General features: G+C 62.2%; 48 protein-coding genes, 1 tRNA gene and 1 pseudogene (1 of these 50 running past the window's edge). 22 read left to right on the forward strand and 28 right to left on the reverse strand.

What is annotated here, in order from left to right:
• The 4 genes in view from F2S13_RS09455 to F2S13_RS09470 are tightly spaced (at most 27 nt apart) and all read right to left on the reverse strand, a layout consistent with a single transcriptional unit that may run on beyond the window.
• Positions 1-580 carry the 5' portion of a LacI family DNA-binding transcriptional regulator gene (locus F2S13_RS09455; protein WP_166360215.1) on the reverse strand. Its footprint begins 440 nt before the window's first position, so only the first 580 of its 1,020 coding nucleotides appear in the window; its start codon is at positions 578-580; its stop codon lies off the left edge, out of view.
• A 3-nt stretch (positions 581-583) separates the two neighbouring features.
• A complete protein-coding gene (locus F2S13_RS09460; protein ID WP_166360216.1) occupies positions 584-1,579 on the reverse strand; it encodes an ABC transporter permease in 996 nt (331 codons plus the stop codon).
• Positions 1,576-3,129 (reverse strand): sugar ABC transporter ATP-binding protein, encoded by a 1,554-nt coding sequence (locus F2S13_RS09465; RefSeq protein ID WP_166360217.1) that lies wholly within the window; start codon positions 3,127-3,129, stop codon positions 1,576-1,578. The genes F2S13_RS09460 and F2S13_RS09465 overlap by 4 nt, the downstream gene beginning before the upstream one ends.
• Before the next feature lie 27 nt (positions 3,130-3,156).
• Positions 3,157-4,116: a sugar ABC transporter substrate-binding protein gene (locus F2S13_RS09470; protein ID WP_166360218.1), complete on the reverse strand. Its 960-nt coding sequence runs from the start codon at positions 4,114-4,116 to the stop codon at positions 3,157-3,159.
• 333 nt (positions 4,117-4,449) lie between these two features.
• On the opposite strand from F2S13_RS09470, the pseudogene F2S13_RS09475 reads away from it, so the two are divergent.
• Positions 4,450-4,564: pseudogene (locus F2S13_RS09475) on the forward strand (L-asparaginase); the annotation flags it as partial.
• A 48-nt stretch (positions 4,565-4,612) separates the two neighbouring features.
• Here F2S13_RS09475 and F2S13_RS09480 read toward each other — a convergent pair.
• A complete protein-coding gene (locus tag F2S13_RS09480; RefSeq protein ID WP_166360219.1) occupies positions 4,613-4,840 on the reverse strand; it encodes a YgdI/YgdR family lipoprotein in 228 nt (75 codons plus the stop codon).
• A 257-nt stretch (positions 4,841-5,097) separates the two neighbouring features.
• On the opposite strand from F2S13_RS09480, the gene F2S13_RS09485 reads away from it, so the two are divergent.
• Both F2S13_RS09485 and F2S13_RS09490 read left to right on the forward strand, forming a co-directional pair.
• Positions 5,098-5,346: a DUF1654 domain-containing protein gene (locus tag F2S13_RS09485; protein ID WP_166360220.1), complete on the forward strand. Its 249-nt coding sequence runs from the start codon at positions 5,098-5,100 to the stop codon at positions 5,344-5,346.
• Between the two features lie 4 nt (positions 5,347-5,350).
• Positions 5,351-6,040 (forward strand): endonuclease, encoded by a 690-nt coding sequence (locus tag F2S13_RS09490; RefSeq protein ID WP_166360221.1) that lies wholly within the window; start codon positions 5,351-5,353, stop codon positions 6,038-6,040.
• Between the two features lie 9 nt (positions 6,041-6,049).
• Here F2S13_RS09490 and F2S13_RS09495 read toward each other — a convergent pair whose 3' ends face one another.
• Positions 6,050-6,475 (reverse strand): GTP pyrophosphokinase, encoded by a 426-nt coding sequence (locus F2S13_RS09495; protein WP_166360222.1) that lies wholly within the window; start codon positions 6,473-6,475, stop codon positions 6,050-6,052.
• Positions 6,476-6,597: 122 nt separating this feature from the next.
• Positions 6,598-7,158 carry an SPOR domain-containing protein gene (locus F2S13_RS09500; RefSeq protein WP_166360223.1) on the reverse strand — a complete coding sequence of 187 codons (561 nt, stop codon included), beginning with the start codon at positions 7,156-7,158 and terminating at the stop codon, positions 6,598-6,600.
• Positions 7,159-7,399: 241 nt separating this feature from the next.
• Between F2S13_RS09500 and F2S13_RS29625 the strand changes: the two genes are divergently transcribed.
• Entirely contained in the window at positions 7,400-7,528 is a 129-nt protein-coding gene (locus tag F2S13_RS29625) for a hypothetical protein (RefSeq protein ID WP_281354545.1), read from the forward strand.
• Between the two features lie 206 nt (positions 7,529-7,734).
• On the opposite strand, the gene F2S13_RS09505 is transcribed toward F2S13_RS29625, so the two are convergent.
• Positions 7,735-7,811: transfer RNA gene (locus tag F2S13_RS09505), tRNA-Val, on the reverse strand.
• 183 nt (positions 7,812-7,994) lie between these two features.
• Here F2S13_RS09505 and F2S13_RS09510 point away from each other — a divergent pair.
• Positions 7,995-9,278, forward strand: coding sequence for an NAD(P)/FAD-dependent oxidoreductase (locus F2S13_RS09510; protein ID WP_166360224.1), 1,284 nt, complete (start codon positions 7,995-7,997; stop codon positions 9,276-9,278).
• Between the two features lie 139 nt (positions 9,279-9,417).
• Here F2S13_RS09510 and F2S13_RS09515 read toward each other — a convergent pair whose 3' ends face one another.
• Positions 9,418-10,098, reverse strand: coding sequence for a peptidase C39 family protein (locus F2S13_RS09515; protein WP_166360225.1), 681 nt, complete (start codon positions 10,096-10,098; stop codon positions 9,418-9,420).
• A 223-nt stretch (positions 10,099-10,321) separates the two neighbouring features.
• Here F2S13_RS09515 and F2S13_RS09520 point away from each other — a divergent pair, with 223 nt between their 5' ends.
• Positions 10,322-10,492, forward strand: coding sequence for a hypothetical protein (locus F2S13_RS09520; RefSeq protein ID WP_166360226.1), 171 nt, complete (start codon positions 10,322-10,324; stop codon positions 10,490-10,492).
• Between the two features lie 74 nt (positions 10,493-10,566).
• On the opposite strand, the gene F2S13_RS09525 is transcribed toward F2S13_RS09520, so the two are convergent.
• Positions 10,567-11,325 carry a TerC family protein gene (locus F2S13_RS09525; RefSeq protein WP_166360227.1) on the reverse strand — a complete coding sequence of 253 codons (759 nt, stop codon included), beginning with the start codon at positions 11,323-11,325 and terminating at the stop codon, positions 10,567-10,569.
• A 30-nt stretch (positions 11,326-11,355) separates the two neighbouring features.
• Positions 11,356-11,601, reverse strand: coding sequence for a hypothetical protein (locus F2S13_RS09530; protein ID WP_166360228.1), 246 nt, complete (start codon positions 11,599-11,601; stop codon positions 11,356-11,358).
• 133 nt (positions 11,602-11,734) lie between these two features.
• On the opposite strand from F2S13_RS09530, the gene nhaR reads away from it, so the two are divergent.
• Genes nhaR through F2S13_RS09545 form a run of 3 tightly spaced genes read left to right on the forward strand, consistent with a single transcriptional unit; the run spans position 11,735 to position 14,378 of the window.
• The gene (gene nhaR, locus F2S13_RS09535) at positions 11,735-12,643 is read left to right on the forward strand and encodes a transcriptional activator NhaR (RefSeq protein ID WP_166360265.1); all 909 of its coding nucleotides are present in this window, start codon (positions 11,735-11,737) and stop codon (positions 12,641-12,643) included.
• 50 nt (positions 12,644-12,693) lie between these two features.
• Positions 12,694-13,620, forward strand: a complete 927-nt coding sequence (locus F2S13_RS09540) for an ATP-binding cassette domain-containing protein (protein ID WP_166360229.1) — start codon at positions 12,694-12,696, stop codon at positions 13,618-13,620.
• Positions 13,617-14,378, forward strand: coding sequence for an ABC transporter permease (locus F2S13_RS09545; protein ID WP_166360230.1), 762 nt, complete (start codon positions 13,617-13,619; stop codon positions 14,376-14,378). The genes F2S13_RS09540 and F2S13_RS09545 overlap by 4 nt, the downstream gene beginning before the upstream one ends.
• On the opposite strand, the gene F2S13_RS09550 is transcribed toward F2S13_RS09545, so the two are convergent.
• Positions 14,350-15,525 (reverse strand): MFS transporter, encoded by a 1,176-nt coding sequence (locus F2S13_RS09550; protein ID WP_166360231.1) that lies wholly within the window; start codon positions 15,523-15,525, stop codon positions 14,350-14,352. The two genes, F2S13_RS09545 and F2S13_RS09550, sit on opposite strands and share 29 nt — an antisense overlap.
• A gap of 244 nt (positions 15,526-15,769) precedes the next feature.
• Between F2S13_RS09550 and sstT the strand changes: the two genes are divergently transcribed.
• Positions 15,770-16,999, forward strand: a complete 1,230-nt coding sequence (gene sstT / locus F2S13_RS09555; RefSeq protein ID WP_166360232.1) for a serine/threonine transporter SstT — start codon at positions 15,770-15,772, stop codon at positions 16,997-16,999.
• A gap of 48 nt (positions 17,000-17,047) precedes the next feature.
• Here sstT and F2S13_RS09560 read toward each other — a convergent pair whose 3' ends face one another.
• Positions 17,048-17,557, reverse strand: coding sequence for a DUF1993 domain-containing protein (locus F2S13_RS09560; RefSeq protein WP_166360233.1), 510 nt, complete (start codon positions 17,555-17,557; stop codon positions 17,048-17,050).
• A 99-nt stretch (positions 17,558-17,656) separates the two neighbouring features.
• On the opposite strand from F2S13_RS09560, the gene F2S13_RS09565 reads away from it, so the two are divergent.
• Complete coding sequence (locus tag F2S13_RS09565; RefSeq protein WP_166360234.1) at positions 17,657-18,301, forward strand: YceH family protein; 645 nt, start codon at positions 17,657-17,659, stop codon at positions 18,299-18,301.
• A 6-nt stretch (positions 18,302-18,307) separates the two neighbouring features.
• Here F2S13_RS09565 and F2S13_RS09570 read toward each other — a convergent pair whose 3' ends face one another.
• Positions 18,308-19,126 carry a shikimate 5-dehydrogenase gene (locus F2S13_RS09570; RefSeq protein ID WP_166360235.1) on the reverse strand — a complete coding sequence of 273 codons (819 nt, stop codon included), beginning with the start codon at positions 19,124-19,126 and terminating at the stop codon, positions 18,308-18,310.
• A 212-nt stretch (positions 19,127-19,338) separates the two neighbouring features.
• Here F2S13_RS09570 and F2S13_RS09575 point away from each other — a divergent pair, with 212 nt between their 5' ends.
• From F2S13_RS09575 to pbpG, 3 genes are all read left to right on the forward strand, one after another.
• The gene (locus tag F2S13_RS09575) at positions 19,339-19,668 is read left to right on the forward strand and encodes a hypothetical protein (RefSeq protein ID WP_166360236.1); all 330 of its coding nucleotides are present in this window, start codon (positions 19,339-19,341) and stop codon (positions 19,666-19,668) included.
• A gap of 127 nt (positions 19,669-19,795) precedes the next feature.
• A complete protein-coding gene (locus F2S13_RS09580; RefSeq protein ID WP_166360237.1) occupies positions 19,796-19,978 on the forward strand; it encodes a hypothetical protein in 183 nt (60 codons plus the stop codon).
• A gap of 273 nt (positions 19,979-20,251) precedes the next feature.
• Entirely contained in the window at positions 20,252-21,184 is a 933-nt protein-coding gene (pbpG, locus tag F2S13_RS09585; RefSeq protein ID WP_166360238.1) for a D-alanyl-D-alanine endopeptidase, read from the forward strand.
• A gap of 109 nt (positions 21,185-21,293) precedes the next feature.
• On the opposite strand, the gene F2S13_RS09590 is transcribed toward pbpG, so the two are convergent.
• From F2S13_RS09590 to F2S13_RS09640, 11 genes are all read right to left on the reverse strand, one after another.
• Positions 21,294-21,713: a RidA family protein gene (locus tag F2S13_RS09590; protein WP_166360239.1), complete on the reverse strand. Its 420-nt coding sequence runs from the start codon at positions 21,711-21,713 to the stop codon at positions 21,294-21,296.
• Positions 21,713-23,062: a flavin-containing monooxygenase gene (locus F2S13_RS09595; protein ID WP_166360240.1), complete on the reverse strand. Its 1,350-nt coding sequence runs from the start codon at positions 23,060-23,062 to the stop codon at positions 21,713-21,715. The genes F2S13_RS09590 and F2S13_RS09595 overlap by 1 nt, the downstream gene beginning before the upstream one ends.
• 288 nt (positions 23,063-23,350) lie before the next feature.
• Positions 23,351-24,187: an ABC transporter ATP-binding protein gene (locus F2S13_RS09600; protein WP_166360241.1), complete on the reverse strand. Its 837-nt coding sequence runs from the start codon at positions 24,185-24,187 to the stop codon at positions 23,351-23,353.
• A complete protein-coding gene (locus F2S13_RS09605; protein ID WP_166360242.1) occupies positions 24,175-24,978 on the reverse strand; it encodes an ABC transporter permease subunit in 804 nt (267 codons plus the stop codon). Before F2S13_RS09605 ends, F2S13_RS09600 begins: the two co-directional genes overlap by 13 nt.
• A gap of 73 nt (positions 24,979-25,051) precedes the next feature.
• The gene (locus tag F2S13_RS09610; protein ID WP_166360243.1) at positions 25,052-26,035 is read right to left on the reverse strand and encodes an ABC transporter substrate-binding protein; all 984 of its coding nucleotides are present in this window, start codon (positions 26,033-26,035) and stop codon (positions 25,052-25,054) included.
• 142 nt (positions 26,036-26,177) lie between these two features.
• Positions 26,178-27,560 (reverse strand): aspartate aminotransferase family protein, encoded by a 1,383-nt coding sequence (locus F2S13_RS09615; RefSeq protein ID WP_166360244.1) that lies wholly within the window; start codon positions 27,558-27,560, stop codon positions 26,178-26,180.
• A gap of 54 nt (positions 27,561-27,614) precedes the next feature.
• Positions 27,615-29,105, reverse strand: coding sequence for an aldehyde dehydrogenase family protein (locus tag F2S13_RS09620; RefSeq protein WP_166360245.1), 1,491 nt, complete (start codon positions 29,103-29,105; stop codon positions 27,615-27,617).
• Positions 29,106-29,231: 126 nt separating this feature from the next.
• Entirely contained in the window at positions 29,232-30,386 is a 1,155-nt protein-coding gene (gene argE / locus F2S13_RS09625) for an acetylornithine deacetylase (protein WP_166360246.1), read from the reverse strand.
• A 69-nt stretch (positions 30,387-30,455) separates the two neighbouring features.
• The gene (locus tag F2S13_RS09630) at positions 30,456-31,130 is read right to left on the reverse strand and encodes a DUF1028 domain-containing protein (protein WP_166360247.1); all 675 of its coding nucleotides are present in this window, start codon (positions 31,128-31,130) and stop codon (positions 30,456-30,458) included.
• A gap of 10 nt (positions 31,131-31,140) precedes the next feature.
• Positions 31,141-31,557 carry a RidA family protein gene (locus tag F2S13_RS09635; RefSeq protein ID WP_166360248.1) on the reverse strand — a complete coding sequence of 139 codons (417 nt, stop codon included), beginning with the start codon at positions 31,555-31,557 and terminating at the stop codon, positions 31,141-31,143.
• A gap of 109 nt (positions 31,558-31,666) precedes the next feature.
• A complete protein-coding gene (locus F2S13_RS09640; protein ID WP_166360249.1) occupies positions 31,667-32,437 on the reverse strand; it encodes a phytanoyl-CoA dioxygenase family protein in 771 nt (256 codons plus the stop codon).
• A 159-nt stretch (positions 32,438-32,596) separates the two neighbouring features.
• Between F2S13_RS09640 and F2S13_RS09645 the strand changes: the two genes are divergently transcribed.
• Entirely contained in the window at positions 32,597-33,184 is a 588-nt protein-coding gene (locus tag F2S13_RS09645) for an HD domain-containing protein (RefSeq protein WP_166360250.1), read from the forward strand.
• Positions 33,185-33,287: 103 nt separating this feature from the next.
• On the opposite strand, the gene F2S13_RS09650 is transcribed toward F2S13_RS09645, so the two are convergent.
• Together F2S13_RS09650 and F2S13_RS09655 are read right to left on the reverse strand one after the other, a co-directional pair.
• Positions 33,288-34,097 carry an SDR family NAD(P)-dependent oxidoreductase gene (locus F2S13_RS09650; RefSeq protein ID WP_166360251.1) on the reverse strand — a complete coding sequence of 270 codons (810 nt, stop codon included), beginning with the start codon at positions 34,095-34,097 and terminating at the stop codon, positions 33,288-33,290.
• 69 nt (positions 34,098-34,166) lie between these two features.
• Positions 34,167-35,168, reverse strand: coding sequence for a helix-turn-helix domain-containing protein (locus tag F2S13_RS09655; protein ID WP_166360252.1), 1,002 nt, complete (start codon positions 35,166-35,168; stop codon positions 34,167-34,169).
• Between the two features lie 109 nt (positions 35,169-35,277).
• Between F2S13_RS09655 and F2S13_RS09660 the strand changes: the two genes are divergently transcribed.
• Genes F2S13_RS09660 through F2S13_RS09675 form a run of 4 tightly spaced genes read left to right on the forward strand, consistent with a single transcriptional unit; the run spans position 35,278 to position 38,144 of the window.
• Positions 35,278-35,622, forward strand: a complete 345-nt coding sequence (locus F2S13_RS09660; protein WP_166360253.1) for a hypothetical protein — start codon at positions 35,278-35,280, stop codon at positions 35,620-35,622.
• Positions 35,612-36,256, forward strand: coding sequence for a Dabb family protein (locus tag F2S13_RS09665; RefSeq protein ID WP_166360254.1), 645 nt, complete (start codon positions 35,612-35,614; stop codon positions 36,254-36,256). Before F2S13_RS09660 ends, F2S13_RS09665 begins: the two co-directional genes overlap by 11 nt.
• Entirely contained in the window at positions 36,253-37,125 is an 873-nt protein-coding gene (locus tag F2S13_RS09670) for an SDR family NAD(P)-dependent oxidoreductase (protein WP_166360255.1), read from the forward strand. Before F2S13_RS09665 ends, F2S13_RS09670 begins: the two co-directional genes overlap by 4 nt.
• Before the next feature lie 44 nt (positions 37,126-37,169).
• On the forward strand, positions 37,170-38,144 hold the full coding sequence (locus F2S13_RS09675) for an NADP-dependent oxidoreductase (RefSeq protein WP_166360256.1): 975 nt from the start codon (positions 37,170-37,172) through the stop codon (positions 38,142-38,144).
• Between the two features lie 230 nt (positions 38,145-38,374).
• Here F2S13_RS09675 and F2S13_RS09680 read toward each other — a convergent pair whose 3' ends face one another.
• Positions 38,375-39,403, reverse strand: a complete 1,029-nt coding sequence (locus F2S13_RS09680; RefSeq protein WP_166360257.1) for an ABC transporter substrate-binding protein — start codon at positions 39,401-39,403, stop codon at positions 38,375-38,377.
• Positions 39,404-39,624: 221 nt separating this feature from the next.
• Here F2S13_RS09680 and F2S13_RS09685 point away from each other — a divergent pair, with 221 nt between their 5' ends.
• The 3 genes from F2S13_RS09685 (at position 39,625) to F2S13_RS09695 (ending at position 42,986) form a co-directional block, all read left to right on the forward strand.
• A complete protein-coding gene (locus tag F2S13_RS09685) occupies positions 39,625-41,109 on the forward strand; it encodes a PucR family transcriptional regulator (RefSeq protein WP_166360258.1) in 1,485 nt (494 codons plus the stop codon).
• A gap of 113 nt (positions 41,110-41,222) precedes the next feature.
• Positions 41,223-42,629, forward strand: a complete 1,407-nt coding sequence (locus F2S13_RS09690) for an NAD(P)/FAD-dependent oxidoreductase (protein ID WP_166360259.1) — start codon at positions 41,223-41,225, stop codon at positions 42,627-42,629.
• A 9-nt stretch (positions 42,630-42,638) separates the two neighbouring features.
• Positions 42,639-42,986, forward strand: coding sequence for a cupin domain-containing protein (locus F2S13_RS09695; RefSeq protein WP_166360260.1), 348 nt, complete (start codon positions 42,639-42,641; stop codon positions 42,984-42,986).
• The last annotated feature ends 92 nt before the right edge of the window (positions 42,987-43,078 follow it).

Below are 43,078 nucleotides of genomic sequence, written 5' to 3' on the forward strand. Positions count from 1 at the left end.
GTAACTTCGCCACGCTTGTATCGGTCGGACCGTTGATGCAGGCGATGTCGCGATGGCCGAGATCGAGCAGATGCCGGGTCGCCAGATAAGCGCCCCGCTCATGGTCGATACGCACCAGGTCGGCGTCGACGCCTTCCAGCTCCCGGTCGACGATGACCATGGGTGTGCGCACGGTTGCCAGGCTGCTGAGCAGATCGGCCTGCTCACCGACCGAGGCCACGATCAGGCCGTCTATGCGTTTCTCGAGCAGCACACGCAGGTAACTGCGCTGCTTTTGCGGGTTGTCGTCCGAGTTGCAGAGAATCACGCAATAGCCATTGCGCTCACAGCAGTCCTCGATGCCCCGGGCCAGCTCGGCGAAGTACGGGTTGATACTGTTGGGCACCAGCAACCCGATGGTCGCCGTGCTCCTGGCCTTGAGCGAACGCGCCACGGCACTGGGTACGTAATCGAGCTCCGCAATCGCCTCCTCGACCTTCAGGCGCACCCGCTCACTGACCGGGCGCGTTTTGTTCAGCACATGGGAAACCGTGGTATAGGAAATGCCCGCAAGTGCGGCTACATCTTTGATCGTTGCCATTGTTCAGGTCCGCCGGCGAGCGCGCCGGCTGCGATAAGTATCAAGGATCACGGCGATGACGATCACCGCCCCGGTAATGATTCGTTTGGTCGGCTCGGTCGCGCCGATCTGCGCAAGCCCCGCGGCCAGCACGGAAATGATCAGCACACCGAAGAACGTACTGATGACCGAACCCCGCCCGCCCATCAGGCTGGTCCCGCCAATCACCACGGCGGCGATCACTTGCAACTCGAGGCCGGCGCCGGCGTTCGGGTCCGCCGCTTCCAGGCGGGATATCTGAAACAGTGCCGCCAACCCTGCGAGCAGCCCCATGAGCGAGAACACCAGGACCTTGTAAGGCTTGGGATTGATCCCGGCCAGGCGCACCGCTTCTTCGTTGGTGCCGATGCCGATCAGGTAACGGCCGAACACCGTACGCGTCAGCACGGCCTGCGCCAGGATGATCACCATCAAGGCAATGATGAAGGATGGGGAAATCCCGAAGGCAAACGGCTCGGACAGCCAGGCGAAGGCATCGCCGATGTAGGCGGTCCGCGAGTTGGTCATCTGATAGGCCACGCCCCGGGCCATCTCCAGCACCCCCAGCGAGACGATGAACGACGGGATGCGCCAGGCCACGGTGATCGAGCCGGTAATGGTGCCCGCCAACGCTGCGCAGCCCATCCCCAGCAGTGCTGCAGGCAACACACTCCAGCCCCAGCCGAGGATCGCTACGCTGACCGTCGAAGCCGCCAGGGCCAGCACCGAGCCCACCGACAGGTCTATGCCGCCGATGATCAGGACGAACGTCATGCCCACCGCCAGGACCATCAGATCGGGGATCTGGTTGGCCAGGGTGCTGAAAGTGGCGTAGGAAAGAAAATGACTGCTCAGCAGCGAGAACAGCACGATCATCGCCAGCAAGGCGCCCGCCAGGCCCAGATAAGTGCCAAGGCCAGTGTAAAGGCCGTTGCGCTTGCCGCCGGGCACTACGGGATCGGGAAGGGTGGAAGTTTTCATGGTGCGCTCCTGTGGGCAGGCTCATGGAGCAGTGCTTCGCGATTCCGGTAGCCGGCAAACGCGGCGGCCAGCAGTTGATCCTGGGTCCAGCTGTCACGCTCGAAGGTGTCGATCAAGCGCCCTGCCGAGAGCACGCCAATGCGATCGCAGATCAGCATCAACTCGCGCAGGTCGCTGGAGACCACCACTATCGCCTTGCCCTGACGGGTCAACTCCCCCAGCAATGCATAAATTTCAAATTTGGCGCCGACATCGATGCCCCGCGTCGGCTCATCGAACAGCAACACCCTGCAGTCGCGCTCCAGCCAACGGCCGATGACCACCTTTTGCTGATTGCCCCCGCTCAACTCGCCGACAACCTGATCGGCGCCTGAACTGCGAATACTCATGGCGTCGATCTGGCGCTGGGCCAAGGCACGCTCGGCCAAGGCATTGACCAGCCCACCCCGGGAAATCGCCGGCATATTGCCCAGGGCAATGTTGGCCGCGATCGATTGGGACAACAGCAGGCCCTCACCCTTGCGATCCTCGGTGATCAAGGCAATCCCGTGGCGAACGGCATCGACCGGCGAATGAATAGTCACGGGTGCAAGCGGCGACCCCATCTCGATGGCGCCGCTGTCGGCCGGATCGGCGCCATAGATCAAGCGCAGCAATTCGGTCCGCCCTGCCCCGATCAACCCGGAGATCCCGAAGATCTCGCCCTGACGCACCTGAAACGAGACATCCCGCACCTTGTCTGCCCGGCTTAGTCCCTTGACGGCCAGGATCGGCTCGCCAAACTGCCGCGCCCCCAGATCGATATGCTCGCCGACCGTGCGACCGACCATCAGGTTGACCAGTTGCGCGCTGTCGTAGCGAGCCATGGGCTCGACGCAGACCAGGTGACCGTCACGCAGCACGGCGATGCGCTGGGCGATACGCGCCAGCTCTTCGAGACGGTGGGAGATATAGACAATGGCCACGCCACGCTTGCGCAGCCGCGCGATTTGCGTGAAGAGCATCTCGACTTCGCGCGCCGTCAGCATCGCCGTCGGCTCGTCGAGGATCAGCACATGGCAATCGCCGATCAGGTTGCGGGCGATTTCAACCATCTGCTGATGACCGATACCCAGGTCGCCGACCAGGGTGTCCGGATCGATCGCCTCGAGCCCGACCTGGGCCATGGCCTCGAGTGCCGCCTGGCGCAACCTCTTGTGGCTTATCCAGCCACCCATGTTGGGCAGGTTGTCGAGGAACAGATTTTCGGCAACGGTAAGCGTCGCCAGCAGGTTCAGCTCCTGCATGACCATGCGCACGCCCAGCGCTTCGGCCCCCGCGCGGCTGCCCGGCCGATAGGGCTGCCCCTGAAACTGCATTTCACCGGTGGTTGGCAGCTCGAGACCACCGATGATTTTCGACAGCGTACTTTTACCGGCGCCATTCTCGCCGGTGAGGGCCAGCACCTCACCCGGCAGCAATGCCAGATCGATATCGGTCAGCACCGGTTGCGCGTAGGTCTTGCCGATACCGCTGACCGAAAGCACGGCCGTCGAGGCAGTCGCAGACATCAGGCTCTCTCCAGGGGCATTAGGTTTCTACGGTTTGGTAATCAGCTCGACCGGTGTCTGGATCACGTTGTTGGCGTCGACCTCGACGGGCTGGTTCTTGAGCATTTTCAGCGCCGCTTCAATGCCGAATACCGCTTGCCGGGCCGCGAACTGGTCTGCCGTGGCCAGCACCCGACCATCCTTCAGCATCGGCTTGATCGCATTGATGTTGTCGTAACCGACGACCTGGACCTTGCCCACCTTGCCCGCGGCACGAACGGCAGAAACGGCCCCCAGGGCCATGCTGTCGTTGCCGGCCAGCAGCGCCTTGAGGTCCGGATATTCGTTGAGCATCGCCGCGGCCACGGCGTTGCCCTTGTCGATCTCCCAGTTGCCGGACTGAACGGACACGACTTTCATCTGCGCCGCTTCCATTGCATCCTTGAAACCCGCCGTGCGCTGCTGGGCATTGGTGGTGGTCGATACCCCTTCGATGATGCCGACCTCATCACCGGCCGAAAGCTTGCCCGCCAGGTAGTCACCGACCAGGCGTGCCCCCTTGCGATTGTCGGGGCCAACGAACGGCACGCTGATGTTCTTGCTCTTGAGCACATCAGGATCGAGCTGGTTGTCGATGTTGACCACCTTGATGCCGGCATCCATGGCTTTCTTGACGACCGGAACCAGCGCCTTGGAGTCGGCCGGCGCGATGACCAGCGCATCGACTTTGGAGACGATCATCTGCTCGACGATGCGAATCTGGTTGCTGGTATCGGACTCGTCCTTGATGCCGTTGGAGACCAGGTCGAAATCGGCGGAGTGTTCTTGCTGATAGGCCTTGGCACCGTCTTCCATGGTGAGGAAGAACTCGTTGGCCAGGGATTTCATGACCAGGGCGACCTTGGGCTTTTCCGGGGTTTGGGCAGCCGCGGCAGAGAGCGGCAGTGCAGCGGACAGGGAGGCCAGCATGGCAACAGCGAGCAAGCGTCCAGCGAAGGGATGCTTCATGGGTTCACTCCGTTGATCTTATGATTATCGTGATTGCGAACCATCAGCCTGCCTGGACAAGACACTCAGCCGATCAGGGGCGCGCAAACGTTTGCGTTAGTAAACTATGGGAACACCGCGAGGGTTTGTCAACTCAACTCGCAGCCATCCAGCCTACCCTGCCATGCCCCTAAAAGTCCGTAGGACATTTCCTTAAAACTCTCGGAAATTCGATCCTGACTATGTAGTCGTATTCGGACTTTGGAATCAGGTGCCCACAAGACTAGTTCACAAAACGAAATTAATTCAATGATTATCAAGGAGTTATTTAAAAAATTCGGAAACCGTAATTACGACCGGGTGGTGGCCCATGACCTGAACCCGCAAAAGGCGCGGATTCTGGCCATGGTCGCCCTGACCAAGACCCCAGGACAGCAAGGAACTGCAACGGATGTTCCGGGAATACTGACCCCGTGAACCCAGCCGACCCCTGATCGCCAGCGCGGTCGGCCCTCACTCAGTCTTCAGCCTTGACGCTGGCGATCTCTTCCGTCTTGATCTTGTAATGCTTGCCCGCAATATCCGTGAACTCGATGAAGCCAGGCGGGTTAGTGGCATGCGGCTTATCCTTGGTCACGTATTCCGTACCATTTTGCAGGGTCACTACCGTCGGTGACGAGCACCCCGCCAAAGCCACCAGCGCGACTAACGCCAGCCACGAAAGCCCAAACCTTCTCCCGTTCATGTCAGACCCTCTTGTCAGTTGAACAGCGCATCGAAAAGCGTAGCGTCGATCTCGGTGATGCGTAGGGCTTTACACCCTTCCTGCTGATCACTGGACAGGCAAATCAGACGACGAGCAGCAGCCCGAAAAAAAATGCAGTCCGAGCCTGACTTAATCACCCCTCCCATTGTCAGAAGCGCACTTCAATGCACGAGTTGTTGCGATTTGTCTTACAGTGAAATACTGTATGCACGTACAGCTAAAACAAGGAATGCTTCGTGGCAAATACTTCTGCAGCACCGAATCCCGCCAGCAGCTATGAACAGCTCGGCCTGCGCATCCAGAAGATCATCAACTCTCCCACCGCACAAAAATCCAGGTCCGCCCTGATTTTCCGCCTGGAGCACGAGTCTCCCGATGACTGGGAAACCCTGCTCGAAGAAATCGCTGAAAACGACAATGTGACGCTGGCCCATCGCGATGATGGCGGCGTGCAGTTGTTCTGGGTCGTGCCGAAGGAAGATTGAACGGATGCGTGTTCGTGGTTTTGCAGTACTCGCTCTGCTGCTCGCTTTCAACGCCCAGGCCGACGCGCCGCGCACCTTCAACGAGGCCAAGAAAATCGCCTGGAAGCTCTACGCGCCACAGTCGACCGAGTTCTATTGCGGCTGCAAATACAGCGGCAACCGGGTCAACCTGGACGCCTGTGGTTATGTGCCGCGCAAGAATGCCAATCGCGCCGCGCGCATCGAATGGGAACATATCGTTCCGGCCTGGCAGATCGGCCATCAACGCCAATGCTGGCAGGATGGCGGGCGCAAGAACTGCTCGCGCAACGACCCGATCTACCAGCGCGCCGAAGCGGACTTGCATAACCTGGTGCCCAGCATCGGCGAGGTCAATGGCGATCGCAGCAACTTCAGCTTCGGCTGGTTGCCGGTACAGTCGGGACAATACGGTTCATGCCTGACCCAGGTCGACTTCAAGGCCAAGAAGGTCATGCCGCGTCCTTCCATTCGCGGCATGATCGCCCGCACCTACTTCTATATGAGCAAGCAGTACAACCTGCGCCTGTCCAAACAGGACCGGCAGCTCTATGAAGCCTGGGACAAGACCTATCCGGCCAAGGAGTGGGAGCGCCAGCGCAACCAGCAGGTTGCGTGCGTGATGGGGCGCGGCAATGACTTCGTCGGCCCGGTCAACCTCAACGCCTGCGGCTGACCCTCAGCCTCAGGTAAGCGTCAGCAGAAAATCGGCAGCCCGCCGGTAGCGCTCGATCCGCGCCAGGTCTTCAGGACCTGGCGCGACTATCCGGGAAAGGTCGCTGTTATCGGCAATGTCGGCGAGCTTGACGGCCTTGGCCAAGGGATCATCGGACAGCCTTTCGACGAAGGCCTGGTAGCTTTCATCCGGCCGCCGACTCAAGGCCTCGACCGCTGCCAGAATTTTCAGCGGGAAGCCTTCACGCGCGAGGTCGGCCAGGGTCATGGCCGAATCCTCCAGTACATCGTGCAGCACCGCGACGATCCGTTGCTCGGTCGTGTCGACCCGCATCATGACCCGCAGCGGGTGCAGTATGTAAGCCGCCCCCGCCTTGTCACGCTGCCCTTCATGGGCCTTGGCCGCAACCGCAATTGCCCGCTCCAGTGTGGACATATAGGCAGCTCCTCTCAGGCTTCTCGCGTCACGGACGCGTGTTGCTGCAGGTATCGGCGATTTCCATTCCTGACAAGAGCATAGCCCGAGAGCATCGACCTGTGCGAGCCACGGAAGCCGCCCTACTCCTGATGCTTGACCACGACCGACTCGATGCCCTGCGAAGCCATCAGTTGCGCCTTCTTGTCATCGGCTTCGGCCTTGCTGGTGAACGGACCGATCAACACCAGTGGCTTACCGTCCCGGGTCACCACGACGGGCACAAAACCATGCTCGACCAGACGTGCAGTCATGTCAGTGAGCGCGCCCATGTTGCTGCCCGAGACGATCTGCACATCCCAACTGGCTGCGGCCTGGTCCGCAGCGGCATGCTCCTCGCCACTGATCGGCCCTGCACCGCAAAGGGTACGGACCTCGGCGTTGGTCCCGTCCGGGTCGAATACGACCTTGAACTGGCCGTCGTTCTTGATCGCGGCATAACTCTGATAACCGCCATACACACCCGATGCGTCCTTGCTCTTGACCTGACCGCAGATATTGCCCTGATCGGTCGTGCGGACATTGGTGAACTTGGCCGACTTCGGATTCTGCAGCTTATCGGCCACCGCCTTGTGCGCGACCTCGACATCGCTGCCGCAACCGGTCAACGCCAACACTGCCATTACTACCGCCAATCTGCGCACACGCATCCCTCCGGGTTAGAAGGTCGGCATTTTATCATCGTGCACGGGTTTTACCGCGCGGCTGTTTTCCTGCGCCCTGAGCGCCAAGTTTTTTTTGAACGCAATCAAACACATGCAAGGCTCTGTTGTCTCAGGTTAGCGCGAACGAATTACCCCCGCGCCGAGGAGACGAGCGTGTTTTCACACCTTTTGAAATTCAGCCTGGCAGCCGTGGTCCTGGCATTGTCAGGGTGTTATTACCATGACTACGACGATGATGACGGTTGGCGCGACCGGGACCAATGGCGCCACGAGCATCGGCGGCACGACCATTATGATCGTTATGACCGCGACCATGACCGGCGTCGGGATTATGATGATCGGTAGGTGATTTCGGTCTTGCCTGTGATGGCCTCTTCGCTGGCAAGCCAACTCCCACAGGGTTCGACGGCGCACGGTCCTGTGGGAGCTGGCTTGCCGGATCGCCGGACCGCAGCGATGGGGACGACACGATCCCTTTGACGGAACGCAAAAACAAAAAAGGGCGACCCTCTCGGATCACCCTTTTTCACACCGCCCAGCAGAGCGGATTTTGTTTGGTAGGCGCGATTGGACTCGAACCAACGACCCCCACCATGTCAAGGTGGTGCTCTAACCAACTGAGCTACGTGCCTGCTGTGAGGCGGCATTCTACGGAATTTAATAGGGGTGTCAACTTCTTTTTTACACCTAAGCCTATGAATCTGCGTATTTTTTGCCGCAACCGGATGAAGAGATTTTCACGCCCATCTGGTGGACGGAATTTTTCTAGGGTAGGATCTGCACATTCGTTAAAGATATTAAACAGAGGTTGCAGGATGGCGAACACTACTTACCCACAGTCGTATTACGCGGCATCGGCCAATGCCGTCCCCGAGCGCCCGGCATTGCAAGATGACGTCTACACCGACGTGTGCGTGATCGGTGCAGGTTACACCGGCCTTTCCAGTGCGCTGTTCCTGCTCGAGCATGGCTTCAAGGTCACTGTCCTTGAAGCAGCCAAGGTCGGCTTCGGCGCTTCGGGCCGCAACGGCGGCCAGATCGTCAACAGCTACAGCCGCGATATCGACGTGATCGAACGCACTGTCGGCCCCAAGCAGGCACAACTGCTGGGCCAGATGGCCTTCGAGGGCGGCCGGATCATTCGCGAGCGCGTTGCCAAATATAATATACAGTGCGACCTCAAGGATGGTGGTGTCTTTGCAGCCATCACGCCAAAGCAGATGGGTCACCTGGAGTCCCAGAAGCGCCTTTGGGAGCGTTTCGGTCACACCCAGCTGGAGTTGATGGACCAGCGCCGCATCCGTGAAGTCGTTGCCTGCGACCAGTACGTCGGCGGCATGCTCGACATGAGCGGCGGCCATATTCACCCGCTGAACCTGGCCCTGGGCGAGGCAGCTGCGGTGGAATCCCTCGGCGGGACCATCTACGAACAGTCTCCTGCCACCCGTATCGATCGCGGCGCAAGCCCTGTCGTGCATACCCCGCAGGGCAAGGTCCACGCCAAGTTCGTGATCGTGGCCGGCAACGCCTATCTGGGCAACCTGGTACCGGAACTGGCATCCAAATCCATGCCGTGCGGCACGCAAGTGATCACCACCGAGCCGTTGGGTGAAGAACTGGCCCGCACCTTGTTGCCCCAGGACTACTGCGTCGAAGACTGCAATTATCTGCTCGATTACTACCGACTGACCAGCGACAAGCGCCTGATTTTCGGTGGTGGCGTGGTTTACGGTGCACGCGACCCGGCAAACATCGAAGCGATTATCCGCCCGAAAATGCTCAAGGCCTTCCCGCAGCTCAAGAACGTGAAGATCGACTACGCCTGGACCGGCAACTTCCTGCTGACCCTGTCGCGCTTGCCGCAAGTGGGTCGTCTGGGCGACAACATCTATTACTCGCAAGGTTGCAGCGGTCACGGCGTGACCTACACCCACCTGGCGGGCAAGGTGTTGGCCGAAGCCCTGCGTGGCCAGGCCGAACGCTTCGACGCGTTCGCCGACCTGCCGCACTACCCGTTCCCGGGTGGCCAGCTGCTGCGCACGCCGTTTACCGCAATGGGTGCCTGGTACTACAGCCTGCGTGATCGTCTGGGCGTCTGATACGCCTGAGGCTGAACCCTCACCTCGTTCCCACGCTCCGCGTGGGAACGCAGTGCCTGACGCTCCGCGTCACGACGCAGAGCGTCAGAGGAGGCATTCCCACGCGGAGCGTGGGAACGAGGCTGGGGGTGGAGTTGCGTCACTTGGCATCAATGGCCCGCGTCGCCTGCGCCGCGGCCTGCTCCTGCCCCGCCTGGCCCAAGTCATGGGCCGCCTTCAACCAACGCTGGCGATCCACCTGGGCCGGCAATTGGTTGGGCTTTTGTACCAGCACGGCCCAACTGCCCTCCTTCTCCCACGCCGACGTGAAACTGCCGAAGCTGATCTGCGTACGCCGATTCATGCCCGAGCGCAGCAACACGTTCTGCTTGTAACTGTCATACCCGACCAGCAAGGCATAACGCGGCTCCCCCATGAACGCGATGCCATCGCTGTAGCGCAATAACACCGGATTGCCCGCCGCGACCTGAGTCAGCAAGGCCGGCAGGTTGTGGTCCAGCGGATAGACCAGCATGCCGTAGTCACGGGCAACATTCTGGATCGAGCCCTCCAGGTTCGCCACGCCCGCTGGCAGGTTCAACGGCTTGTCGAGCAAACCCGGGGTAACCCTCACCCCCTGCTGTGCGAGCATGCTGGCCAAAGCCATCGAGCCGCTCTGGTTGGCGTAACCGCGAAAGAACGGCACGCCGTTGAGTTCCACCCGCTCGGGCAACCGGCGGATCTCGGGATCGACCGTACCGGCACACGCCGTCAGGGTCAGGGCCAGGGCGCAAGTCAGCAGCAGGCGCTTGGGCAAGGCAGAGTGCAATCGAGTCAGCATGAGTCAGTCACTTGTTCTGGCGCCGGATTGTCGACCATCCGGCCTGGCCCCTGATAATAGGGCGATGATGGCACCGGGTATAGCCTTTGTGTGCAGTTGGCCCTGCCCTATAGAGCAAACTGGCCCAAGCAGCTAGACCATTGGTCAATAGCTTGAAACACTCCAGCGGCTAGACTGTGACCTGTAGCGAGCGCGAGAGCTTGCGAAGTCTAAGGAGGCATTCATGAGCCTTGGCATGACCATCTTCATGTTGATCGTCGCCTGGCTGGCCGTTGCTGCCGCCATGCTGTGGGGCGTGATGCGAATCACCCGCCGCCATCACCACCACCCTCAGGTGCCACAGCCATCAACCCATGGGCGCAAGGACCACGCGAAACACGTATCGGCCCACTGATCCACCCCCAGGACAAACGAAAACGGCCGTCCCCGGTTCTCACCGGGGACGGCCGTTGTGCTTCAGCGACTGCTTCAGGCTTCGACTGCAGCCCGCTTCTGCCGGGCCCGCCGCGAAAGCATGTTCAAGCCTTCGATAGCGGCCGAGAAGGCCATTGCAGCGTAGACATAGCCCTTGGGCACATGAGCGCCAAAGCCTTCGGCGATCAGGGTCATGCCGATCATGATCAGGAACCCCAGGGCCAGCATCACCACCGTCGGATTGTCATTGATGAACTTCGCCAACGGCTCGGCAGCCAGCAACATCACCAGCACCGCAGCGATGACCGCGATGATCATGATCGGCAAGTGCTCGGTCATGCCCACGGCCGTGATGATGCTGTCGATGGAGAACACGATGTCGAGCATCAGGATCTGGCCGATCGCGGCGGCAAAGCCCAGCGATACCCGTGAAGACACGCCTTCTTCCAGCTGTTCGGCCTGGGACACCGGGTCGACGCTGTGATGGATCTCCTTGGTCGCCTTCCACAACAGGAACAGGCCACCGGCGATCAGGATCATGTCCTTCCAGGAGAACGCCTGGCCGAACACCTCGATGACCGGCTCGGTCAGTTGCACGATCCAGGCCACAGTACTCAACAAGCCCAGGCGCAACACCAGCGCCATGCTGATACCGATGCGGCGGGCCTTGGCCCGGTGCGCCACGGGCAGCTTGTTGGTCAGAATCGAAATGAAGATCAGGTTATCGATACCCAGCACGATTTCCATCACCACCAGGGTCGCCAGGGCAATCCAGGCGGTAGGGCTTGCAGCAAGTTCTAAAAGGTATTCCATGGGGCAATCCTGACGCGGCGGGGCCGACTGTTAAATTTCCTGGGACGTTTTACTGTGCTCGCCGGTAGGCGTCGCTTTTTTGCCCGACAACTCCTGGTTTGCGGAATGGAGCGCCTGTTGCGCTGCCTTGTTGGTTTCGTCGATGGCCTGCTTGGCCGATTCGGCCGCCTGGTTGAGCATGGTCTGGGCTGTTTTTTCGGCCTGGTCACAACCGCTGACGGCCATCAATGCGGCCATCAGGACCAGCGGAGTACCAATGGATTTGAGTTCGATCATGTGTTCCTCACGTGTACGGCCAGTCCTCGGATGCTGGCTCCTCGATAGCGATGCATTCTAAAGACAGCAACACATCAGGAAAATTCGTATTTATCCCGGTTATACTTCGGTTTTTACGAATCCGAGAATGCACATGCTCAATTACCGGCAGCTGCACTACTTCTGGGTCGTGGCCAAGACCGGCAGCATCGTACGTGCCGGCGAACAGTTGAACCTGACACCGCAGACCATCAGCGGACAGATCAACCTGCTCGAGCAAACCTACGGCATCGAATTGTTTCGACGGGTCGGCCGGCAGCTCGAACTGACCGAGACCGGCCGCCAGACGCTGCCCTACGCCGAACAGATGTTCCAGATGGGCAACGAACTGGAAGCCATGCTGCGGGCCCAACCCGGCGAACAACAGATCGTGTTCAGGGTCGGGGTCGCCGACGTGGTGCCCAAGTCCATCGTCTACCGTCTCATCGCGCCGACCATGGAATTGAGTGAGCCGATCCGCATCACTTGCCGCGAAGACAAGCTCGAACGCTTGCTGGCCGACCTTGCGATCCAGCGCCTGGACTTGGTGATTTCCGACAGCCCCATGCCCAGCCACCTGGACATCAAGGGCTACAGCCAGAAGTTGGGCGAATGCGGGGTCAGCTTCTTCGCCACCGAGGCGTTGGCCGCACGCTGCGAGGAGGCGTTCCCGGCCTGCCTGCACCATGCGCCCCTGTTGATTCCGGGCCCGGAAACGGTCGTGCGCAGTCGGCTGCTGCGCTGGTTCGCCGAACAACAGTTGCAGCCACGGATTATCGGCGAGTTCGATGACAGCGCCTTGATGCAGGCCTTTGGCCAATCGGGCAGTGGCATCTTCATCGCCCCCAGCGTGATCGCCGATGAAGTGTGCAAGCAATACGGGGTCAGGCTGATCGGGCAGACCGATGCGGTCACCGAATCGTTCTATGCCATCTCGGTGGAACGCAAGGTCAAGCACCCCGGCATCGTCGCCATCACCGAGGGCGCCCGACGCGAGCTGTTTACCGATCAGGCAGTGACCTGAGGCCCGCTTGCCCTACAATTGCCCTTTCCCTCGCCCGAAAAGGAGTTCCCGTGCAGCCGGTGATTTCGGTTCAGAACCTGAACAAGACCTACGCGTCCGGCCACCCGGCGCTGAAAAATATCAACCTGCAGATCCACAAGGGTGAAATCTTCGCCCTGCTAGGCCCCAATGGCGCTGGCAAGACCACGCTGATCAGCATCATTTGCGGCATCGTCAATATCGGCGACGGCCAGGTACTGGTTGGCGCAAAGGATATCCGTGCCGACTATCGCGCCGCCCGCTCGCAAATCGGCCTGGTGCCCCAGGAGCTGGTCAACGACGTGTTCGAGACTGTCTGGGCCACCGTGCAATTCAGCCGCGGGCTATTCGGCAAAAAACCGAACCCGGCCTATCTGGAACAGCTGTTGCGCGACCTGTCCCTGTGGGACAAGCGTGACGCCAAGTTGTTCGAACTGTCCGGGGGCATGAAGCGCCGCGTGATGATCGCCAAGGCGCTATCCCATGAGCCAAGCATCCTGTTTCTCGATGAACCCACCGCCGGCGTCGACGTAGAACTGCGCCGCGACATGTGGGAGATGGTCCGGCGCCTGCGCGAACGCGGGGTGACCATCATCCTCACCACCCATTACATCGAAGAAGCCGAGGAAATGGCCGATCGTATCGGCGTGATCCGCAACGGCGAGATCATCCTGATCGAAGACAAGACCACACTGATGCGCAAACTGGGCAAGAAGCAGCTCATCGTGCAGCTCAAGCAACCCCTGAGCGCCGTGCCCGGCGCTCTCGCCGGCTACCCTCTGGAGCTGGTCGATGATGGCCATGCTCTGGTATTCACCTTCGACGCCCAGCGCGAACACACCGGCATTGCCGAACTGCTCAAGGACCTGGACCGCAATGCCATCGACTTCAAGGACCTGCAGTCGAGCCAAAGCTCGCTGGAAGATATTTTCGTCAGCCTGGTGAGGGCCTCGGCATGAATTTCCATGCAATCCGCGCAATCTACACGTTCGAACTGTCGCGCACCTGGCGGACCCTGTTGCAGAGTATCGCCACCCCGGTGATCTCCACTTCCCTGTACTTCGTGGTGTTCGGCTCGGCCATCGGTTCGAGCATGACCCAGGTTCAAGGCATCAGTTACGGCGCCTTTATCGTGCCGGGGCTGATCATGCTGGCGCTGCTGACCGAAAGCATTTCCAATGCCTCGTTCGGCATCTACATGCCCAAGTATTCGGGGACCATCTATGAGCTGTTGTCGGCCCCGATCTCGTACCTCGAAATCCTGATCGGCTACGTCGGCGCAGCGGCCACCAAGTCAATCATTCTGGGCCTGATCATCCTGGTCACGGCGCGCCTGTTCGTCGACTTCCAGATTGCACACCCTTGGGTGATGGCACTGTTTCTGGTGCTGACGGCCGTCACCTTCAGCCTGTTCGGCTTCATCATCGGGATCTGGGCCAACGGCTGGGAAAAACTGCAGGTGGTGCCGGCACTGATCATCACCCCGCTGACCTTCCTGGGCGGCAGCTTCTACTCGATCGGCATGCTGCCGCCGCTGTGGCAAAAAATCACCCTGTTCAACCCGGTGGTTTATCTGATCAGCGGCTTTCGCTGGAGCTTCTATGGTGTGGCGGACGTCAACGTCTGGGTCAGTATCGGCATGACGCTGGGCTTCTTGCTGGCGTGCATCGCGGTGGTGAGCTGGATTTTCAAGACAGGCTATCGCTTGCGCCATTGACCTCTGGCGTAAACCAGCGACTCATCAACAACACTGCCAGCATGGCCGCCAGGGCGATCAGCCCGGCGGCGGCAAAACCCAGGCTGACCAGCCCCAGGGTGTCGATCACCCGACCACCGATCAACGCGCCCAGGCCAATACCCAGGTTGCCCCCGGCGATATTGAGCGATGCGCCGAAGGCTGGCGCCTGGGGTGCGGCCTTGATCAGCCGGACATGGCTGACCAGAAACAGCGCCGCCTGGGTCACGCCCCAGATCCCCAGCGCCACGGCCAGGCCGACCAGCGAATGGATGCTCGGCACCAGCGCCACCATGCCGACGATCATGAAACTGCAGAACACCAACGAGGCAATCAAGGGATGGCGATCGACCATTCGTCCGCCCATGCTATTGCCGATCAAGCCCACGGCGCCGAAGCCCATCAGGCACCAGCCCACCACCGTGCCGTCGAAACCGGCCAAGCGCTCCAGGATGTCGGCCAGGTAGGTGTAGGCCGTGAACATGCCACTGAACACCAGCACCGACAGCAGCACATGGCCGAGCATCAATGGGCTGCGCAGGAGGGCGAACTGTTCCCGTAGCGAGACAGGTTCGTCGTGCCGCCGGGTCCTGGGCAGAAAGCCGTACAGCAAGAACGCCTTGGCAAAGGCCACCAGCGCCAGGACACCAAACGCGGCGCGCCAGCCCAGGACATCGCCGATCAAGGTGCCGACGGGAATGCCGAACACCGTGGCGCAGACCACGCCGAAACTGATTTTTGCGATGGCCTTGCCGGCATGGTCCGGCCCGACGATATCCACGGCCGTTTCACTGGCCAGGGCCCAGAACACCGGCAGGCCCAGCGCCGGGATCAAACGAGCCAGGCCCATCATATAAATATTCGAGGCCAGCGCTGCCAGGGCATTGGACAGGCCGAAGACCACCAGAATGGTAATGAACAGACGCTTGCGCTCGAAACGCGTGCAGTAGGCCGTCAGAAAAGGTCCACAACAGGCCACGGTAAAGGCGAACAAGGTCACCAGAAGGCCCGCCTGCGACACGCTCACCTGCAGGTCACGGGCAATGGCCGGCAACAGGCCGACAATGATGAACTCTGTGGTCAGCACCGTGAAACCGGCGGCGGCCAACAAGAGAATGGGCAATAACATGAAAACTCCAGGAAACGAGTTTTTGCGACCGCTACGCGCTCGAGCGCATAGCGGTCGCAAAACGCCAGGCAAAAAAAAGGGCGCGCATCTTAACAGCAGAAACGGTTGACACCAATCAAGGCAAAGCCTCACGTCCCTGTGCTAAAGTCGCGCCCCTTTCGCGCCAGCCATCCGCTGCCGCATGCTCCTGCGCCTTACGGCAGGCCCACAAGGCCGGCCCTTTGAACAAGACAGAGACACTTCAATGACCGCTGCCTCCAACCCCGTCATGAACCTGCTGAACCGCACCAGCCTGGTCATGCAGATCCTCATCGGCCTGATTGCCGGTGTCGCCCTGGCGCTGCTGTTCCCGGCCGCCGCCCTGCAATTGGCCTTCATCGGCAAACTGTTCGTCTCGGCCCTCAAGGCCGTGGCGCCGGTCCTGGTGTTCGTGTTGGTGATGGCGTCGATCGCCAACCACAAGCACGGTCAGGAAACCCATATCCGCCCGATTCTGGTCCTCTATCTGCTCGGTACCTTCGGCGCAGCCGTGGTCGCGGTCATCGCCAGCATGGCGTTCCCTTCGAGCCTGGCCCTGGCAACCCACGATGTGCCGGTCAGCGCCCCGGGCGGTATCGGTGAAGTCATGCAGGGGTTGCTGCTCAGCGTGGTGGAGAACCCGATCAGCGCCCTGATGAACGCCAACTTCATCGGCATCCTGGCCTGGGCCATCGGTCTGGGCATCGCCATACGCCATGCCGGCGAAACTACCCGCACCGTGCTCGGCGACCTGTCCAACGGCGTCACCCTGGTTGTACGTGCCGTCATTCGCTGCGCGCCGCTCGGTATCTTCGGCCTGGTCGCCTCGACACTCGCGCAATCGGGCCTGGGCGCCCTGCTCGGCTACTTGCACCTGCTGCTGGTGCTGATCGGCTGCATGCTGTTCGTCGCCCTGGTGATGAACCCGCTGATCGTTTTCTGGAAGCTGCGCCGCAACCCCTACCCGCTGGTATTCACCTGCCTGCGCGAAAGCGGCATTACTGCCTTCTTCACCCGCAGCTCGGCTGCCAACATTCCGGTCAACCTGGCCTTGAGCGAGAAACTGGGGCTGCATGAAGACACGTACTCGGTATCGATCCCGCTGGGGGCAACCATCAACATGGCCGGCGCGGCAATCACCATTACCGTACTGACCCTGGCCGCCGTGCACACCCTGGGCATTGCCGTCGACTGGCCGACCGCCGTACTGCTGAGCCTGGTGGCAGCGATCTGCGCCTGTGGTGCTTCGGGGGTGGCCGGGGGGTCGCTGCTGTTGATTCCACTGGCGTGCAGCCTGTTCGGCATCCCCAGCGAAATCGCCATGCAGGTGGTTGCGGTAGGTTTCATCATCGGCATCCTGCAGGACTCGGCGGAAACCGCGCTGAACTCCTCCACCGACGTGCTGTTCACCGCAGCGGCGTGCCTGGCGCAGGACGAACCGACTGTCCGCGCCTGACCCTCGACAATGTGCCCGACACCTTGTATGCCGGGCACAGCGGTCAAATCAGAACGCGCCCATGAAGTCGCGCTTGCCCACTTCCACACCGTTGTGACGCAGGATCGCGTAGGTGGTGGTCACGTGGAAGAAGAACTGTGGCAGGCCGTAGCTCAGCAGGTAGCTCTGGCCGGTGAAGCGCTTCTCTTTGTCGGTGCCCGGGCGAGTGACGATTTCGCGCCCTTCCTGGCCGTCGATTTGCTCAGGCTTGATGCCGTCGACGAACGCCAGGACCTTTTTCAGCAAGTCCTGCAACTCGGCGAAGGTTTGCTCGGTATCCGGGTAGGACGGCACTTCGACACCCGCCAGACGGGCGGAAACGCCCTTGGCGAAATCAACGGCAATCTGCACCTGACGGGTCAGCGGGAACATATCCGGATACAAACGCGCCTGCAGCAATGCGTTGGGATCGATTTTCTTTGCGGTGGCATGGGCTTCAGCCTTGGCCAGCACGCCGCTCAGGGCAGTGAGCATCTGTTTGAAAACCGGAACGGAGGCTGCGTACAGAGAAATACTCATGAAATATCCTGATAGATTGATGACACAGTGAAGGGGTGGCTTGTCTTTCAGTGCGCTGCGCACCTAGGCTAGGGCTTTCATTCGCAAAGAGACAGGGCCATGTCCGCCGAACACGATACTCCTTCTGCCGCCACGCTCAACAGTACGGAAATCCGGATCCTGGGTTCGCTGATCGAGAAACAGGCCACCAGCCCCGAAACCTACCCCCTGACCCTCAATGCCCTGGTGCTGGCCTGCAACCAGAAAACCAGCCGCGAGCCGGTCACCAACCTGACCCAGGGCCAGGTCGGCCAGAGCCTGCGCGCGCTCGAAGGCCGGGGCATGGCGCGCCTGGTGATGGGCAGCCGTGCCGACCGCTGGGAGCACCGCATCGACAAGGCCCTGGAACTGGTCCCGGCCCAGGTCACGCTGATCGGCCTGATGTTCCTGCGCGGTCCGCAGACCGTCAACGAGCTGTTGACCCGTAGCGGACGCATGCATGAATTCGAAGATGCCGAACAGGTCGTGCACCAGCTCGAGCGTCTGATCGCCCGCGGCTTTGCCCTGTTGATCCCGCGCCAGGCCGGCCAGCGCGAAGACCGTTACACCCACGCCCTGGGCGACCCGGCCGACATCGAGGCGATCCTGGCGGCACGCCAGAATGCCCCGGAGCGCGGGTCGGGCCCTGCCGTGTCGGCCGAACGCATCGACGAGCTGGAAGCACGCATCGCCGCACTCGAGGAGCGCCTGGCCCGGCTTGAGTAAGCCTGCTCAGCCGCGGGCGTACTCGGTCGCCAGCCGGACCTGCTCCAGGTCCGGCCGCACGCCGGTGTAGAGCACGAATTGCTCCAGTGCCTGGATGGCGATCACCTCAAGGCCGGTAATCACTTGCTTACCGTGGGCCCGACCGCGTTGAATCATTGGCGTTTCAGCGGGCATCGCGACAACGTCGAACAACGTCTGCGCCGCATCAATCGCCTGCGCCTCGAACGCCAGCCGATCGGCCTCCTCGCCCCCGGCCATGCCGATCGGCGTCACATTCACCAGCATCTGCGGGCGCAGTTCACCCAGTTCGGCACGCCACCCATAGCCACAGGCATCGGCCAGCGCTCGCCCGGCCTGCTCGTTGCGGGCGATGATCGTCCCCTGCCCGAACCCGGCATCACGTAGCGCCGAGGCCACTGCCTTGGCCATGCCGCCGCTGCCACGCAAGGCGAACGACGTCTGCGCGCTCAGCCCATGGCTTTCGAGCAACTGGCGGATGGCAATGTAATCGGTGTTGTAGGCCTTCAGATGGCCGGCCGTATTGACGATCGTGTTGATCGACTGGATCGCCGCCGCCGAGGCGTCCAGCTCATCGACCAGGGCAATGCAGGCTTCCTTGTACGGCATGGACACGCCACAGCCGCGAATGCCCAGCGCGCGAATACCGCCTATCGCTGCCGGCAGGTCGTGGGTGGTCAGGGCCTTATAGTAATAGTTGAGGCCCAACTGCTCATACAGATGGTTATGAAAGCGCACGCCGAAATTTCCCGGCCTTCCCGCCAGCGACATGCACAACACAGTGTCTTTGTTTGGGACAAGGGGCATCGTTTTTCTCCATGGGCACGGCTTCAAGACGCGCGCAGTATGCCCCATGAAGGCGCAGGGATGCAGGCCCGCGACCGCTTGTCCGGCCTTACAAAACCTTTACTCAATGCGCGTGTCACCCCTGACGTTTCGGCTGTCATATTAGTATCCCCAGCGACAATAAACGGGTCTATCGCAGACACCTTCGCCGGGGATGCACCAGAGGATCGATCATGATTCGTCAATTCCCCAAGATTGCCTTGCTCATCGGCTCGTTGGCCCTGGCAAGCCAGGCGTCCGCCCATGGCGGTGGTCACGGCGGCTATTATTATGGCCCCGGTCCGCTGCTGGGTGCCGCCGTGGTCGGAGCGGTAGTGGGTGCGGCGATTGGCTATAACAGCCGACCTGTCTACGTTCAACAGCAGCCGGTTTACGTGCAGCAACCGGTCTATGTTCAACAGCCGGTCTATGTGGCGCCGCCCCCGGTCTACTACCAACCGTATCCACCGCCACCGCCACCGCGTTACTACGGCCCGGTGTATTACGGACCGCCACGCTGGTAACGGCGGGCCTGGGGCAGGTCGAGGTGCAGACCTGCCTCATTGGCATCAATGAGCACTATCGAGCGCGATGATTTCTCCCGGATCAGCAGGCGCCGTAACCTAGCGCCATGAACTGAAGGAGACTTCCATGCACTCGGTAAAGATCATGTCCGTCATTGGCAGCGCCGTGCCTGCCACGCTCAGAGCCAAAGGCCTGCTGGCCTGCTGGTACCTGGTCCAGGACGGTGAGCCGATCAGCGGCCCCCTGGCTTCGTTGCCCGCTGCCGAGGCGCTTTTCCAGTCGCTGGTGCCTTCGACGCTACACCACTGAACATCTGTACTACAGTCGTACTACATCTGTATTCATCGTGCGTTGCTCCGCACACCCCCTTGCCCCGCCTCGTTGCGGGGCTTTTTATTGAGCCACGGTCCATACACCATTTTTGCCTTGGAGAAGATGGCGATAATTTCACATCCAAATGGATATAAACGCTCCCCGGCAATCGACAGTGCCTCAGCCATACTCATAAAATGTAACGGTTTTTCTACTAATAAAGCCCTTGCATTGCCAACGGCATACTTAACCACTTAGTGAGCGCAACACGTGAAAACCTCCCTTTCGATCTTGAGCCTGCTCCTGCTATTTACAGGCACGGCCACCGTCACGTCGAACGCTATTGCCCAACAACCCTCACCCACACCCCAACGCGCGCCCTCGCCCCTTCGCCTGGCTTCGGGCAGCGCCTTGTTGATCGACTTGCAAACCAACCAGGTGCTCTACTCGAACAACGCCGACATGGTGCGTCCGATCGCTTCGATCACCAAGCTGATGACCGCCATGGTGGTGCTCGACGCCCGACAATCGATGGACGATATCCTCACGGTCACCATTACCCAGAACCCGGACATGAAAGGCGTGTATTCACGTGTCAGGCTGGGCAGTCAGCTGAATCGCCGCGACATGCTGCTCATCACCCTGATGTCGTCGGAGAACCGTGCCGCTACAACCCTGGCGCACCACTATCCGGGAGGCTACAGCGCCTTCATCGCCGCCATGAACGCCAAGGCCAGGGCATTGGGTATGAGCCATACCCGTTACGTGGAGCCGACCGGCCTGTCCACCGGCAACGTGTCCACCGCACGCGACCTGAGCAAGTTGCTGCTGGCGGCACGCAACTACCCGTTGCTGAGCGAGCTGAGCACGACCCGGGAAAAGACCGTGTCGTTCACCAACCCAAGGTACAGCCTGGGTTTTCATAACACCGATCACCTGGTCAACAAGAACGATTGGGACATCAGGCTGACCAAGACCGGCTTCACCAACGAAGCCGGCCATTGCCTGGTACTGCTGACCACCATGGACGACCGGCCGGTGGCCATGGTGATTCTGGATGCCTACGGCAAGTACACCCACTTCGCCGACGCTACCCGCCTGCGCAAATGGCTCGAAACCGGCAAGGGCAGCGAGGCGCCTGCCGTGGCCCTGCGCTACAAGACCGACAAACACTCGCAAAAACCGATCCAGCTCGCCGAGTAGATCGAATCAGCGCTTGCTGGCAATACCAGCAAGCGCCCCCGACGTCCCCTTGTTAAATGCCTCGTTCCCACGCTCTGCGTGGGAACGAGGCGGACGAGGTGAGGATCCGTCAGTTGCCGGCGTCCGGGATCACCGCAATCACATCAATCTCCATCAACCATTGCGGCTGCCCCAGGGCCGAGACCACCAACCCGGTGGAGATGGGGAACACACCCTTGAGCCATTTGCCAACCTCCTGATACACCGGCTCGCGATAGCGCGGGTCGATCAGGTAGGTGGTGGTCTTGACGATGTGGGACAGGTCCGAGCCAGCTTCCTCGAGCAACTGTTTGACGTTCTTCATCGCCTGCTCGGCCTGGGCACGAGGATCGCCCAGGCCAACCAGGTTGCCCTCGAAGTCCGTGCCGACCTGCCCCCTTACGTAGACGGTGTTGCCAGCACGGACGGCCTGGCAGAGATCGTTGTCCAGCGACTGGTTCGGATACGTCTCTTTGGTATTGAACATGCGGATGCGGGTATGGGTAGGCATCAAATGGCCTCCATCATTCTGACGGATTGAACATTGGATTCGGGGCAGGTTTCATCGGAGCTTGCCTTTCGATCAGCCTCTGCCTGGCGTTGCGAAGGATCACGGTAGGCGAGATAGCTGCGCTGTTTGACGATATGGTCGGCAATATGCTTCGCATCGTGCCAGACGCCCCAGATGAAAGCCGAACCTCGACGCGACAGCCACGGCAGGCCCAGGAAATAGACGCCAGGCTCCCTGGAAACACCACGCTGATGCTGTGGCTTGCCCTTGGCGTCGAAGGTGTTGACGTTCAGCCAGTTGTAATCGACGGCATAGCCGGTCGCCCAGATGATCGAGGTCACGCCAACCTTGGCCAGATCGAGCTCAAGAATAGGATGGGTCACGCATTGCGGATCCGGGAGCATTTCCCGTGCTTGCGGTTCTTCCGGCAGGTCGAGGCCATTGCGCGCGATATAGGCGTCAGCCGCATCGAGCAGCGCAAGGTAGTTCTCATCGCCGCGCGCAATGTTGTCGGCAAGATTCGCTTCGAAGGTCACCACACCGTCGTTGAACGATTGGGTCAGACCCACGAGCGTCATCCCCTGATGGGCAAGCCTGCGGAAGTCCACCGTATGACCGCCACGCGCACCGCTGACGGCTATGGTGACATGCTCCTTGCCCGGCTGGACGCCCTCCGCATCCCACTCACCGAGAACACCCAGCCACCAGCAGAAGTCGCGGTTGCGATAGGCGCGTGGCGGACGATCGTGGGCGCCAACCGAGAGGTAAACCTGCTTGCCGGAGCGCTGCAGCTCATCGGCGATCTGCACCCCCGACGACCCGGCACCCACCACCAGAACAGCACCCTCGGGCAGCTGCTGCGGATTACGGTATTCGGCCGAGTGGATCTGGGAGATCGTTGCGCTTTCAGGCGCGATCGCCGGGATTACAGGACGCTGGAACGGCCCGGTTGCGACCACTACCTGATTGGCCTGGATCACGCCCTCGGAGGTTTCGACGGTGAAGCCCGGCCGGTCAGCATTGCGCTCCACTTTCGTCACTTCCACACCGGTGCGGATGGGGGCGTTGAACTTCTCGGCATAGGCTTCGAAATAATCGGCTACCTGCTCTTTGCCGGCAAAGGCGTCAGGATCGAGACCGTCGAACTCCAGACCCGGAAAACGATCGTGCCAGGCCGGACCATTGGCCACCAGCGAATCCCACCGCCCTGTGCGCCAGCGTTCGGCGATGCGATTGCGCTCCAGGACCAGATGGGGCACGCCGAGTTTGCTCAAGTGTTCACTCATGGCCACGCCGGCCTGACCGGCACCCACAACAAGCGTATCTATTTCTATTTTTTCAACGGTCATGTCTGTGTCCTTCTCAAAGGCGGGTTGATTCAGGTCGGTCGTCGCTGGCCTGTGCTGATGGGGTCAAGACTAGGGAGCGCCCTTGAATCGGTAAAATATTATTAAGCTGCTTATTGCCTACAATTTACTGATGCAGAGCCTTTGCCCGCGGGTGCGCCGCCCGACGAAATCCTGCCGGGCGCGCAGCGTCAGGCCGGCACCTGAGCGGTGCCGGTGCTGCGCAAGTCTTGAATCAGTGCGAATAAAAGCGGCGGGTGTCCTGATCCCTCAGGCAGAGGGGAGCGACCGTCAATGGACCTCTTCTTCACCCTCATGCAACAGGCCGAAGATCTCCCGTTTCATGTCAATGAAGGTGCGGTCCATGACCATGTCCAGCGAGCGCGGACGCTCGATCGGCACGTCGAGGATCTTCTTGATCCTGCCGGGGCGAGCGCCCATCACGTAGACGCGGTCACCGAGCAGGATCGCCTCGTCGATGTCGTGGGTCACGAACAACACGGTCTTCTTGCTGTTGCCCCAGACCTTGAGCAACAGCTGTTGCATCTGCAGGCGGGTCTGGCTGTCGAGCGCGCCAAAGGGCTCGTCCATCAACAGGATCTGCGGGTCATTGGCCAGGGCCCGGGCGATCGCCACGCGCTGCATCATGCCGCCGGAGAGCTGCTTGGGGTAGTTGTCGGCGAACCGCGCCAGGCCCACCTCGTTGACATAGAAGTTGACGATATCGGCGCGCTGGCGGGCCGGCATGCCGCGCCGCTTGAGACCGAATTCGACGTTCTGGCGCACCGTCAGCCAGGGGAACAGCGTGTAGCTCTGGAACACCATGCCGCGGTCAACACCAGGGCCTTCGACTTGCTGGCCACCCACATGGATCTTGCCCGAGGTCGGCTCGGCCAGCCCGGCGGTGAGGTACAGCAGGCTCGACTTGCCGCAACCCGAGGGGCCGACCAGGACAGCGAACTGTTCATCGGGCACCTCGAAGGAAACCTTGTCCAGTGCGGTGAAGGTCGAGCCGTTGGGTGTCTGGTAATGCAGGCTCACTTCTTCCACGCGCAAGCGCGCCGGGGCCGCCGTTGGTGCGGCCTTGGCCGCCGCATGATCACGCTGCATCGTTGTTACTGCGCCCATGATGCCACCTTGAGTCGAATGATTCGGAAGAGTTGATCGGTCATCAGGCCCAGCAGGCCGATGATGGCAATGGCGAGGAAAATCACGTCCACCTGGAAACCGCGCATGGCTTTGAGGCTGATGTAGCCCAGGCCGCTGTTGGCGGCGACCAGCTCGGCCACTACCAGGTAGGTCCAGGCCCAGCCCATGGTCACCCGCAGGGTATCGAGCACGCCGGGCAGGGACGCCGGGCCCAATACATGGAAGAGCACATCACGGCGGTTCGAGCCCAGGGTGTAGGAGGCGTTGATCAGGTCCTTGGAAACGCCCTTGGAGACGTCGGCGATCATTACCAGTTGCTGGAAGAACACGCCGAAGATGATCACGGTCACTCGCTGCTCCAGGCCGATGCCGATCCACAGGATGAACAGCGGCACGAACGAGGTCACCGGCAGGTAGCGGATGAAGTTCACCAGCGGTTCGAGAAACGCCTGGACGATGCGAAAGCTGCCCATCAGCAACCCCAGCGGCACCGCCACCAGGGACGAGACGACGAAGCCGATCATTACCACCTCGACGCTGGCCCACACGTGCTGGGCCAGGCTGCCGTCGCGGGTCAGGCGCAACGCCGTCTCCAGCACCGCCCCCGGCGTCGGCAGGAACATGGTCGGCACCACGCCGCCGTAGGACAGCCCGGCCCACAGGCCGATCACCAGCAACCAGCACAGGGTGCTGGCGCTTAACAGCAGCCTGGACGGCAAGTCGACCTTGGGCGTCAGGCAGCGGTTGAGTAAGGATTTACGAGTGGCCACGGCCACCTCCTTTGCGAAGTTGATTGAGCAGGCTTGAACCTCCCGCAGGTGCGCGGGAGGAACAGTCGGGGGATTACGGGGTGACGAAGTGGGTATCGACCAGTTCGTCGTAACGGACGTCGAAGCGCTTGCCTTGCAGCGCGCTCCAGGTCTCGTTGGCCAGGCGGATCACGCCTTTGATGTCGCCGGCCTTGGTAGGAGTGCCGAGCAGTTCTTCGCTCATGGCCTGGTCGTAGAAACGCACGCCCTTGGCGGCATTGGCCATTTCCACCGGATCGGCCAGGTAGCCGCCGACGCCCTTGGCCATGATCGCGTAGGCTTCCTGCGGATGTTCCCTGGTGTACTGCACGGCCTTGTACAGACCGTTGACCAATGCCTTGACGTCCTCCGGCTGCTTCTCGATGACGTCGCAGTTGAGCGCCACTACGTCGACAATGACACCGGGGGTTTGCGTGCTGTCGATCAGCACCTTGCCCTGGCCCTTGGCGCTCACCAGCGACAGGTGCGGCTCCCAGGTCACCGCCGCCGGAATGCGTCCGGCGATGAACGCCGTGGCGGCGTCGTCGGCGGTCATGTTTTCGATTTTCAGGTCGCTCATCTGCATGCCGTTGCGCTTGAGCAGGTAGGACAGCCAGAACTGCGAAACCGAGCCTTCGTTAACCGCCACCGACTGGCCCTTGAGCTCTTTCAGGCTGTTGACCTCCTTGCCCACTAGCACGCCGTCGCCGCCGTGGCTGTCGTCCAGCGCGGCCACGGCCTTGAAGCAGAACTGCGGACGGTACTTGAGGATCTCGTCGATGGTCGAGGCCGAACCCGAGAGCTTGCCGGAAGCCTGGGCGGCCATGTACATCGACGCCTCTTCCATGGTGGTCAGTTGCAGGTCCAGGCCCTGCTCCTTGAAATAGCCGAGATCGCGGGCCAGGTACAGCGGGCCGTAGCCGACCCAGGTGGTATGGCCGATGGACAGGGTGCCGGCCTGGGTGCCGGTGGCGACTCCCAGGGCCAGCGCAGTAGTTGCAAGGGACAGCGCGGAACGCTTGAGCAAGGGCTTGAACATGGAACACTCCCACAGCCTGTTGGCTTAGTTATTGGATTGCGGGGCAGTACTGGCCAAAAAAAGGCCAAAAAGGGTTCCGTCGCGCCGGCCCTCATGGGCCGGCGTGATTAGGTAGAACAAGGAATGGAACGGCGGGGCTGACTTACAGCCGCCCGAGCTCCCGGGCTGTGCGGTCCACCGCGCGCCGGGTCTTCTCGATCAGCTCATCGAGTTCGCTGCGGGTGGCGATCAGGGCGGGTGCCATGATCATCCGGCCGAGGGTGGCGCGGATGATCAGACCCTCTTCGAAGCCATGGGTGCGGCAGCTCCAGGTGATGTCCGACTCATTGGCGAAACGCTTGCGCGTGGCCTTGTCTTCAGCAAACTGCAAGGCAGCGACCATCCCGGCGCCCTGGATCTCGCCCACCAGCGGGTGATTGCCAAACACCTCGCGCAGGCAACGCTGCAGGTAGGGACCGGTGTCCTGCTTGACCCGGGTGACCACCCCCTCGTCGCGCAGCGCCTTGAGATTGGCCGTAGCCACGGCAGCGGCCACCGGGTGTCCGGAGTAGGTCAGGCCATGGGCAAACACCCCGCCCTGCTCCACCAGCACTTCGGCTATCTTGCGCGACAGCACCAGGCCGCCCATGGGGATGTAACCGGAGGTCAGGCCCTTGGCGATCGACAGGGTGTCCGGCTCGAAGCCGAAGTATTCATGGGCGAACCATTCGCCGGTGCGACCAAAGCCACCGATCACCTCGTCAGCGCACAACAGCACGTCGTACTGACGGCAGATGCGCTGGATTTCCGGCCAGTAGCTCTCGGGCGGGAAGATCATGCCGCCAGCACCCTGGAACGGCTCGGCGATGAAGCCGGCGACGTTCTCGGCGCCCAGTTCGAGGATCTTCTCCTCCAGCTGGCGGGCGGCACGCAGGCCGAACTCTGCCGGTGTCAGGTCGCCTTCGTGGCCATACCAGTAGGGTTCATCGATGTGCGCGATATCGGGGATCATCCCGCCCATCTCGTGCATGAACTTCATGCCACCGAGCGCGGTACTGGCCAGGGTCGAACCGTGGTAACCGTTCCAGCGACCGATCATGACCTTCTTCTGCGGCTTGCCGAGGATCTGCCAGTAACGGCGCACGGTGCGGATCAGTGCCTCGTTGGCCTCGGAGCCGGAGTTGGTGTAGATCGCGTGGCTGTAGTGTTTGGGCAACAGGCTGAACAGCACTTCGGACAGCTCAACCACCGCCGGGTGGGTGGTGTGGAAGAACATGTTGTAGTACGGCAGCTGCTCCAGCTGGCGGCTGGCGGCGGCGGCCAGGTCCTTGCGACCGTAGCCCAGGTTGGTACACCACAGGCCCGACATACCGTCCAGATAACGATTGCCGTCGTTGTCCCACAGGGCCAGGCCTTCGCCGCGCACCATCACCCGCGGCCCTTCTTCGTTCAGGGCTTTCTGGTCGACGAACGCATGGATGTGGTGGGCCGCATCCAGGGCCTGGTAATCACTGGTCGTGCGACGTTGTTCGAATTGCGCGGTCATTGCATGTCTCCTTGGTGCTGGGTGACGTAATCTTTTTGTTATTGGCTGCTTGAATCAGCGCAGCTGGAACCAGGTGGTTTTCAGCTGGGTGTACTTGTCGAATGAATGCAGCGACAGGTCGCGGCCGAAGCCAGACTGCTTGCCACCGCCGAAGGGCACGCTGACGTCGAGGGCGTCGACGGTGTTCACCGACACGGTGCCAGCATTCAGGCGTCGGGCCACGCGGTGGGCGCGGTGCAGGTCATCACTCCACAGCGAGGCGGCCAGGCCGTAGATGCTGTCGTTGGCCAGACGCACGGCCTGGTCTTCGTTGTCGAACGGGGTCACCGCCAGCACCGGGCCGAACACTTCCTCGCGGGCCAGGCGCATGTCCGCGCTTACTCCGGTGAAGATCGTCGGCTCGATGAAGTTGTTCGAGCCATTGAAACTCAAGCGTCGGCCTCCGCAGACCAGGTTCGCCCCACTGTTGCGAGCGCTGTCAATGAAGTCCATCACGCTGTCGGCCTGGCGCGTGTCGACGATGGCGCCGGCGCGGCTTTGTGGATTGAGCGGATCACCCGGCTGCCACTCCCGGGCCTTGGCGATCAGGCGCTCGACGAATTCGTCGTGAATCTTGCGCTCTACCAGCAGCCGCGAGTTGGCCGAGCAGACTTCGCCCTGGTTGAAGAAAATCCCGAACGCCGCCTTCTCCGCCGCCAGATCCAGATCCTGGCAGTCGGCAAACACCAGATTGGCGCTCTTGCCGCCGCACTCCAGCCAGACCTGCTTGAGGTTCGACTGCGCGGCGTATTGCATGAAGTACTTGCCCACCTGGGTCGAACCGGTGAAGGCCAGGCAATCCACGTCCGGGTGCAGACCCAGCGCCTTGCCGGCACTCTCGCCCAGCCCCGGCACCACGCTCAGCACGCCTTCCGGCAACCCGGCCTCCAGTGCCAACTCGCCCAGGCGCAGGGCGGAAAACGGCGACTGCTCGGCGGGCTTGAGGATCACCGAGTTGCCGGCGGCCAGCGCCGGAGCGAGTTTCCAGGCCGCCATGTCCAGCGGGAAGTTCCAGGGCACCACGGCCGCGACCACGCCGAGCGGCACGCGGGTGATGGTGGCCAGGGCATTCTGCGCGGTGGGCGCCACCTGGTCGTACAGTTTGTCGAGGCTTTCGCCATACCAGGCGAACACACCGGCGGCGCCTGGCACGTCGATGTTGTAGGCATCCATCACCGGCTTGCCCATGTTCAGCGAATCGAGCAGCGCGAGCTCCTCGCGGTTGCTCAGGATCAGCTCGGCCAGGCGCAACAGCACTTTCTTGCGCTCCACCGGTGCCATGCGTGCCCAGGGGCCGTTCTCGAAGGCCTGGCGTGCGGCGCGCACTGCAGCGTCGACTTCAACGGCGCCGCAGGCGGCGACATTGGCCAGCAACTGGTTGGTGGCCGGGTTGATCGCCGCGAAGGTCGCGCCTGACTCGGCAGCAACCTGACGGCCGCCGATCAGGGCCCGGTCGATAAAGCGCTGGCTGCGTGCACGCTGTTGCCAATCATTGAGTTCGAACACCATTGGGCTCCTTCGCTTGCAACCGGTCATGGCCGGTCATGGTTATTTTTGGATGGATCGATAGTGGCTGAAGGTGCTGCTAAGGAAAATTATTAAATATGTGCTCTGGGGATATGAAAAAGTTGGTTAGCCGTCCTGCAGGTGCTGCGCCAGGCGGTCCAGCATGGCATCACAGGCGGCAAGCTGGTCGAGGCTGACGAATTCGTCGGGCTTGTGCCCCTGGTCCATGCTGCCGGGGCCACAGACCACCGTGGGAATACCCGCCTGGGCGAACAACCCGCCCTCGGTACCGAAGGCCACGGTGCCGAATTCGCGAGAACCACTGAGCTGTGCAATCAGTTCAGCCGCTTCACTGTGGGGATCGGTCGCCAGCCCCGGATAAGCACTCAGGGGCTGAAAACGGATCGACGTCCGGGGCTGCACCGCCTGCATCTGCGGCAGCAGTTCTTCCCTGGCGTATTCCTGTAATTGATCGGCGACCTGCTGTGCATCGAAGTCGGGCAAGGCGCGCACTTCGAAGTCGAACTGGCACTCGGCGGGGACGATGTTCAGCGCCCGGCCGCCGCTGATCATGCCGGTCTGCACCGTCGAGTAAGGCGGGTCGAAGCGCTCATCATGCGAGTCCTTCGCGGCCAGGCCTTGGCCGATCTGACCGAGTCGGCCGATCAGCCGGGCGGCGTATTCAATGGCATTGACTCCCTGGGGCGCATACGCCGAATGGCAGGCCGCGCCCTGCACACAACAGCGCATGGCCAGCTTGCCCTTGTGCCCGAGGACCGGGCGCATTTCGGTTGGCTCACCGATGATGCAGACAATCGGCTTGTGCTCACGCTGCTCCAATGCCTCAAGCAGCGAGCGCACGCCGAGGCAGCCAACCTCCTCGTCATAGGAGAACGCCAGGTGCACCGGCAAGCGCAGGGGTTTGGCGAGCAGGCGCGGCACCGCCGCCAGCACGCAGGCCAGGTAGCCCTTCATGTCTGCCGTGCCACGACCATACAGCTTGCCGTCGTGCTCGCTCAGGGTGAACGGATCGACCGTCCAGGCCTGGCCATCCACCGGCACCACGTCGGTATGCCCGGACAGCGCCACGCCGCCGCGGTCTCGCGGGCCAAGAGTGGCGAACAGGTTGGCCTTGGTCCGTTCGGCGTTGAACAGCAGTTCGCTCTCGCAGCCGAAACTTGCCAGGTAGTCTCGGATAAATTCGATCAGCGCCAGATTGGACTCGCGGCTGACGGTGTTAAAGGCAATCAGCCGGGCCAGCAGCTCACGACTTGTCGACATGGGGGCCTCCTTGATGGCGGAAAATGAAGGCTGGGCCGATTGCCCGGCAACCCGCTCAGCCCAGAGGAATTACTCGTCGCCAGGCACGCCGTAGCTCGGCGCCCGAGTCGGGTCCAGCGCGCGGGTGATGTAGTCCTGCATTTGCGGGCTATAGGCCGTCCAGAGTGCCTGCAGCTCACCGATCGGATCATCCTCCGACCAGTCCACCCGCAGGTTGACGATCGGCCAGAGCAGATCGCTGACCACCGACAGCGCCGCCGAATGCACCACACCGGCCTCGCCGCCTTCGGCAAGCCCGGCATGCATCGCGGCCATCAGGCGGTCCGCCAGGCAGCCTTCGCTCTGTTCGAAGGTCGTGACCATGCGTTCGATCACTTCACTGCTGGCCAGCATGTTGCCGGCCGCGACGCATTGCTCGCCGGCCAGCGCATGGTTGATGCCCAGCGATTGCGTGCCGCTGAACAAGGCCGTGCGGCCTTGATGGTCGATCACCGTGACCTGGCGGTATTGGCTGAAACCATTGCTGCTCAGGGCCCGGTCGAGGGCTTGTGCCGGTTCCAGGCCGGCATCCAGCCCGTCGAGAATCTGCGGGCCCAGCGCTGGCAGGGTCACGTTCTGCGAGGCGACCGCCCCAACCCCCGCACGCAGCCAGGGGCAACGTGCGCCGACGGCGATGCTGGAGGAACTGATGGCAATGCCCAACTGCCCGGTTTCGGCACAACGGCCAACGATGGAAAACGTCATGGTGTGCTCCTCAGTCCGGTATCACGGCAATCACGTCGATTTCCATCAGCCACTGGGGCTGGCCGAGTGCCGACACCACCAGCCCCGTGGAAATCGGAAACACGCCCTTGAGCCACTTGCCAACCTCCTGGTAGACCGGCTCGCGGTAACGCGGGTCGATGATGTAGGTGGTGGTCTTGACGATGTGGCTCAGGTCGCTGCCGGCTTCTTCGAGCAGTTGCTTGACGTTGCGCATGGCCTGCTCGGCCTGGGCCCGGGGATCACCCAGACCGACGAGGCGCCCCTCGAAATCGGTGCCGACCTGGCCGCGGACGTAAACGGTATTGCCGGCGCGTACGGCCTGGCACAGGTCGTTGTCCAGGGACTGGTTGGGGTAGGTTTCCTTGGTGTTGAACATGCGGATGCGGGTGTGGGTGGGTTGTGACATCTATTAATCCTCGGAATGAAGGTCCTTCTGCCCATTCTGTTCACGAGGTGAGGCCAGCGAAATGATGATTTTTGTAGTCCCTGAACAGGAAAAAACTACGACCCACCACTCAGTCGTATTCCGCCTCTTCGTGCTCGCCCAACAACCGACGTTGCCTCGGCGTCGCCGCGGCCAGGACCTCCGGGTTGAACTGCCAGTGCAGATAGGGCGAGAACTTCTGCGCCACCATCCGCCGGCCGTAGTGCACCTGCACCAGATAGCGGCTGCGGTCGGCGGTCAGGTTGCTGCTGCCGGCGTGCCAGAGTTCGCTGCGAAACATCAGCGCATCGCCGGCGCAGCACAGCACCGGCTGCGCGGGGCGGCCCTTCCAATGGCTTTCACCCTTGACCGGACGGCGACCGGCGCGGTGGCTGCCGGGGATCACCAGGGTCGGGCAGAGGCTGGCGTCGATATCGTCGAGGTAGATTTGCACCGTGCAGATCTGCATCGGCAAGGTGAAGCCCGGATCGGCCAGCAGGCTTTGCGGCAGCTCCACGACCAGGTAATCCAGATGCGGTTCCAGGCCGACGAAGCCGGGATGGCAGCGCCAGGCCGTCTGGCCGATGATGTGGCAGTCGTCGCCAAGGGCGGCTTCGGCCAGCTCGATGACCCCGGGCAGGTCAAGAAACGGCAGCCACAGCGGGTCACGGTTGAACACGCATTTGTAGTGGTCGAGCAGCCCGCTGTAATCCCAATGCCGGGGTTTGAGCTGGTCGATGGCGTTGCGCAGGGTGGCGATGCCCATGCCATCGAGCACGCCAGGCAGCAAGACGAACCCTTCACGGTGCAAGGCTTCAAGGCGCTTTGCAGTCAGCGGTGGTAAAGGGTCGATGGTGGCCATGGAGTGCTCCCGGCAATAGTCAGCACTCAGAGTTTAGCGCACGTGCACCACGCCCCGGATGGCCGCCAAGGACACTAAGCTGGCACCCTGCGTGATTGGTCGCTAGCCGCGACACTCCTACACTGGTCGACACCACCCAACAAACAATAAGAGAAGCCGATGAACAATCGCGCCAACTTCACCCACATGGATGACGGCACCGCCGAGGACTGGACTCACATTGCCAGGCATTTCCCGGGTTACGCGGCCAAACTACCCGACCGCATCCTGACCCACCTCAAACTGCTGGACGGCGACTTCGGCGGCTTCCCGGTGGACCGCCTGACCCATTCGCTGCAAACCGCCACCCTCGCCTACCGTGCCGGCGAAGACGAGGAATATGTGGTGTGCGCCCTGCTCCACGACATAGGTGACACCCTGGGCACCTACAACCACGCCGACATCGCCGCGGCCATGCTCAAGCCCTTCGTCAGCGAACAGAACCACTGGATGATCGAGAAGCACGCGATCTTCCAGGGCTACTACTTCTTCCATCACCTGGGCATGGACCGGCACCTGCGCGAGCAGTTCAAGGACCACCCGCAGTTCCAGCAAACCATCGAATTCTGCGCCCGTTACGACGCCGCGGCATTCGACCCGGAAGGCGAAACCCTGCCGCTGGAATTTTTCGAGCCCATGCTGCGTCGCGTTTTCGCCCAGCCGCGGCAGTCGCTGTACAAGAAAGTGACCGACGACGCTGCAGCCTGACCGTTACTCGTTACCTCGTTCCCACGCTCCGCGTGGGAATGCCGTGTCAGACGCTCCAGCGTCGCAGGATGCATTCCCACGCGGAGCGTGGGAACGAGAATCCTTAGTACTGAAACACCGGATTGCTCTCCTCCAGGATGCTCTGCAATCGCCGCTCCACCGCCGGTTTGATGAAGTCATGGGGGAGTATCCAGAAGCGCTTTTCCTGCACGGCGGCAAATACCAATGCCGCCAGTTCCAGCGGGCACATGCCCTGGCGAATGCTCGCGTCGAGCATCTCGCTCAACTGCGCATCGGCAGCGCCGGCGACCTGGTTGGAGGCCATGATCTGGCTGGCCACCGGCCCCGGACACAGCACCGACACCGATACCTGCGCCTGTAGCTGGCTCAGTTCGTAATGCAGACTTTCCGAAAGCGCGACCACCGCCTGCTTGGTGACGTTGTACGGCGCCATCATGGGACTGCTGACCAGGCCCGCGAGCGAAGCGGTGTTGATCACATGGGCAGGCCGGCCCTGCTCCAGCATCAGCGGGACAAAACTGCGAATGCCATTGATCACCCCGCGCAGGTTGATGTCGAGCATGCGCTGCCACTGGGATTCGGTGATCTCCCAGCAATAGCCGGTCTGCATCACCCCGGCATTGTTGAACAGCAGGTCGACGCCAGCGAAGCGTTCCACCGCCACATCACGCAAGCGCTCGACCTGCGCCGGGTCACCGACGTCGGTCACGCAGGCGACAGCCTCGACACCCTGCGCCTGCAATTGCGCACACAGCGCCTGCAGTCGCTGGCCGTCCACATCGCTGAGCACCAGGCGCATGCCCAGGCCGGCTGCGTATTCGGCCAGGCCACGGCCAATGCCGCTGGCCGCCCCGGTGATGACCGCGACGCGGCCTTGCTGTTCACTGCCCATGCTGCTGCTCCTACCGACTGTTCGAATGACATCAGTAGAGCCGCCCGCGCCGGATCAGCCATCGTCCATTTAGACGATAGCTGCGGCCAGGGTGCGGTAACGGCTGGGGGCTTGCCCCGTCCAATCCTGAAAGGCACGCCGAAAAGCCGCCTCGCTGCTGAAGCCCAGATGGCCGGCAATGCGGCTAATGGTCCAGTCGGTTTCGCGCAGGCAGCGCTGCGCCGACTCGCACAGGCAGAGCTTGCGCAGCTGCTGGTAGCTGACACCCTCGGCCGCCAGGTGGCGGCGCAAGGTCGGCTCGCTGATGCCCAGGGCTGCGGCAATCGCGCCCAGTGTCGGGAGCTCGCTTTCATGGGCCAGCGCCGCCTGCAGAAATGCCCGCACCTGTTGCGTGACCGAGACCACGCTCGGTGCTGCGCCGATCAGGCGAAAGGGGAAATCCACGAGAAACGCCGCCAGTTCGGCAGGCTGGCGAATCACCGGCCGCGTCAGCAGGCTGGCCTCGAAGCTGAAGCCATAGGTGGGTTTGCCGACCGCGACCGGCGCGTCGAACAGGCCGAGAAAGGGCATGGCATCTTCGCGCTTGGGATGGGCCAGGAACACGCTGTCCACCGGTAGCGTCTGCCCGGTCAGCCAGGCGAACAGTTGCAGGTAGCAGAACAGCCCGGTCAAGTCGACCAGGCAGGCGGCCGAGCTGCGTTTGTGGCGCAACGAATCCATATGGAAGACTGCGCGCGCCCCTTGCAGCTCCAGGCTCAATTTCCCTGCCCTGGGGTGCAACATCGCACAGAACTGCGCGGCACACTCGATCGCCTCGACCAGGCTGCTGCAACTGAGCAGGCAGCGGCACATCAGATCGACTTCCTGCTTGCGCATCGGTGGATGGCTCTCGCCCTTCGCCACCTGGGCCTCAAGCTGCTCGATGGCGTCGCGGAACAGTTTCACGAAGTCGTCGGCCGAAAGCGGCTGCCGCGCCTCGCCTGCCGGCAGGCTGTTGCGGTCCAGCTCGTCAAGCAATCGCGTGCCCAGCCCGTGGGGAACGCGAACGGCATGTGCTGATCGGAAAGCCATCATCCACTTCTCATGTTGATCGGTGCAGTAACGGTTAGTGATTGATCCGGTGACGGTAGGCCAAAAGCGCTTGTGGATTAATGGCGGCTGATCACAGCGCAGGCCAACCATGATCCAGATACTCGACGAAATCCTCCTCGCCCCGGAACACATCCCCGCGGTGCTGACCTTATTGGATGAACGCTACTTGCCGCAAGCCGGCGCGCGCGGGTTGACCCTGCAGCAACGCTGGGTCTCGCCACCGGTTGCCGTGCCGGGCGAACTGAACAGACTCTGGCTGCTCTGGCAGGTGCCCGATGTGTGGGGCTACTACGGCATGCGCCTGGGTGCCGGCGCCGAGGTGCACGAGTTCTGGGCCGCCGTCAAAGAACTCGGTCAGCACATCGCCAGGCATGTACTGGGCGACGCCGATCAGCCACAGGCCTTACCCGAGGCAACGCACCATGAGGCATGAAACGGCACAGCTGTACCTCAACCCCGGCGCCATCGCCGAAACGCTGCAGGAAGAACTGCAAAGGCGCCTGCAATACCTCCCCGGCCTTCGCCATTTCAGCCTGGGCCGCAACCTCGAAGGCAGTTGGGGTGCAGGTGATTTTACCCTGGACCTGTACCTGGCAAGCGAAGCAATCCACGCCAACCTCGAGGCTGCCCTGGCGCAACTGCCCGGCGTTGCTCGCGTCGACCGCCTGGCGTACCGGCGCCTTGGCGGCGGCCAGCGTGCCGTCGGCCTGCAGAATGGCATCTGGCGCACCCTGCTGTTGCGGGTGCGCCCGGAACAGGATCCAGGCCTGGTCGCAGCCCTGGAGCGCGATCTGCTGCGCATGCCCGCATACATCGCCAGCATCGGCAATTGGCAGCTGAGCCGGGTGTGCTCGGACAGCCCCTGGACCCATGTCTGGCAGCAGGAGTTCGCCAGCATCGATGGCCTGCTGGGTGAATACCTGACCCACCCCTTTCACTGGGGCTGGGTGGATCGCTGGTTCGATCCGGAATTTCCCGAATGGACCGTGGACGCGATTGCCCATGCGTTCTGCGCGCAGGCCACCAGCCTGCTGACACTACCTCTTGATAACAAGGAGTCCCTATGACCCGCACATCGCAAAAACTGGCTGGCAAAATCGCACTGGTCACCGGCGCCAGTCGTGGCATCGGCCGCGCCATCGCCCAACGCTTCGCGGCAGAAGGTGCAACGGTCGTGGTCAGTGCGCGCAGCCTGCAGGACGCCGTCACCCTTCCCGGCACCCTGGCCGAAACGGTTGCGCTGATTACCCAGGCCGGCGGCCGAGCGATTGCCCTGGCCGCCGACCTGGAGGTGCCGGCCCAGCGCGACACCCTGGTGGCACGCGCCGCCGCTTCCGCCGGTGGCCTCGACATTCTGGTCAACAACGCAGGATTCGCCGAATACAGCAGCGTCGAAACAATGCCGCTGGAGATGTTCGAACGCACCCTGGACCACTACCTGCGGGTACCTTTCGCCCTCAGCCAGGCGGCGATTCCCTTGATGCGGGCCCGTGGCGCCGGCTGGATACTGAACCTGGGCTCGGTCACCGCACTGCCACCGCTGCGTCCTTACGCCGAGTTCGAACGCCTGGGCGGCATTGCTGCCTACGCCGCCGTCAAGGCTGCGATCAATCGCTTTACCCAGGGCCTGGCGGCGGAGCTCGAAGCCGACAATATCGCGGTCAATGCCGTAGGGCCCAGCACTGCGATCCGCACCCCGGGCGGTGGACGTTTCATACCCGACAGCTACCCGACCGAACCTGTCGAATACCTGGCCGAGACCGCCTTGGCGCTGTGCCATCTGCCCGCCCGCGAGCGTACCGGCCTGGTCACCCACAGCCTGCACTTCCCGCTGGCGCAGCAGTTGCCGGTCTACACCCTGGACGGCCGCGACACACTGCCAGCACCGACGATCCCGGCATGGGCGCACCCGGGCATAGAACCGAGCGGCGCTTGAGCCGCTCCCTTTTTCAACCTCACGCTCACTTCAGAGGTATCACTATGCGTGCTGTGGTCATGGACCGTTTGGGAGGCAGCGATGTACTGCGGCTGTCCGAGGTGGAAAAGCCAATGCCAGGGCCGGGCGAGGTGCTGATTCGTGTCCATTGCGCGGGTGTGAATCCGGCGGACTGGAAATGTCGCCAAGGTTGGCTCAGCGGTTTCCTCACCTACCGTTTCCCGTTCATCCTGGGTTTTGACCTGGCCGGAACAGTGGCGGGAAGCGGTGAAGGCGTGACGGGGTTTGCCGAAGGCGCAGCAGTTTTCGCCCAGAGCGATGTTGGCGCCGGGAAGTGGGGAGCCTATGCCGAGTACGTGTGCGTTTCCCGCGAGTCTGTGGTGCCGATGCCCGACAACCTCGACTTTGCCCAGGCAGCCGCAGTGCCCACACCTGCCCTGGCGGCCTGGGCCGGGCTGTTCGAGGACGGCGGCCTGCAGGCGGGGCACAAGGTGCTGGTGCACGGTGGGGCCGGTGCCGTTGGCACCTTCGCGATCCAGTTCGCGAGAATCGCCGGGGCGCATGTCGCGGCTACGTGCAGTGCCGGCAATCGCGACTATGTCGAGTCATTGGGCTGCGAGCACAGTATCGACTACCGGACGCAGGATATTCCGGCTGCCACTCGCCAGTGGTCTCCAGACGGTGTGGATCTGATCCTCGATTGCGTGGGTGGTGCAAGCCTGCCGGGCAGTCTGGACATGCTTCGGCCCGGCGGGATGCTGGTGTCGATCCTGACCCTCGCCGAGGGCGATCCCGGCCCGGATCACGCCGGCGCCGCACAGCGCGGCCTGCGCACCGCGGTTACCTGGAGCAAGATGCCCAGCGGCGTGCAACTCGGCAAAATCGCCGCCTTGCTGGGCAGTGGCCAGGTCCGTCCGCCACGGATCGAGACCTTGCCGTTGGAGCAGGTGGCCAAGGCCCATGACCTTCTGCAGAGCGGCAGCGCCAGGGTGAAACTGGTGTTGCAAGTCGCGGACTGAAACCCATACCTCACAGGTAAAAGACGGACATGTAGCCGCTGCCGCAGGCTGCGCTCGCCTGCGCGGCAGGCGCAGGATCTCAAGATCGCCGGGGAGCCCCTGCGGGACTCCAGCGCAGCCTGCGGCAGCGGCTACAGAGGATTGCGGCGCTTCCAAAAAAATGCCGCCTCGAGGGCGGCAAAATCAAGAGAGGGATTCCATCCCTCTCTATGCGGAGATGACGACCTGGGCTATTTGGCCGCCCAGGCGTTGAAGCGTTGTTCCAGTTGCTCACCATGATCGGCCCAGAAGCCAGCGCTCATGTGCAGTTGCTGTTGCAGGTTGGTGGCGCCGGTCGGCAGCTCTTCCAGACGCTTGGCGCTGAGCAGGCCGATTGCCTGGCGGTTGACCGGGCCATAGGCGATGTTCTCGGCGTAGCTTTTCTGTTGCTCGGCCGCGAGGGTGTGGTTGATGAACTTGAGCGCCTCGGCCGAGTTCTTCGAACCGCGCGGGATGGCCCAGGCGTCCATGTCGTAGATACCGCCGTTCCAGACAATGCGCAGGTGGCTGTCATTCTGCACGGCACTGATACGGCCGCTGTAGGCAGAGCTCATCACCACATCGCCCGAGGCCAGGTACTGCGGTGGCTGGGCACCAGCTTCCCACCACTGGATGCTCGGCTTGATTTCGTCCAGCTTGTGGAAGGCGCGGTCCTGGCCTTCCTTGGTGGCGAGCTGGGTGTAGACCTCGCTGGCCGGAACGCCGTCGGCGAGCAGGGCGAACTCCAGGGTGTACATGGCGCCTTTGCGCAGGCCGCGCTTGCCGGGGAATTTGTTCAGGTCCCAGAAGTCCTGCCAGCCACTGGGAGCGGTTTGCAACTTATCGGCGTTGTAGGCCAGGACTGTGGACCAGACAAAGAAGCCGACGCCACACTGCTGGGCAGTCTCTGGCAACAGGTTCTTGGCAATTGCAGGATCCGGACTGAACTCCTCCAGCAGGCCCTCATCACAGGCCCGGGCAAGTTCCGGCATTTCCATCTCGACCACGTCCCAGGAAACGCTGCCGGTATCGACCATGACCTTGATCTTGGCCATCTCGCCATTGAACTCACCGGCGACGACTTTTGTACCGGTCTGCGCCTGGTAAGTGTTGTAGAAGGCCGCGACTTGCGCGTCCTTGTTCGCACCGCCATGGGAGACCACGGTGAGATCGGCCTGAGCCTGCGTTGCGCAGCAGGCCGCGCCGGCAAGGAACAAGGGAAGGATGAGATTCTTGTGCATTGTTATGATCTCCGGTTCGCAGCGGGCACACACCCGACACGGCTGAATGACTGACCCGGCCAGTGTCGGGTCCGTGCGCGGGGGCCACAATCAGACGCAATTAACATTCGTGTCTCAAGCTTTGTACCTTCGTATGAGCAGGGATCACCGGATGCCGCGTCGCCCGGACAGTTGCGCTAACATGCCACCCACACTTCATGCCCCAACGGAAAGCCGCCCGCATGCCCCTGAATGTCAGCGACATCATCGCCATCCCCGAACTGCGCACGCGGCTGCTCAGCGGTGGCCAGGGCCTTGGCCGGACGGTGCGCTGGGCGCATGTCTGCGAGCTGGCCGACCCCACCCAATGGTTTGGCGAAGGCGACCTGCTGATGACCACCGGGATCGGCATTCCGGTGGCGCCTGACGAGCAGCGCCGCTACGTGGAACGTCTGTCTGGCGCGGGTCTGGCCGGCTTGATGATCGGCGAGGACATGCAGGCGCCGGCGGACCTTGTGGCCTTGCAACAGGCTGCCGAAGCACTCGGTTTTCCCCTGCTGGTCACCCACTACGGCGTACCCTTTGCAGCGGTGACCCGCGCCATTGTCGACGCCGGCCGCCAGGAAGAATTCGAGCGCCGCAACACCATTGCCCGGATCTATGAAAGCGCCCGTTTGAGTATCCAGGGGCTGGGCCTGAAGACCCTGCTGCAACGTCTGGAAAAGGACGTACAGGCGAGCCTCAAACTGGTCGAGCCGCAGTCGCTGGAGCCCTGGCAGCCGGGCCTTGCCAGCTTGACTCCGGAACAGCGCGCGCCCCTGTCGCAATACCGCCTGGAGACCACAGGCAACCAGCCCGTGGTACGTCGCTGTCGTCTGGCCGAGGGCGAGGCGCTGGTAATGGCCGTGCCCTCCCTGCGCGATTGCTGGCTGATCGCCCACGGCGAGCAACTGCCCGATTATGGTTTGCTGCACCACCTGGTTGCCGTGCTCGGCATCGAGCTCGAACGCTTGCGGGTCGAATGCGAGCGCAGCCTGCGCCTGGGCTCCGAGCTGCTGGACGACCTGTTGCAGCAACGCCTGTCCCGGCATCAGGCCGAAGAGCGCCTGAGCCAGTTCGGCAAGCCCCGGGAACAGATCCACCTGGCCGTGGCGCGCCCCGCACCGGCGGCACTGGCCGAATGCTACGAGACCTTGCAGCGCGACGGCGTGTCTGTGTTGTTGCGGGCCCAGGGTGAGGAACTGATTCTGTTGTACTGGGGCGATGTGGCGCCGCAACTGCATGCCCGATTGCACAGTGCGCTGGGCCTGAGCAACCCCTTGGGCCATCCTGAGCGTTGCCTGGAGGCGTTACGTGAAGCGCGCCTGGCGTTGGCCCATACCAACGCACAAACCCCCTTGGCCGCCTATGCGCAAGTGGGTGCCAACAGCCCCTGGCTACCGCAAAGCCTGGACGAGGCTGCCCGGGTGTTCCGCCAGGTGCTGGGCAACCTCGCCGACTATGACAGCCAGCAAGGCACCCCCATGCTGCACACCCTGCGCGTGTTCCTGGCGCACAACCGCTCGTGGCTGGCCGCCGCCAAGGAACTGCACGTGCACAAGCAAACGCTGGTCTACCGCATGCGGCGCATCGAAGAGATCACCGGCCGCTCGCTGGACAACACCGAAGACGTGGCGATCCTTTGGTTCGCCCTGCGCGCGGCGGATGTCGCCGGCATGCAACCATGATCCTCATACGATCGAACAAGTCCGGCGCTCGCGTTCTTAATCGCGCCTGATTGTTGTGCGTGCCGTGCCGTTCAAGACTAGGCCCACACGCTCCGAACAAGAGGGACACCCCCATGAAACTTGCGCTGACTCCTGCGCTCAAGCGCAGCCACTGGATGGAAACCGCCGAGCCCTCGCTGCACATCCCGGCAGCATTGCAGGGCGCGCATCAGGTCGATGTGGCTATTATCGGCGGTGGCTTCGTCGGCCTCTGGACGGCACTGACCCTCAAACAGCACGAGCCGGACATTCGCGTCGCGATACTGGAACAGGACGTGTGCGGTGGTGGTGCTTCGGGTCGCAACGGCGGTTTCGTGATGTCCTGGTGGCCCAAGATCAGCAGCCTCACCTCCTTCTGCGACAAGGAACAGGCCCTGTTCCTTGGGCAAAGCGCCGAACGGGCCATTTACGAGTTGGGCGAGTTTTGCCAGCAGCACAAGATCGATGCGCACTTCCAGCAGAACGGCTGGCTGTGGACCGCCACCAGCCCCGAGCATATCGACAGCTGGCAGGGCACCCTCGATGCCTGCGCGCGCCTGGGCGTGGCCCCGTTCGAACGCTTGTCGGCCAGCGAAGTCGCTCGCCGTACCGGTTCGAAAACGCACCTGGCGGGTGTGCTGGAACGCAGCAACGCCACCGTACAACCGGCTGCGCTGGTCCGCGGCATGCGCAAAGTGGCGCTGGCCGCCGGCGTCGAGATTCATGAAAACAGTGGCGTGACCCACATCGAAGCCGGCAACCCGGTCCAACTGAGCACCGCGAGCGGGCGGATCAGTGCGGCCAACGTCGTGCTGGCGACCAACGCCTGGTCGGCCGCCCTACCCGAGCTTGCCAAACTGATCGTGCCGGTCAACAGCTCCATCGTGGTGACCGAGCCCATCGCTCAGCGCCTGGAGCAGATGGGCTGGACGGGCGCCGAAGCCATCACCGACTCGCAGATGATGGTCGACTACTACCGCACCACCCGCGACGGGCGCATCGCGTTCGGCAAAGGGACCGGCGTCATCAGTTATGGCGCGAAGATCACTCCGAAGTTCAGCGACGACCCCTACAGCATCGCCCTGACCGAAGCCGACCTGCGTCGCACCTATCCAATGCTCGATGACAAGGCGGTGACTCATTCCTGGTCCGGCCCGATCGACCGCACCTATGACAGCCTGCCGGTATTCGGCCACCTGCGCGGCCACGAAAACATCCATTACGGCATCGGCTGGAGCGGCAATGGCGTGGGCCCCAGCCGTCTGGGCGGGCGCATCCTGGCCAGCCTTGCCCTGGGTCGCAAGGATGAATGGAGCCAGTGCGCTCTGGTTGGCCGTCAGTGCAAGAAATTCCCCGCAGAACCCATGCGCTACCTCGGCGGCTCGCTGGTACGCCACGCGGTACTGCGCAAGGAACGCGCGGAAATGGCCGGGCGCAAGGCTGCCCCGCTCGACCGCATGCTCGCCAAACTGGCCCCTGCCGGGCTGGAAGACAAATCCTGAGGAGATCTTATGAACCCTGTTCTGATTCACCTGGAAAACGACAGTGCCTTCACCCCTGCCGCCCCGATCGGCGCGCCCGTCGGCGAGCCGGTAGCCCAGGCGCGCACGGCCCTGCACCAGGAGCTCCCGGCGCAGAACGCCTCGACCGGCATCTGGGAGTGCAGCCCCGGTCGCTTCCGCCGTCAGGTCGTGCAAGCGGAGTACAGCTATTTCATCGAGGGGGAAGGCAGCTTTACCCCCGATGGTGGCGATACCATCGAGTTTCGGGCGGGGAATGCGATCTACTTTGCGGCCAATACCCAGGGGACCTGGGAAGTTCGTAAAACTGTGCGCAAGACCTACCTGATTCTTGGTTGAAACTGTCGGCGTCTGATAGGGCCTCATCGCTGGCAAGCCAGCTCCCACAGTGATGTACGTATCACCGTGGAACTCCTGTGGGAGCTGGCTTG

The sequence above is a fragment of the Pseudomonas akapageensis genome, from assembly GCF_011355085.1.
In the GTDB taxonomy this organism is placed as follows: Bacteria; Pseudomonadota; Gammaproteobacteria; order Pseudomonadales; family Pseudomonadaceae; genus Aquipseudomonas; species Aquipseudomonas akapageensis.

Excerpts from the sequence above, each read along its gene's own strand:
- nhaR (WP_166360265.1), top strand. The coding sequence starts at position 11,735 with ATGCTCAATTACCGGCAGCTGCACTACTTCTGGGTCGTGGCCAAGACC.
- F2S13_RS09545 (WP_166360230.1), top strand. The coding sequence starts at position 13,617 with ATGAATTTCCATGCAATCCGCGCAATCTACACGTTCGAACTGTCGCGC.
- F2S13_RS09635 (WP_166360248.1), bottom strand. The coding sequence starts at position 31,557 with ATGTCACAACCCACCCACACCCGCATCCGCATGTTCAACACCAAGGAA.
- F2S13_RS09580 (WP_166360237.1), top strand. The coding sequence starts at position 19,796 with ATGCACTCGGTAAAGATCATGTCCGTCATTGGCAGCGCCGTGCCTGCC.
- F2S13_RS09675 (WP_166360256.1), top strand. The coding sequence starts at position 37,170 with ATGCGTGCTGTGGTCATGGACCGTTTGGGAGGCAGCGATGTACTGCGG.
- F2S13_RS09520 (WP_166360226.1), top strand. The coding sequence starts at position 10,322 with ATGAGCCTTGGCATGACCATCTTCATGTTGATCGTCGCCTGGCTGGCC.
- F2S13_RS09610 (WP_166360243.1), bottom strand. The coding sequence starts at position 26,035 with ATGTTCAAGCCCTTGCTCAAGCGTTCCGCGCTGTCCCTTGCAACTACT.
- F2S13_RS09685 (WP_166360258.1), top strand. The coding sequence starts at position 39,625 with ATGCCCCTGAATGTCAGCGACATCATCGCCATCCCCGAACTGCGCACG.
- F2S13_RS09660 (WP_166360253.1), top strand. The coding sequence starts at position 35,278 with ATGATCCAGATACTCGACGAAATCCTCCTCGCCCCGGAACACATCCCC.
- F2S13_RS09615 (WP_166360244.1), bottom strand. The coding sequence starts at position 27,560 with ATGACCGCGCAATTCGAACAACGTCGCACGACCAGTGATTACCAGGCC.
- F2S13_RS09670 (WP_166360255.1), top strand. The coding sequence starts at position 36,253 with ATGACCCGCACATCGCAAAAACTGGCTGGCAAAATCGCACTGGTCACC.
- F2S13_RS09575 (WP_166360236.1), top strand. The coding sequence starts at position 19,339 with ATGATTCGTCAATTCCCCAAGATTGCCTTGCTCATCGGCTCGTTGGCC.
- F2S13_RS09490 (WP_166360221.1), top strand. The coding sequence starts at position 5,351 with ATGCGTGTTCGTGGTTTTGCAGTACTCGCTCTGCTGCTCGCTTTCAAC.
- F2S13_RS09515 (WP_166360225.1), bottom strand. The coding sequence starts at position 10,098 with ATGCTGACTCGATTGCACTCTGCCTTGCCCAAGCGCCTGCTGCTGACT.
- F2S13_RS09650 (WP_166360251.1), bottom strand. The coding sequence starts at position 34,097 with ATGGGCAGTGAACAGCAAGGCCGCGTCGCGGTCATCACCGGGGCGGCC.
- F2S13_RS09645 (WP_166360250.1), top strand. The coding sequence starts at position 32,597 with ATGAACAATCGCGCCAACTTCACCCACATGGATGACGGCACCGCCGAG.
- F2S13_RS09665 (WP_166360254.1), top strand. The coding sequence starts at position 35,612 with ATGAGGCATGAAACGGCACAGCTGTACCTCAACCCCGGCGCCATCGCC.
- F2S13_RS09550 (WP_166360231.1), bottom strand. The coding sequence starts at position 15,525 with ATGTTATTGCCCATTCTCTTGTTGGCCGCCGCCGGTTTCACGGTGCTG.
- F2S13_RS09590 (WP_166360239.1), bottom strand. The coding sequence starts at position 21,713 with ATGCCTACCCATACCCGCATCCGCATGTTCAATACCAAAGAGACGTAT.
- F2S13_RS09510 (WP_166360224.1), top strand. The coding sequence starts at position 7,995 with ATGGCGAACACTACTTACCCACAGTCGTATTACGCGGCATCGGCCAAT.
- F2S13_RS09560 (WP_166360233.1), bottom strand. The coding sequence starts at position 17,557 with ATGAGTATTTCTCTGTACGCAGCCTCCGTTCCGGTTTTCAAACAGATG.
- F2S13_RS09565 (WP_166360234.1), top strand. The coding sequence starts at position 17,657 with ATGTCCGCCGAACACGATACTCCTTCTGCCGCCACGCTCAACAGTACG.
- argE (WP_166360246.1), bottom strand. The coding sequence starts at position 30,386 with ATGTCGACAAGTCGTGAGCTGCTGGCCCGGCTGATTGCCTTTAACACC.
- F2S13_RS09530 (WP_166360228.1), bottom strand. The coding sequence starts at position 11,601 with ATGATCGAACTCAAATCCATTGGTACTCCGCTGGTCCTGATGGCCGCA.
- F2S13_RS09630 (WP_166360247.1), bottom strand. The coding sequence starts at position 31,130 with ATGACGTTTTCCATCGTTGGCCGTTGTGCCGAAACCGGGCAGTTGGGC.
- F2S13_RS09570 (WP_166360235.1), bottom strand. The coding sequence starts at position 19,126 with ATGCCCCTTGTCCCAAACAAAGACACTGTGTTGTGCATGTCGCTGGCG.
- F2S13_RS09655 (WP_166360252.1), bottom strand. The coding sequence starts at position 35,168 with ATGGCTTTCCGATCAGCACATGCCGTTCGCGTTCCCCACGGGCTGGGC.
- F2S13_RS09465 (WP_166360217.1), bottom strand. The coding sequence starts at position 3,129 with ATGTCTGCGACTGCCTCGACGGCCGTGCTTTCGGTCAGCGGTATCGGC.
- sstT (WP_166360232.1), top strand. The coding sequence starts at position 15,770 with ATGACCGCTGCCTCCAACCCCGTCATGAACCTGCTGAACCGCACCAGC.
- F2S13_RS09525 (WP_166360227.1), bottom strand. The coding sequence starts at position 11,325 with ATGGAATACCTTTTAGAACTTGCTGCAAGCCCTACCGCCTGGATTGCC.
- F2S13_RS29625 (WP_281354545.1), top strand. The coding sequence starts at position 7,400 with ATGACTACGACGATGATGACGGTTGGCGCGACCGGGACCAATGGCGCC.
- F2S13_RS09470 (WP_166360218.1), bottom strand. The coding sequence starts at position 4,116 with ATGAAGCATCCCTTCGCTGGACGCTTGCTCGCTGTTGCCATGCTGGCC.
- F2S13_RS09640 (WP_166360249.1), bottom strand. The coding sequence starts at position 32,437 with ATGGCCACCATCGACCCTTTACCACCGCTGACTGCAAAGCGCCTTGAA.
- F2S13_RS09690 (WP_166360259.1), top strand. The coding sequence starts at position 41,223 with ATGAAACTTGCGCTGACTCCTGCGCTCAAGCGCAGCCACTGGATGGAA.
- F2S13_RS09480 (WP_166360219.1), bottom strand. The coding sequence starts at position 4,840 with ATGAACGGGAGAAGGTTTGGGCTTTCGTGGCTGGCGTTAGTCGCGCTG.
- F2S13_RS09680 (WP_166360257.1), bottom strand. The coding sequence starts at position 39,403 with ATGCACAAGAATCTCATCCTTCCCTTGTTCCTTGCCGGCGCGGCCTGC.
- F2S13_RS09595 (WP_166360240.1), bottom strand. The coding sequence starts at position 23,062 with ATGACCGTTGAAAAAATAGAAATAGATACGCTTGTTGTGGGTGCCGGT.
- F2S13_RS09600 (WP_166360241.1), bottom strand. The coding sequence starts at position 24,187 with ATGGGCGCAGTAACAACGATGCAGCGTGATCATGCGGCGGCCAAGGCC.
- F2S13_RS09460 (WP_166360216.1), bottom strand. The coding sequence starts at position 1,579 with ATGAAAACTTCCACCCTTCCCGATCCCGTAGTGCCCGGCGGCAAGCGC.
- F2S13_RS09495 (WP_166360222.1), bottom strand. The coding sequence starts at position 6,475 with ATGTCCACACTGGAGCGGGCAATTGCGGTTGCGGCCAAGGCCCATGAA.
- F2S13_RS09695 (WP_166360260.1), top strand. The coding sequence starts at position 42,639 with ATGAACCCTGTTCTGATTCACCTGGAAAACGACAGTGCCTTCACCCCT.